General features: G+C 40.5%; 58 protein-coding genes. 11 read left to right on the top strand and 47 right to left on the bottom strand.

The genetic code is table 11. From position 1 onward, the window contains the following. Positions 1 to 295: 295 nt before the first annotated feature. The gene (gene zapE / locus FTU64_RS00290) at positions 296 to 1447 is read right to left on the bottom strand and encodes a cell division protein ZapE (RefSeq protein ID WP_111885050.1); all 1152 of its coding nucleotides are present in this window, start codon (positions 1445 to 1447) and stop codon (positions 296 to 298) included. An 84-nt stretch (positions 1448 to 1531) separates the two neighbouring features. Further along, entirely contained in the window at positions 1532 to 2539 is a 1008-nt protein-coding gene (locus FTU64_RS00285) for an AraC family transcriptional regulator (RefSeq protein ID WP_111885051.1), read from the bottom strand. Between the two features lie 157 nt (positions 2540 to 2696). Between FTU64_RS00285 and FTU64_RS00280 the strand changes: the two genes are divergently transcribed. Next, entirely contained in the window at positions 2697 to 4226 is a 1530-nt protein-coding gene (locus FTU64_RS00280) for an NAD(P)/FAD-dependent oxidoreductase (protein WP_180040271.1), read from the top strand. 48 nt (positions 4227 to 4274) lie between these two features. After that, positions 4275 to 5183 carry a lysine exporter LysO family protein gene (locus tag FTU64_RS00275; protein ID WP_180059033.1) on the top strand — a complete coding sequence of 303 codons (909 nt, stop codon included), beginning with the start codon at positions 4275 to 4277 and terminating at the stop codon, positions 5181 to 5183. Positions 5184 to 5262: 79 nt separating this feature from the next. Here FTU64_RS00275 and pyrF read toward each other — a convergent pair whose 3' ends face one another. The 28 genes from pyrF to FTU64_RS00135 form a co-directional block, all read right to left on the bottom strand. Further along, the gene (gene pyrF, locus FTU64_RS00270) at positions 5263 to 5943 is read right to left on the bottom strand and encodes an orotidine-5'-phosphate decarboxylase (protein WP_168378904.1); all 681 of its coding nucleotides are present in this window, start codon (positions 5941 to 5943) and stop codon (positions 5263 to 5265) included. A gap of 240 nt (positions 5944 to 6183) precedes the next feature. After that, on the bottom strand, positions 6184 to 6549 hold the full coding sequence (locus tag FTU64_RS00265; protein WP_078188931.1) for a lipopolysaccharide assembly protein LapA domain-containing protein: 366 nt from the start codon (positions 6547 to 6549) through the stop codon (positions 6184 to 6186). Between the two features lie 24 nt (positions 6550 to 6573). Beyond that, on the bottom strand, positions 6574 to 6876 hold the full coding sequence (locus FTU64_RS00260) for an integration host factor subunit beta (protein WP_067767464.1): 303 nt from the start codon (positions 6874 to 6876) through the stop codon (positions 6574 to 6576). A 162-nt stretch (positions 6877 to 7038) separates the two neighbouring features. After that, complete coding sequence (gene rpsA / locus FTU64_RS00255; RefSeq protein WP_168378903.1) at positions 7039 to 8718, bottom strand: 30S ribosomal protein S1; 1680 nt, start codon at positions 8716 to 8718, stop codon at positions 7039 to 7041. Between the two features lie 107 nt (positions 8719 to 8825). Continuing rightward, positions 8826 to 9509 (bottom strand): (d)CMP kinase, encoded by a 684-nt coding sequence (cmk, locus tag FTU64_RS00250; protein ID WP_168378902.1) that lies wholly within the window; start codon positions 9507 to 9509, stop codon positions 8826 to 8828. Positions 9510 to 9526: 17 nt separating this feature from the next. Continuing rightward, a complete protein-coding gene (locus FTU64_RS00245; protein ID WP_078188937.1) occupies positions 9527 to 9958 on the bottom strand; it encodes an SRPBCC family protein in 432 nt (143 codons plus the stop codon). Positions 9959 to 9984: 26 nt separating this feature from the next. Then, entirely contained in the window at positions 9985 to 10536 is a 552-nt protein-coding gene (gene tadA / locus FTU64_RS00240; protein ID WP_180059032.1) for a tRNA adenosine(34) deaminase TadA, read from the bottom strand. A 7-nt stretch (positions 10537 to 10543) separates the two neighbouring features. Then, positions 10544 to 11665 (bottom strand): enoyl-CoA hydratase/isomerase family protein, encoded by a 1122-nt coding sequence (locus FTU64_RS00235; protein ID WP_180003065.1) that lies wholly within the window; start codon positions 11663 to 11665, stop codon positions 10544 to 10546. Further along, positions 11662 to 12375: a uracil-DNA glycosylase gene (gene ung / locus FTU64_RS00230; RefSeq protein WP_180007388.1), complete on the bottom strand. Its 714-nt coding sequence runs from the start codon at positions 12373 to 12375 to the stop codon at positions 11662 to 11664. The genes FTU64_RS00235 and ung overlap by 4 nt, the downstream gene beginning before the upstream one ends. Positions 12376 to 12411: 36 nt before the next feature. Further along, entirely contained in the window at positions 12412 to 13008 is a 597-nt protein-coding gene (locus FTU64_RS00225) for a 6-carboxytetrahydropterin synthase (protein WP_180059031.1), read from the bottom strand. A gap of 130 nt (positions 13009 to 13138) precedes the next feature. After that, positions 13139 to 14086 (bottom strand): type II secretion system minor pseudopilin GspK, encoded by a 948-nt coding sequence (gene gspK / locus FTU64_RS00220; RefSeq protein WP_180059030.1) that lies wholly within the window; start codon positions 14084 to 14086, stop codon positions 13139 to 13141. 39 nt (positions 14087 to 14125) lie between these two features. After that, on the bottom strand, positions 14126 to 14755 hold the full coding sequence (gspJ, locus tag FTU64_RS00215; protein WP_111885090.1) for a type II secretion system minor pseudopilin GspJ: 630 nt from the start codon (positions 14753 to 14755) through the stop codon (positions 14126 to 14128). A 46-nt stretch (positions 14756 to 14801) separates the two neighbouring features. Beyond that, the gene (gene gspI / locus FTU64_RS00210; RefSeq protein ID WP_078188947.1) at positions 14802 to 15194 is read right to left on the bottom strand and encodes a type II secretion system minor pseudopilin GspI; all 393 of its coding nucleotides are present in this window, start codon (positions 15192 to 15194) and stop codon (positions 14802 to 14804) included. Beyond that, a complete protein-coding gene (locus FTU64_RS00205; RefSeq protein WP_180059029.1) occupies positions 15184 to 15741 on the bottom strand; it encodes a type II secretion system protein in 558 nt (185 codons plus the stop codon). The genes gspI and FTU64_RS00205 overlap by 11 nt, the downstream gene beginning before the upstream one ends. A 9-nt stretch (positions 15742 to 15750) precedes the next feature. Beyond that, positions 15751 to 16365: a TetR/AcrR family transcriptional regulator gene (locus FTU64_RS00200; protein ID WP_168378896.1), complete on the bottom strand. Its 615-nt coding sequence runs from the start codon at positions 16363 to 16365 to the stop codon at positions 15751 to 15753. Positions 16366 to 16407: 42 nt separating this feature from the next. Next, entirely contained in the window at positions 16408 to 17181 is a 774-nt protein-coding gene (locus tag FTU64_RS00195) for a TatD family hydrolase (RefSeq protein WP_111885060.1), read from the bottom strand. 31 nt (positions 17182 to 17212) lie between these two features. Further along, positions 17213 to 17554 carry a PilZ domain-containing protein gene (locus FTU64_RS00190; protein WP_180059028.1) on the bottom strand — a complete coding sequence of 114 codons (342 nt, stop codon included), beginning with the start codon at positions 17552 to 17554 and terminating at the stop codon, positions 17213 to 17215. A gap of 15 nt (positions 17555 to 17569) precedes the next feature. Then, entirely contained in the window at positions 17570 to 18553 is a 984-nt protein-coding gene (locus FTU64_RS00185) for a DNA polymerase III subunit delta' (protein ID WP_180059027.1), read from the bottom strand. A 13-nt stretch (positions 18554 to 18566) separates the two neighbouring features. Beyond that, entirely contained in the window at positions 18567 to 19328 is a 762-nt protein-coding gene (kdsB, locus tag FTU64_RS00180; RefSeq protein WP_180059026.1) for a 3-deoxy-manno-octulosonate cytidylyltransferase, read from the bottom strand. Between the two features lie 3 nt (positions 19329 to 19331). After that, positions 19332 to 20345 carry a tetraacyldisaccharide 4'-kinase gene (gene lpxK, locus FTU64_RS00175; protein ID WP_180059025.1) on the bottom strand — a complete coding sequence of 338 codons (1014 nt, stop codon included), beginning with the start codon at positions 20343 to 20345 and terminating at the stop codon, positions 19332 to 19334. Positions 20346 to 20348: 3 nt separating this feature from the next. After that, a complete protein-coding gene (msbA, locus tag FTU64_RS00170) occupies positions 20349 to 22076 on the bottom strand; it encodes a lipid A export permease/ATP-binding protein MsbA (protein WP_180007340.1) in 1728 nt (575 codons plus the stop codon). After that, positions 22076 to 22498: a biopolymer transporter ExbD gene (locus tag FTU64_RS00165; protein WP_180022523.1), complete on the bottom strand. Its 423-nt coding sequence runs from the start codon at positions 22496 to 22498 to the stop codon at positions 22076 to 22078. Before FTU64_RS00165 ends, msbA begins: the two co-directional genes overlap by 1 nt. Before the next feature lie 13 nt (positions 22499 to 22511). Continuing rightward, a complete protein-coding gene (locus FTU64_RS00160; protein ID WP_180059024.1) occupies positions 22512 to 23153 on the bottom strand; it encodes a MotA/TolQ/ExbB proton channel family protein in 642 nt (213 codons plus the stop codon). Positions 23154 to 23184: 31 nt separating this feature from the next. Next, a complete protein-coding gene (locus FTU64_RS00155; RefSeq protein WP_111885065.1) occupies positions 23185 to 24072 on the bottom strand; it encodes a ParB/RepB/Spo0J family partition protein in 888 nt (295 codons plus the stop codon). Continuing rightward, positions 24069 to 24851, bottom strand: coding sequence for a ParA family protein (locus FTU64_RS00150; RefSeq protein ID WP_078188958.1), 783 nt, complete (start codon positions 24849 to 24851; stop codon positions 24069 to 24071). The genes FTU64_RS00155 and FTU64_RS00150 overlap by 4 nt, the downstream gene beginning before the upstream one ends. A 24-nt stretch (positions 24852 to 24875) precedes the next feature. Beyond that, a complete protein-coding gene (rsmG, locus tag FTU64_RS00145; RefSeq protein ID WP_180059023.1) occupies positions 24876 to 25508 on the bottom strand; it encodes a 16S rRNA (guanine(527)-N(7))-methyltransferase RsmG in 633 nt (210 codons plus the stop codon). 84 nt (positions 25509 to 25592) lie between these two features. Beyond that, the gene (murU, locus tag FTU64_RS00140; protein WP_180007341.1) at positions 25593 to 26282 is read right to left on the bottom strand and encodes an N-acetylmuramate alpha-1-phosphate uridylyltransferase MurU; all 690 of its coding nucleotides are present in this window, start codon (positions 26280 to 26282) and stop codon (positions 25593 to 25595) included. Continuing rightward, complete coding sequence (locus FTU64_RS00135) at positions 26282 to 27295, bottom strand: aminoglycoside phosphotransferase family protein (protein ID WP_180059022.1); 1014 nt, start codon at positions 27293 to 27295, stop codon at positions 26282 to 26284. The genes murU and FTU64_RS00135 overlap by 1 nt, the downstream gene beginning before the upstream one ends. Positions 27296 to 27415: 120 nt before the next feature. Here FTU64_RS00135 and FTU64_RS00130 point away from each other — a divergent pair, with 120 nt between their 5' ends. Then, positions 27416 to 29896 (top strand): LPS-assembly protein LptD, encoded by a 2481-nt coding sequence (locus tag FTU64_RS00130; protein ID WP_168378884.1) that lies wholly within the window; start codon positions 27416 to 27418, stop codon positions 29894 to 29896. Next, the gene (locus FTU64_RS00125; protein WP_180059021.1) at positions 29896 to 31203 is read left to right on the top strand and encodes a peptidylprolyl isomerase; all 1308 of its coding nucleotides are present in this window, start codon (positions 29896 to 29898) and stop codon (positions 31201 to 31203) included. The genes FTU64_RS00130 and FTU64_RS00125 overlap by 1 nt, the downstream gene beginning before the upstream one ends. Before the next feature lie 169 nt (positions 31204 to 31372). On the opposite strand, the gene hfq is transcribed toward FTU64_RS00125, so the two are convergent. The 4 genes from hfq to tsaE form a co-directional block, all read right to left on the bottom strand. Beyond that, a complete protein-coding gene (gene hfq / locus FTU64_RS00120) occupies positions 31373 to 31882 on the bottom strand; it encodes an RNA chaperone Hfq (RefSeq protein WP_168378882.1) in 510 nt (169 codons plus the stop codon). Positions 31883 to 31974: 92 nt separating this feature from the next. Then, positions 31975 to 32919, bottom strand: coding sequence for a tRNA (adenosine(37)-N6)-dimethylallyltransferase MiaA (gene miaA, locus FTU64_RS00115; RefSeq protein ID WP_168378881.1), 945 nt, complete (start codon positions 32917 to 32919; stop codon positions 31975 to 31977). Between the two features lie 6 nt (positions 32920 to 32925). Continuing rightward, positions 32926 to 34938 (bottom strand): DNA mismatch repair endonuclease MutL, encoded by a 2013-nt coding sequence (mutL, locus tag FTU64_RS00110; protein WP_180059020.1) that lies wholly within the window; start codon positions 34936 to 34938, stop codon positions 32926 to 32928. Next, a complete protein-coding gene (tsaE, locus tag FTU64_RS00105) occupies positions 34928 to 35407 on the bottom strand; it encodes a tRNA (adenosine(37)-N6)-threonylcarbamoyltransferase complex ATPase subunit type 1 TsaE (RefSeq protein WP_180003097.1) in 480 nt (159 codons plus the stop codon). Before tsaE ends, mutL begins: the two co-directional genes overlap by 11 nt. 135 nt (positions 35408 to 35542) lie before the next feature. Here tsaE and FTU64_RS00100 point away from each other — a divergent pair, with 135 nt between their 5' ends. The 3 genes from FTU64_RS00100 to FTU64_RS00090 all read left to right on the top strand — a co-directional run bounded on the left by FTU64_RS00100 (position 35543) and on the right by FTU64_RS00090 (position 37450). After that, on the top strand, positions 35543 to 36448 hold the full coding sequence (locus FTU64_RS00100; protein WP_180059019.1) for a pseudouridine synthase: 906 nt from the start codon (positions 35543 to 35545) through the stop codon (positions 36446 to 36448). Positions 36449 to 36560: 112 nt separating this feature from the next. Beyond that, on the top strand, positions 36561 to 36908 hold the full coding sequence (locus tag FTU64_RS00095) for a type II toxin-antitoxin system RelB/DinJ family antitoxin (RefSeq protein ID WP_078189014.1): 348 nt from the start codon (positions 36561 to 36563) through the stop codon (positions 36906 to 36908). 98 nt (positions 36909 to 37006) lie between these two features. Further along, positions 37007 to 37450 (top strand): GNAT family N-acetyltransferase, encoded by a 444-nt coding sequence (locus tag FTU64_RS00090; RefSeq protein ID WP_168378877.1) that lies wholly within the window; start codon positions 37007 to 37009, stop codon positions 37448 to 37450. A gap of 137 nt (positions 37451 to 37587) precedes the next feature. On the opposite strand, the gene FTU64_RS00085 is transcribed toward FTU64_RS00090, so the two are convergent. Beyond that, a complete protein-coding gene (locus FTU64_RS00085) occupies positions 37588 to 38307 on the bottom strand; it encodes a pseudouridine synthase (protein ID WP_180007350.1) in 720 nt (239 codons plus the stop codon). Positions 38308 to 38458: 151 nt separating this feature from the next. On the opposite strand from FTU64_RS00085, the gene FTU64_RS00080 reads away from it, so the two are divergent. Continuing rightward, on the top strand, positions 38459 to 38914 hold the full coding sequence (locus FTU64_RS00080) for a DUF441 domain-containing protein (protein WP_180003104.1): 456 nt from the start codon (positions 38459 to 38461) through the stop codon (positions 38912 to 38914). Between the two features lie 32 nt (positions 38915 to 38946). Here the strand turns inward: FTU64_RS00080 and FTU64_RS00075 are convergent, their stop codons facing one another. The 10 genes from FTU64_RS00075 to FTU64_RS00030 form a co-directional block, all read right to left on the bottom strand. After that, entirely contained in the window at positions 38947 to 40113 is a 1167-nt protein-coding gene (locus FTU64_RS00075) for a CynX/NimT family MFS transporter (RefSeq protein ID WP_252725837.1), read from the bottom strand. Between the two features lie 305 nt (positions 40114 to 40418). Then, a complete protein-coding gene (locus FTU64_RS00070) occupies positions 40419 to 41429 on the bottom strand; it encodes a sensor domain-containing diguanylate cyclase (protein ID WP_180003108.1) in 1011 nt (336 codons plus the stop codon). A gap of 253 nt (positions 41430 to 41682) precedes the next feature. Beyond that, on the bottom strand, positions 41683 to 42006 hold the full coding sequence (locus tag FTU64_RS00065; RefSeq protein WP_180059098.1) for a gamma-glutamylcyclotransferase family protein: 324 nt from the start codon (positions 42004 to 42006) through the stop codon (positions 41683 to 41685). 12 nt (positions 42007 to 42018) lie between these two features. Next, positions 42019 to 42939 carry a LysR family transcriptional regulator gene (locus FTU64_RS00060; protein WP_078189020.1) on the bottom strand — a complete coding sequence of 307 codons (921 nt, stop codon included), beginning with the start codon at positions 42937 to 42939 and terminating at the stop codon, positions 42019 to 42021. A gap of 181 nt (positions 42940 to 43120) precedes the next feature. Further along, on the bottom strand, positions 43121 to 44107 hold the full coding sequence (locus FTU64_RS00055; RefSeq protein WP_180007353.1) for an ion transporter: 987 nt from the start codon (positions 44105 to 44107) through the stop codon (positions 43121 to 43123). 148 nt (positions 44108 to 44255) lie between these two features. Beyond that, entirely contained in the window at positions 44256 to 45971 is a 1716-nt protein-coding gene (locus tag FTU64_RS00050; RefSeq protein ID WP_180007354.1) for an AAA family ATPase, read from the bottom strand. A 96-nt stretch (positions 45972 to 46067) separates the two neighbouring features. After that, complete coding sequence (locus tag FTU64_RS00045) at positions 46068 to 48083, bottom strand: hypothetical protein (protein WP_180007355.1); 2016 nt, start codon at positions 48081 to 48083, stop codon at positions 46068 to 46070. Between the two features lie 212 nt (positions 48084 to 48295). Then, positions 48296 to 49063, bottom strand: a complete 768-nt coding sequence (locus FTU64_RS00040; protein WP_180059018.1) for a 1-acyl-sn-glycerol-3-phosphate acyltransferase — start codon at positions 49061 to 49063, stop codon at positions 48296 to 48298. An 11-nt stretch (positions 49064 to 49074) separates the two neighbouring features. Continuing rightward, complete coding sequence (locus FTU64_RS00035; RefSeq protein WP_111885081.1) at positions 49075 to 50190, bottom strand: beta-ketoacyl-ACP synthase III; 1116 nt, start codon at positions 50188 to 50190, stop codon at positions 49075 to 49077. A gap of 30 nt (positions 50191 to 50220) precedes the next feature. Beyond that, on the bottom strand, positions 50221 to 54171 hold the full coding sequence (locus FTU64_RS00030) for a DUF3418 domain-containing protein (RefSeq protein WP_180059017.1): 3951 nt from the start codon (positions 54169 to 54171) through the stop codon (positions 50221 to 50223). 513 nt (positions 54172 to 54684) lie between these two features. Between FTU64_RS00030 and ahpC the strand changes: the two genes are divergently transcribed. The 3 genes from ahpC (at position 54685) to FTU64_RS00015 (ending at position 56441) form a co-directional block, all read left to right on the top strand. Beyond that, positions 54685 to 55248 (top strand): alkyl hydroperoxide reductase subunit C, encoded by a 564-nt coding sequence (ahpC, locus tag FTU64_RS00025; RefSeq protein WP_078193727.1) that lies wholly within the window; start codon positions 54685 to 54687, stop codon positions 55246 to 55248. Between the two features lie 291 nt (positions 55249 to 55539). Further along, positions 55540 to 56016, top strand: a complete 477-nt coding sequence (locus tag FTU64_RS00020; RefSeq protein WP_180034674.1) for a hypothetical protein — start codon at positions 55540 to 55542, stop codon at positions 56014 to 56016. Positions 56017 to 56234: 218 nt separating this feature from the next. Further along, entirely contained in the window at positions 56235 to 56441 is a 207-nt protein-coding gene (locus FTU64_RS00015; protein ID WP_078189026.1) for a KTSC domain-containing protein, read from the top strand. Positions 56442 to 56526: 85 nt separating this feature from the next. On the opposite strand, the gene FTU64_RS00010 is transcribed toward FTU64_RS00015, so the two are convergent. Both FTU64_RS00010 and FTU64_RS00005 read right to left on the bottom strand, forming a co-directional pair. Then, positions 56527 to 57120 (bottom strand): O-methyltransferase, encoded by a 594-nt coding sequence (locus tag FTU64_RS00010; protein WP_180054618.1) that lies wholly within the window; start codon positions 57118 to 57120, stop codon positions 56527 to 56529. A gap of 57 nt (positions 57121 to 57177) precedes the next feature. After that, positions 57178 to 57396 carry a DUF1653 domain-containing protein gene (locus FTU64_RS00005; RefSeq protein WP_168378866.1) on the bottom strand — a complete coding sequence of 73 codons (219 nt, stop codon included), beginning with the start codon at positions 57394 to 57396 and terminating at the stop codon, positions 57178 to 57180. Between the last annotated feature and the right edge of the window lie 275 nt (positions 57397 to 57671).

Below are 57671 nucleotides of genomic sequence, written 5' to 3'. Positions count from 1 at the left end.
TGTTCTAAAACTGAACAAATAGACCCAAGCGTCAAACAAACTCACTCGATTAAGCCATGAAATGCTGCCAATGTCGATGCTACAACTTCAACCAATCAGTTTAAATTTAACGCTTTTATCGATGAATTATTAAACAGCCATACTTCTTATTTAATGATGCTTTTATCATGAGACTTTGCTTTAACTTCTATTGTTCGTTCCACAGCTTTTCTTAATTTATACATGTTTTCTAAAACTAAAAATCAAAAAAAAAGAACGCCATCAAGACGTTCTTTTTTCATTCCAACAGAAACGCTTAATTTTCTGCCGTAGATTCTGGTGCATTGATTTGACGGTGAGAGGTATGTAGATAATCATCAGATTGCATTTCCAATAAGCGCGAACGTGTACGCTCAATTTCAAATGCCAATTTTTCACCTTGATATAATTCAATAATCGTATCTTCTGAAGTAAGCAACAACTTCACACCACGGTCATAAAACTCATCAACTAGATAGATAAAACGACGAGTCCCTTCAGACAAATAATCCGTCATGTGCGGCACATTACTCACTAAGACCGTATTATAAATATTGGCAATTTCAATAAAGTCCGCTGGACTACGTGGTTTTAGGCAAAGCTCAGAATATTCACACCACAGCACATCTTCCGTATGACCAATGGTTTCCACAATACGCTGATTAATAATAATTGGCTCTTGTGAAACCGTTTGGGTTTGCGTTAATGCTGTAAAACGCTGTGCCATCCACAACTTATGTTCATGTGTTAAAGGCGACTTAAACAACTGCGCTTGTTTCAATACACGTAAACGATAGTCTACGCCTGAGTCTACATTTAAAATCACACAGTTCTTTTTTACCATTTCGATGGTTGGGATAAAACGGTCACGGTGGATCCCGTTTTTATATAAACCATCTGGTGCGATGTTAGATGTTGCAACAAGGGTGATCCCACGCGTAAATAATTTTTGGAATAGATCACTCAAAATCATCGCATCTGTGACATTGGATACAAAGAATTCATCAAAGCAGATCACGACTGCTTCTTTATAAATTTGGTCGGCAACAAGGTCGAGTGGATTACGCTGACCTGAAAGCTTATTTAATTCACGGTGTACGTACTGCATAAAGTGATGGAAATGCATACGTGTTTTGCGTCGAAATGGCACAGAATCATAAAACTGATCCATCAGCCACGTTTTACCACGTCCTACACCGCCCCACATATACACCCCTTTCGGTGCAGTTTGACGACGGAAACGACGAAACGCTTTTTTAGAAGCCTTAAAACGTTGGATTAATTCTTGCCAAACTCGATCCAACTCATGCACCGCTTGCGCCTGTTCCTGATCTGGTAAAAACTGACCAGATGCTAAGGCTTGAGCATAACGCTCAGCCGGTGAAATCGGAGTAAATGCGGTGTTGTGTGGTGACTGAAAATCTGACATATCATTAAATACTTTTTGGGGCTAAATGAATTATAACGAAGAATAAACTCGAAGATATAACACTTTGGCAGTAAAGCGCATTGGCTATTTATTATATTGTCTCGGACTATGCCCAAACCAACGTTTAAACGCATGATTAAACGCCGCAGGTTCTGAATAGCCGAGCAATTCTGCAATCATTTCAATTGAATATTCATTATATTCAATCATACGGAGTGCTTTATCTTTAATAATATCTTCACGAATTTGCTTATAACTGGTATTTAACTGTTGCAGTTGATGACGCAAAGTTCTTTCAGGCAAGTTCAACGCTTGAGCAGTTGCTGCCATACTTGGCATCGCACCACTTTGTAATTCCAAATAATCTTGCACACGTTGAACCAATGATGGCGCATCTTCATCGGCGCTTAAACGTTCTAACTCCGCAATACATTTCGACTCATATAATCGAAAAGTAATAATATCTGCGGAAGGGATCCGAATATCTAAAACATCTTCATCAAACCAGAATGCCGCAAATGGCGCACCAAATCGAACTTGTGAGCCATAATAATCAGTAAACATTTTTAATTTTTCAGGATCTTTGGGTTCAGCAAACGGCAAATCAATTTGAACTTGCGGTGTAGATAGACCCATCATTTTGTACAGATCACGGATAAATTTATACGTTCCAGAAATTTCCGACTGCGCCAATAATGCACCCAGTGGTGCATACACATCTTGGGGTTGATAACATAAGGCCACTTTATGCTGACTGATTTGCAAACTCAAACGCCCAGTTAGATGCGTCAACTGTTGAAAGCGAATTCCCTGATTTAAAGCTTGGCGTAAAGTATCACTGGTGACCAATAACATCAGCAACGGGCCATAACCCGCCAATGTATAATGCTGACCAATAAATAACCCTTGCTCAGGTTCTACATCTTTACCAATGACTTTCAGTACATCCCACTCCAAACTCGGATGAATCACTGAAGTTGGATCGAGTGCATCGACACGCAGCCCAATAGTTTGCAAACGTTGATCGACATCTACGCCTGCTTTACGCATTCCTTGTACTAAATACATCAGGCTTAGAATAGATCGTTTCATAAATCGTAAAATGACATTAAATTTCTTCTTTTTTACTACAAATTTGCAATTATGAACATTGCCGTTTCGATCAATTTTTCTGTCACCTCAATCATATTGTTCTGGTTATGAACTCAAGTATGCTTAGCCTGTAATCTCGCTTGGAATTAAAAAAATGATGCAGGAAGCGCAAACAAAAACAGTGCAAACCCCAAAAGCCAATTCTGAAATACATACGCAAATCGCCATCATCGGCGGTGGTTTTGGTGGTATTGCTATGGCGATCCGACTTTTACAACAAGGCAATCAAGATTTTCTGATCCTCGAAAAAGCCAATGATTTTGGTGGAACCTGGCGTGAAAACCGCTACCCTGGCGCTGCCTGCGATGTGCAATCACATATGTATTCACTTTCTTTTGCACCCAAAACAGATTGGTCAAAGCGTTACGCCGAAGCGCCGGAAATATTTGACTATATCCAACATGTCACCCGTGAATATAATTTAAAACAATTCTGTCGCTTTAACAGTGAAGTGCTTTCAAGCCAATACAATGAATCAACCTGCGACTGGCATTTAGAACTCAAAGATGGCGTTAAAATTACCGCTCAATATGTGATTTTTGCATCTGGCCCGTTACATGTCCCACAAATTCCACATATTCCAGGCATTGAAAAATTTAAGGGTAAAGTGTTCCATTCTTCTCAATGGGATCATCAATATCCATTAGCAGGCAAAAAAGTCGCATCGATTGGTACAGGCGGCAGTGCCATCCAATACATTCCAGAAATTGCACCACAAACACAGCAACTTTATGTTTTTCAGCGTACAGCGGCTTGGGTCATTCCACGAGATGAACGTAGTTATCATGGTTTAGAAAAATCATTATTTAAAAAATATGATTGGTTTCGAAAAATTCACCGTGCTCGACTGTATTGGACCAACGAATCACGTGTCGTGCCAATTGTTAAGCCGACCACCATGAAGTATGCGCAAAAACTTGCAGAACTGTATATTAAGTATCAAGTCAAAGATGCTGAACTCGCCAAGAAACTAACCCCAAACTACATCATGGGTTGTAAACGCATTTTAATTTCTAATAAATACTTTCCAACCTTTAATAGACCTAATGTGGAATTGGTCAGTGATGCAATACAAGAAATCACTGAAAATGCCATTATTACCAAAGATGGAAAATCCCGTGAAATTGACTGCTTAATCTATGGGACTGGCTTTATTACTGACCCACGTATTTATCTCAAGTCCTTTGAATGTATTGGTGAAAATGCTCAAGAACTCAAACAAGTTTGGCAAGCTGGCGCAGAAAGTTTTTATGGCATTTGCACCAAAGGCTTTCCAAATCTGTTCCAATTATTAGGCCCCAATACCGTACTTGCGCATAATTCAGTGGTATTTATGATTGAGGCACAAGTCGATTACATCTTACAAATGATGCAATTGGTTTCAAAATCTAATGTTCAAGCCATCGCTGTCAAAGATCAGGTGCAAGATCAATTTAACACTCATGTACAAGACATGCTTGATGGCACGGTATGGCAATCAGGCTGCGTGAGCTGGTATCAACAAAATGGCGGTAAAAATTTTGCACTGTGGCCAACTTATACATGGAAATATTGGCTCGCTACTCGAAAAATAAATCCAGCTGATTTTCGACTCCTAAGTAAAACAAAATCTAGTCATGCAGCTTAAGCAATAACAGGTCATAATAGGCAGGTATTCATTATCTGCCTATTTTTTATGCAATCTTTCTGGCTGATTTTCCAGCTCTTGACCTGTTTAGGGCTTGGTTTTATTCTTGCACGTCGCCTACCCACTTGGCTTGAAAAAATCGCCTTTAAACTCCTGCCGTACTTTACTTATATTTTGTTATTTGCGATTGCGATCGAATTTTCTGAAACATTACACACTATTCCAGCACCTCTGCAAATCCTCTCTTCATCAGTACTTATTGCACTATTGACCTCAATGGGTGCTTTTATTTGCTGCTATATTTTGTTTAAGCTTTTAGGCTATAAACCCAGTCATGGCAAAGTGTCCATGCAGTTAGTGACAAGCTCACTCATCAATATTAGCTATGCTTTTATTGCATTAGGTTTAGGTTATGCTTTTGCCGAAATTGCAGCACATTTTAGTCTTCAGCCACATATGAGTACTTGGGATCTACTTTTAGTCTTCATGTTTCTGATTGGGCTTGATCTCGCCTACTCACCGCTCGATCGTTCTTGGTTAAATTGGAAAATTCTACTTGTTCCACTCGGCTGTATCGTCGGTTCACTTTTGGGCGCTTTTGCTGCTGCCTATCTATTGCCACAAATCAGTTTGAAAGATTTGATTATGTTGTCACAAGGCTACGGTTTCTATTCGATGACAGGCATCGTCGTGACTGAATTAAAGAATGCGCATCTCGGCAGTATCGCGCTGATGAATGATTTATTCAGAGAAATTTTTGCGATTGTATTTATGTATATTATTGGCTGGCGCTACCCACGCTCTGCAATTTCATCTGCGGGTGCAACAGCTATGGATGTCACCCTACCCATGGTCAAACAAGCCTGTGGGAATGATTTTATTCCACATGCCATGGTCAGCGGCTTTATCCTTTCTGTACTTGCACCAATATTGGTGAGTATATTGGCGGCTATCTAACCCCTCACCTAAATCCTCTCCCAAAGGCAGAGGACTTTCTCTCTCCCTTTGGGAGAGAGTTAGAGAGAGAAGGTAAATATTAAAGTGTCGCTAAAATATCTTTTAAAGTCTGACGCATATTGTCCGATTTGGTAATCGGACGACCAATCACCAAATGTGTAGAACCATCGAGCATGGCTTGTTTAGGTGTCACAATTCGTTTTTGATCATCAGCAGCAGAACCCGCAGGACGGATACCCGGTGTCACTAAAGCAAACTCAGCACCCAAAGTCTCACGCAGCATTTTTGCTTCTTGTGCCGAACACACTACACCATCTAAACCACTTTCTTTCGTTAAAGTCGCAAGACGTTTCACATGTTCAAAGGGTTCAACATCTAAACCTAAATCCGCAAGATCTTCACGGCCCATCGAGGTCAAAACAGTAACAGCAATCAGCTGAGTATTGTAATTGCCCGCCTTTAGGCGCTCAACACAGGTTTCCATCATTTTACGACCACCTGAAGCATGAACATTCACCATCCACACACCCATATCCGCAGCTGCACAAACTGCTTGCGCTGTAGTGTTTGGAATATCGTGGAATTTTAGATCTAGAAATACTTCAAAACCTTTATCATGCAAGGCCTTAACGACACTTGGACCCTCATGGGTAAATAACTCTTTACCAACCTTAACTCGACATAATGCAGGATCTAACTGCTCTGCAATTGTAAGTGCGTCATATTGGCTTTTAGCATCTAGTGCAACGATGATACTCAAGAGACTTACCCTTCATTTTGACAAAATTAGTGCATTATAGATGGATTCAACTTGATCAGAAAGTCATAAAACTCATGTTATTTGAAATGATTAATTTGAATTGAGCTATCTCATTATTTTATTTGAGATAAGCGTTTTATTTTTTCAGCCCATAAAAAAACACCCCGATGATCCACCGGAGTGTTAAATATAAAATTTAAATCTACTCATAAAAGTAGTTAATTTACTTCTAAAACCCAATTATAACGGGTTAGAAGGACGCTCATTCGCATCAATATCTAAAACTGTCTTTTCATGACGCGTATGTGCAGCCGCTTCAGCAGCAGCCAGTTGAGCAGTTTGAATTTGCTCTTTGCGTAGGCGGTCAATATCTTTACGTAGACGTTTAATTTCCCAGTTATTTTGAAATACTCGAAATACTTGCACTGCCAATAAAAGACCTAACACCAAACCTAAAGACAAGGTTAATAGCAATAAAAGCCCTAAACGCATTGCAGGCACTTGTGTAAATAACAAATCGACTGAAAGTTCAGTTCCGTTTTGCAGAACCAAAGCCAATGAGTATCCAAATAGAACCAGTAAAATTACGACCAATACGTAACGCATAAACACCCCTAACAATGTTTTGAATTAGTTTGCAGATTCGTTTACCGCATCACGTAAAGCTTTACCAGGTTTAAAGTGCGGTACAGCTTTTGCTGCAACTTCTACTGATTTACCTGTTTTTGGGTTACGACCCACACGTGGTTCACGGTGATGTAATGCAAAACTACCAAAACCACGGATTTCAATTCGGTTGTCTGTAGATAACGCTTCGATCATTTGATCGATCATTATCTTAACGGCCTCTTCCACTAAGGGTTCAGCTAAGTGTGGGTTTTTAAGAGAAATACGCTCTATTAAGTCAGACTTATTAAGTGCTTCAGTAGTCATCTGCGACCTCTTTAATTATCAAGCTACCTAGGATCAGTTTCCTGATAATAACCTGTTTAAATACAAAACGGTAGCGTAATAATCACTTACTACGCTACCGTTACAGTAATTGTGTAAAAAATATTAATTAATTTACATTAATAATACAATTCAAACACTTACTTAGTGGTTCATTTGAGCTTTGATCAAATCACCAATAGTCTTAGGACCATTGTCTGAAGATGCTGTAGCTGTCTTGTTCAAGTTAGCTACCGCTTCTTTTTCTTCAGCTTCGTCTTTCGCTTTGATAGACAAGTTGATAGAACGTGATTTACGGTCTACGTTGATGATTTTAGCTTCAACTTCTTGACCAACTTCAAGGAACTTAGTTGCATCTTCAACGCGGTCGCGGTTGATTTCAGATGCTTTAAGAGTCGCTTCAACTTCGTCAGCTAACTTAACAGTAGCGCCTTTAGCGTCAACTGCAGTTACAGTACCTTTAACAAGCGCACCGCGTTCGTTAGCAGCTAAGAAATCGTTGAACGGATCGCTGTTCATTTGTTTGATGCCAAGGCTGATACGGTTGCCTTCAGCGTCTACTGAAAGGATAACCGCTTCAACTGTGTCACCTTTCTTGTAACGACGGATAGCTTCTTCGCCTTGTTCGTTCCAAGAAATGTCAGACAAGTGAACTAGACCATCGATACCGCCTGGTAAACCGATGAAGATACCGAAGTCAGTGATTGACTTGATAGTACCTGAAACTTTTTCACCTTTGTCGTGTTCTTTAGCAAACTCTTCCCATGGGTTAGCACGAGTTTGTTTGATACCAAGAGAAATACGACGACGCTCTTCATCAACTTCAAGAACCATAACGTCAACTTCGTCACCGATCTGAACAACTTTAGATGGGTGGATGTTTTTGTTAGTGTGGTCCATTTCTGAAACGTGTACTAAGCCTTCAACGCCTTCAGCGATTTCAGCGAAGCAACCGTAGTCAGTTAAGTTAGTTACACGAGCTTTAACGATAGAACCTTTAGGGTAACGGTTCATGATCGCTAACCATGGATCTTCGCCTAATTGTTTAAGGCCTAAAGATACGCGGTTACGTTCGCGGTCGAATTTAAGTACTTTAACAGTAACTTCTTGACCAACTTCAACAACTTCTGAAGGGTGCTTGATACGTTTCCAAGCCATGTCAGTGATGTGAAGAAGACCATCAATACCGCCAAGGTCAACGAACGCGCCGTAGTCAGTAAGATTTTTGATAGTACCAGTAACTGTTTGACCTTCTTCAAGCTGAGCAAGAAGAGCTTCACGGTCAGCTGAAGATTCAGCTTCCATAACAGCACGACGAGATACAACAACGTTGTTACGTTTAGCATCAAGTTTGATTACTTTAAATTCTAACTCTTTACCTTCTAAGTGAGTAGTATCACGAATAGGACGAGTATCAACTAAAGAACCTGGAAGGAACGCACGAACTGGACCGATGTCAACAGTGAAACCGCCTTTAACCTTACCAGAGATAACACCAGTAACGATTTCGCCGTCTTCAAAGATTTTTTCAAGTTTAGTCCAAGTTTCAGCACGTTTAGCTTTTTCACGTGATAAAACTGTTTGACCCATACCGTTGTCAAGAGCTTCAACAACTACGTCAACAGTGTCGCCAACTTGAACTTCAAGTTCACGTTGTTCATTTAAGAATTCAGCGCGGTCAACAATACCTTCTGATTTAAGGCCAGTGTCAACTGTTACCCAGTCAGAGTCGATATTTACTACAACGCCTTGGATGACAGCACCCTTTTCAACGTTGAGGTTTAATTCGCTTTCTTCAAAGAGGGCTGCAAAAGATTCGGTCATGATATACCTAGTAAAGTCAGCGGTCTTGGATCAGACAAGGCCGGTTTAATTAAGCGTCTACATAGTCCGTATAAGACTGATCAAGCTATGCTTCTGCTGAAAATTCTTTAGTTTGCTAATTGCTGATCGATGTAATTCGTCATCAGCGTGAATACTTCATCAATACTCAAAGTTGAACTATCAATGAAATAAGCATCTGGCGCAGGCTTGAGTGGAGCGACTGTGCGTTCCATATCTCGCTTATCACGCGCTTCGATATTAGCTAAAATGTCGTTTATTTTAACATCCACGCCCATAGCCTGCAACTGATTTACACGGCGCTCTGCACGGGACTGAGCAGAAGCCGTTAAATAAATCTTGGCTTGAGCATTGGGAAAAATCGTAGTTGCCATGTCACGGCCATCTGCAACCAAACCAGGTGCTTGGGCAAAGGCATGCTGACGTTCTAAAAGCGCAGTTCTAAGTGCAGGAATTGCAGCAACTTTTGAGGCAAACTCTCCGACTCTCTCAGTACGGATAACTTTTGAGACATCTTCACCATCTAAAAGCACCGAAACACCTGCTTCATTTGTCACAAATTGTATGTCTAAATTTGTTGCAATTTTTACGCATTCATCGAGCTTTGAGTCTAATGCATCAATTAAGTCTTGCTTATGCAATGACAATCCCAACAGACGATATAACGCACCTGAGTCGAGTAAGTGGAACTGATAATGTGCCGCAATTTTTGCTGCCAATGTTCCTTTACCTGAGCCACTTGGGCCATCAATTGTAATGATTTGAACTGTCATTGCTCTTCCATTTTTGTTTATACGGTTTTTGCAAGTTTTGAAAAACCAATTTTAATCGCTGACTTCAGTTGCGCAAGGATTAATTGACTAACGAATGGCGCACGCGCCTGTAATTCAATCGTATAAGTGACTAAAGTACGCGCAGCATCGATCGCTTCGAATTGAATCACACCCAAATGATGTTTCACCAGTGGGTTTTTAATAATCTTATATTCAATGCGTTGGTTTGGCTCAAGCAAGGTAATTTGCTCTTGTAACGGCTTCACTGGCCCAAAGCCCATACGACGTACAGAACCCACACCATCAGGACGTTCAGGATCTGCAGAATCTTTGACGCGCACCACTTGAATCGGTGCAAAAGCCACGTTATAGGTCGAATGTTTTGAAAGTAAGTCAAAAACTTGCTCGACCGGTGCATTAAATTCTTTTTTTACTTGAATGGATTTCATGGTGTACCCTATTTTATTTGACAATATTAATTGTCAGTAGAGTTTACTTGATTTTTTAAATTAAGTTCAGTCAAAGTGGTTTTTTCCTGTAACTTCATCAGTCGTTTTTGTTCACGACGCATTTTAAAAAAATCACTTAATTGTTGGGAGCATTGCTCTTGTAGGCAACCATGCTCAAACTCAAAGATATGGTTATAGTAGCCTGAATTTAATAATTGACGCGAACTGACCAAAGAACCTGCTTTAGGCTCAGTCGTCGCAAATACCACACGTTTAATTCTCGAATGTACCAAAGCACCCACACACATTGTGCATGGCTCCAATGTTACATATAAGGTTGCATCATCGGGTAAACGGTAATTATCGATATTTAAACAAGCTTGACGCAAAGCTTGTACTTCCGCATGTGCGGTGGGATCTTTCAGAGAAATCGGCGCATTAAACCCTGCACCTATGACTTGATTTTGACTCACAATGACTGCGCCTACAGGAATTTCTTGCAATTCTGCAGCTTGTGCAGCCTGCTCGAAAGCCAGCTGCATCCAGTGTTCATCACTATATAAGTTTGGTTCAGACATCAATTAATTAAATTACACCATACTGTCTTAACAGCGCATTCCAACTGTCAATATTGGTTACAGGAGGCTCATCAGCCAGAATTCCTTTGAGGGAAAGATCTGTACCTTTTTTCCATTCTGGAGACAGGTCTTTATCGACTAGGCGGGCGCGCACACCTTCCACAAAGTCCGCATGACGAATTTTCCACTCTGAAATTTGAGTTTCTAGTTCAAACACTTCATTCCAAGAATGCACTTTTTTCCCCCACTGCCACAATAACCATGTTAATGCTGCGGTTGCAGGTGAACCTTTTTGCAGATTTTCACTGGCTTGGCGTAGCCAATCACTGCGTGCATCGCTTAAACCAATAATTGATTCATAGTCATGTTCAAAATTGTGCCCACGGCACACACTCTGAATCACATCTAATGAATTTTGTAATGGGCCCGGCCCCACAGGACGATGCATACTATTTAAAGTGTCATCAATGGCACGAAAATCGCCCGCTGGATAATGATCCCAATCAATATTAATGACAGTTTCAAGTACATTATCACGCTGAGCATCACAAATATGCGTTGCCCAGCCGATACCATAAGCACCAGCTGCGGTCATAATCGAGCCGGTTAACCCAGTAAACAATCCAATGGCACCACGGTCAGCGAGGAAACGCGTCGCACCAACATCTGGATACAAACCGATATTAATCTCAGGCATTGCTAAACGTGAATAAGGTGTCACCAAACGGAAAGGTGCAGCCATAAATAGACCTAAACCACCTCCCATGACATAACCTTCGCCCCAAACCAAAATCGGCTTTGCATAGTTATGCAGCAGCAAATCTAGGGCATATTCTTGTTCAAAGAATTTATTCGCCGTTTCAACTTCATCATTGACCACCAATTGTCGCAATTTGCGTACATCGCCACCTGCACAAAATGCTTTCGGCGTAGTGGAATCTAACCAAATCGCTTTTACTGCATCATCGTGTTGAAAGTCCTGAAAGACTTCAAGCAACGCTGTACAGATAGATTCATCTAATGCATGAAGCGATTTTGGGCGATTCAGGCGAACAATGCGCCAGCCCTTTTTCGCTTCTTCAACAATCAGATCTGGGTGATAATTTTTTGAAACGGGAGAATAAGTCATGCGTCCAGCTGCCAGTCTATTGGCTCAATGCCATTTTGTTTAAGATAATTATTACTTTTTGAGAACACCTTACAACCAAAAAAACCACCGCGGTTTGCAGCCAAAGGTGATGGATGCGCGGCTTTTAGCACCAAGTGCTTATTTTGGTCAATGCGTTGTCCCTTACGCTGTGCATATGCCCCCCATAAAATAAAGACAATATGCTCACGTTGTTCATTTAAAACATCAATCACATGGTCTGTAAAATCTTCCCAGCCACGTTTTTGATGTGAAGTTGGTTGCCCAGCCTCAACAGTCAGTACCGCATTTAAAAGCAAAACACCTTGTTCTGCCCAGCGTGTTAAGTCCCCATGTTTTGACACAGGCACCCCAAGGTCGGTATTTAACTCATGGAAAATATTACGTAAAGAAGGTGGTAATGCAACCCCCTTTTGTACCGAAAAACTCAAGCCATGTGCCTGATTTGGCCCATGATAAGGGTCTTGGCCTAAAATCACCACCTTTACATTCGCCATAGGCGTCGTGTTTAAGGCATTAAAAATCAGCGGATTCGGTGGATAAATCACTTTATCCTGTTTGATTTGTTGTAGCAGAAAGTCTTTTAACTCATCCATGCGGGGGCTAAGCAGAAACTCACTTAGGCCATATTTCCAGCTAGCATCAAGCTGCACTTTAGCGAGTTTTGCTTGTTGCTCTTCTGTTAAAGACATCACTGTTAACTAATCCTAATAAAACCAAATATTTACTTAAATTTTAACTTGTAAATCAACTGCAGGGTTTAAAAATTTTTGACCCTGTTTTAATTTTTCATACATCTGGGTATCGTTCCATTCCGACTGAACCTGTTCGGAAAAGACGATTTGATCTAACTGCAACAGCCCCATTTGTGCGTTGTCGATATCTTCTAAAAAGCTTTGCGCATAGCCTGTGTCCGTCTCATGTACGATCACAGAATACACTTCAACATCACCCTCACCATTTTGAGTTTCTGTTGATTTTAGAACTTGTTGTGCCAAGTAAAAGAAGATCCGTGAAAACTGTTCTGCTGAAGGCGATACGGGTAGTTGAACCCACCGTGCGCTGAACTGCTTGCAGGCACGAATGTACTCGGCATCATCATGTTGCCAAAAACAAATCGCGTGATCAAAACTGTCAAATAAGTCTTTAATTACCCCTTTGAGCAAACCGAAATCGTAAACCATTTGTCCATGGTCAAGTTTCGACGCTTTGAGCAATAATTCGACTTTATAACTGTGTCCATGAATGGAACGTTTGCAACGGTCTGACGTGCAATTACGCACGATATGCGCGTTTTCAAACTTAAATAACTTACGAATTAACATGTGTCGTAATGCAATCAAATAATCTATGGGTTCTTAGAGATTATAATGCAAAAGTCTAACAAGAGGCATTAATTTTGCTGTTCAGCACAATTGGGAAAAGGCATCATGAAAATTTAGCGATATTTAAGACCTAAAATGGCGCCATACTGCGAAAAGCCACATATACATCTTTATCTTTTCGCACTAACTCACTGGTAAATTGACGCTTTCTTTCATTTAAAATAATTTCAATTTGCGCTTTAAAATAGTTCGACTGCACACCCAATTGTGAATTTAAAACTTCCCGATTTTCTGTGCTCACCTGTGCAAATGGCTCCATTGCCCATAAATCATTGATATTTTCGAAATGTTCAAATTTGGCTGCTTTTTGTTGCAAAGCTTGTTCAACTGCATTGACATCTAAACGATCATCCAAGGTCGCTAACAAAAATGCAGGAGCGGTATTAATGTTTACCGTTGTTTCATGCGAAGGTAAGCTACTCACATAAGGCGCAATTAGTTTATATTGAGCACCGTCAAAACCACGGACTGATTTCAGCTCTTCCACACTATGGAATTTTGCATTTGGCGGTAGTGCCGCATTATTTAAACCACGATAATACGCCAGCTCTGCTCCCATTGGGCCAGAGGTCTCATCATCTTCATCTTGCCAGTCAATCACGGCTTGACTTAATTCTGCGGGTAAACCAACACGCTGCAATATTTTCTCAAACCATAATTTTGCTTTGTCATTTACCACACCCTCTTCTGAAACCAAACTATTGAGGTTAAATTTTCCAGATTCGTCTTGCAGCACACCTGCAACGGTTCCACCTTCCACTGGAAAGGCGGGCATAGGCTGAGCCCAATTTTCTTGGAGGTGATCCACCTGCCCTGCATTTTCGGCATCATTCACCAAAAGTTCAGCAAAAAATGCTTCGGCACTTTTCGCATATAACAACGATTGATTTTGGCGCATCACATAAGCGGTATTTTCAGAAGTATTGGCTTGTTGTTTTGCGATGCCTGCTGCAACTATGGTTGCCAAAGCTACCATCATCAGGATAGTTAACAAAGCGATGCCACGTTGCTGTTTCATAAGCAACTCCGAACTTCAAATGCCTCTACTACCTGACCGTTAACCATTCTTATTTTTATCCAATAAAAAATCAGTATTTAACAAACTGAATAACCATTCGTAGTTTGTCCCATCAACTGTGAGCTGCATCCTGATACCCCGCGGTAACAGTTGAATGGTTTTTTCATTATTCAAATCAGCGGCAGCATCTGGCCAATTCTCTAACTCATTTGGATTGAGTACCGTGATTTTATATTGTTCAACATTATCCAGTAAAACACTCGAATCTGGCTGATCATGCCCCGTTTGGTTGAGATTTTTAAATTTTAGCCGATACAATTTTTTTTCATCAGCTTTGTATTGATATTCCACTCGCTCGTCAGGTGCAATGCCCTGATTTAATGGATCAGTGACACCTGTCTTACTGAAATTAAATCGGCCATTTTGCAATACTAACGCTGGTTGAATATCTCCATTAATATTGGCAGTTAAGGGCACAGCTTGTACTGTGTCTCTGAGAATTTGCTGATGGGCATCTTGCAACTGACTGAGCCGTGCCTCATGGGTTGCGTTTCGTTCTTTCACTTTCGAGACATAATCAAAAACCTTCCAGCCCAATGCAGATAGTACTGCAAAAATGGCAATCGCAACCAAAAGTTCAACTAAGGTAAATCCTGCTTGATTCTTCATTCCTTGCTGCACAAGCACAGGCATATCTTGAGATGTACGTTTTTTTCTAGTTATTATTTTCATCCAACGGAGCCTTATAGTTAAAGAACACTAAACTACTAATCCCTGCTTCTACATCCCCAGTTTCAGCATTCATCAAACTCACTTGGATATCGATACGTTGTACATTTGGACTAATGGTGGCTTGGGCTTTTTTGTCAATTTGCCATTGTTCGCCTTGTTCAGTGACTTGTTTAGATGCAGTACCTGTCATCCATTCACGATTGATTTCCATCTTAGCGATTTCATTCAGCGCGACAAATTGTGCTTTATTTCTTAAAATTGCGTGTGCTGTCGACTGCGTATATTGCATCGCAACATTAGACAAAGCCATTGCCGCAGTAGCAAAAATCGCCAATGCCACCATGACTTCAAGTAGCGTAAACCCTTTAGCCCGCATTAACTTTCCCTAAATGATCGATTTCGATTTCATTACCAATGGGACGTTCTTCAAAATAAAACTGTATACGCACAGGCTTTACCTCACCATTACCCAACCAAATCAACTTGGGTGCATTGGTATTTAACAAATCATCATTATTAGCATTTTCATACTGTTGATCTAAAGGCTGAATCGTAAAAGAGACATTTTCAGGTAATACTCGGGTTTCAAAATCTTTATAGTTTTGCCATTTATTGTTCTGATTTAAAATACTATTTTCTACACGTTTTTGTTCTGGTAAATATTCTTGTACCGCATAGCTTTGCGTGTTGACATCCGTTCCAGCTTTTTGCTGTAAGGCCAATATCAAAGCTTGATCATTTGCATCACGTAATATTCGTTTCAGATCCATTACAAACACTTCGCGTGCTTGCATGGCTTTGCGTTGATCTGTCCCACCGATATTCAAAAGCACCAATGAGGCCATGATGCCCATAATCACAATCACCACCATCAATTCAACGAGGGTGAAGCCACGAACCGATGATGGTGATGCTATTTTCATAAACAGCCTTTAAGCGAATTGAGCAACCGCATGCACTTGTTTTGGTAAGGCCAAGGCTTGATCAATATAAGCAACCCGTAAGGTGTCTCTTGAACCCAAATAACGCTGATAAAAACTTGAGTTCAAAATTGCTGCAGCGCCATGTGTAAGTGACCAAATCGAAGCAAGATAATCACGTACTGGCATGCTACTTTGAATCGACTCCAAATAACGCTCAGTCATACGAATGATCAATCTTAGACGCTGTTTGCGCACTTGATAAAGTTCACTAAACAAGTGTTGAATACCCACACCCGTTGTCGATAAACGCTCTTCAATTTGATGAAACAACACTGTACGTTCTGGGTGATGTAAGTGATGCAACATAAAGAAAGCAAGGTGTTCAGGAAAAGCTTTATCGGTGTCTTTAATCATTTCCAATAACATGCGTTCATTACGAATAATGAGCAACATATATAGTTCATCTTTACTTTGGAAGTGTTTATATAACGTCCCTTTTGCCAAGTCGAGTTCTGCCGCTAGCGCATCTAGTGTCATCCCTGCTTCGCCATTTTCCAATAGCAGCTGCTCTGCCACTTGGAAAATTAATGCTTCTCTTGCTCTAAACTGAGCTTGACGATCCATCTTCACCCTATACTCTCTTACTCTTATATCAATTCAAATTATTTACTTAAGATTGAGGAGATTTTCAAAGTTTTGCATTGTAATGAAAGCCATCTCTTCAATTGACTTATCATATACATCACTTAAGGCTTTGGCTACATAGGGAACGTATTTTGGTTCATTAGACTTTCCTCTATAGGGCATCGGTGCAAGGTATGGGCTATCTGTTTCAATCAGCACTCGATCCAATGGCACTTGCTTGGCCACATCACGCAAATCTTGCGCATTTTTAAAAGAAACAATGCCTGAAAATGACACGTAATAACCACAATCTAAGACAGCTTTTGCCGTTTCCCAATCTTCAGTAAAACAATGCAAAATACCGTGAGTAGATTTCTCTGCACGGATAATATCCACCGTATCATGCTTTGCAGAACGGGTATGTACAACCACCGGTTTTTTTACAGCTTGCGATGCGTGAATATGGCGGGCAAAGCATTCTTTTTGCTCTGCAATAAAGTCTGTACTATGAAAATAGTCCAGCCCTGTTTCACCAATCGCCCAAACCTTTTCAGGTTGTGCTAATTCAATGAGATATTCTTCTGTTGCCCGAGCCATCGTTGCAGGATCTTCACATGGGTGTACCCCAACGGAATAACCTACATCGGCATGGCGTGCGGCAATTTTTGAAAGTTCGATATGGTCATCTAGATCAACCGAGATACTCATAAATTTTGAGACCCCGGCTTGACGAGCCTGATCCAATGCAAGATCTAAATTACCCTCATAAGGGCTTAGGTCGAGCATGGTTAAATGGCAATGGGTATCTACAAACACAATATGTACCTACAAGTCTTCACAGTTGTAACTACATAGTGTAACTTCTACGCCCCTCAGATTTAAGCCCTGCAAGTAAACGTTCTGCTTCTGTTTTGAAATAAACGCCTTTCTCGCCGCCTAATTGAATTCCAAAGCCTTGTGGTTTAATGCCATTTTGCTTTTGCGAAATCCAAATCACTTTTCCTGTCAAAGGAATTTTTATACTTTGTTCAGGCAAAGTCGCCAATAAGAAAACCTCATCACCCATTTTCACAGCTTGCTTTGATGGTACAAATAAACCGCCACCAACGACATAAGGCATGTAGCTCGCAAAAAGTGTTTCCACATCTGGAATATTAGCGTGAACGATCCCGCCCATACGTGGTTGCATGATGTTTCCCCTTAATTAAACATTCATCAGTTTGATGCAAAGCTCATCTACGACCAGATTCCCCTGTACGTTCTGCTCGATGAACCGCTTAGACTGCTGTAATTCTGTATAAATCCCAAAGAGTGTTTCGAGCGAATATTGCTCTGCCAACACCCCAAAATCCAAATCTATATTTTTTATGGATTGATTTAGCTTGACACAAATTATATCGGACAACAAGTATTCAAACATTTGACTAAAATCACTAAAACTCAGAGCTTTATTCCACTTGGTCGCAATTGCCATCGGCATATTTTTTTGTGTCACAAGTTTTTGCCAATCTTGTAGAAACTCTTGGCGCATATTTAGCCATTCACTACTTGCCAATGAAATCGCTTGTAATGGCATTTGACTAGCTAAGTTCATGAGAACTTTGCGCTGGGTTTCACCACTATCGGGCAAATGCTGCTGTAAATATTGCTGTGATTGTTCCGGTTCAATACGATCCAATGCATAGTGCTGCATTCGACTGCGAATGGTTGCCGGCAATTTCAAATAATGCTCTGCCAATAACATAATCACAATCCGCTCGCCCGGCTCTTCCAATGTTTTCAGCAATGCATTTGATGATGCAATGTTTAATGCTTCAGCAGGCTCAATCAACACAACTCGCCAACCGTCTACGGTTTGCTGTACAAAAGGCAATAAATCACGAATTTTTTCGATTTTAATTTTGGCATTTTGCTTTTTATTGTCTTCATCTGTACTGATGTGGACAAAATTTGGATGTGTATCTGACTTTAACCACTGGCAACTCCCACACTCACCACATGGCTCAGTTCGCTCATCACGTTTTTGACACAGCACCCAAGCAAGAAATTGTTTTGCAAATGCCTCTTTACCACAGCCTTTTTTGCCATACAAAAGCACGCCATGTCCCAGTTGTGGAAAACGGCTGGTTAATGTATTCCATGTATTTTGCTGCCAAGGGTACACTTGCGCCACAATTTCATTTTGCATAAATCGTTTAACCTTATTCGAAGTTTGAAACATCCATTTGGTTCAAACGATCAAGGTCAGCTTGAGTGTCTACGCCAGGTGGTAGGTTCGCTTCTGCCACAGCAATGGCAATACGGTGACCATTTTCCAAAACGCGTAATTGTTCAAGGCTTTCTAATTTTTCGAGTACACCCATATCCCAAGTGACATATTCTTGAAGGAGTTTTACGCGGTATGCATAAAGACCTAAATGACGAAAAGCCTGATCATGCAAGGTTTGTTCTACTTGCTTTGCACCATCACGGTCATACGGAATAGTCGCACGGCTGAAATACAGCGCTTGATTGTGCTTTGACATCACCACTTTGACGATACTGTCACGTTGAAACTCATCTAGACTATGAATCGGCTCGCAGAGTGTCGACATTGAACATGTCGGCTGATCTACAAGTAATTGTGCAACTTGTTTTACCAATTGAGCGGGAAGCAAAGGTTCATCGCCCTGTACGTTGACAATAATGTCATCACTCGCCCAACCTTTGATGCGTGCAACTTCACTTAAACGGTCTGTCCCAGATGGATGCTCTGCAGAGGTCAATACCACATCAACCCCTTCCGCACGACATACTGCTGCAATACGTTCATCATCTGTAGCAACACATAGATCATCGAATCCTGCAACTTTTTTGGCTTGATCGACCACACGTAAAATCATCGGACGACCATGAATTTCAAGTAAAGGCTTACCCGGTAAACGTGAACTTGAAAAACGTGCAGGAATAACAATATGTTTCATAAATTAAATGCCTTCGGGAAGTTTCAGACCCAGTTTTTTCAACTGCGCATGCAAAGTTTCATAACACGCAGGTGACAACACTGCATCTACAGGAACAACCCATATTTCTCTTTTAAAATCTGGATTATTTTTGAGGATCGCTAAAATTTTAACTGCATCTTTTTCAGTGGTAATGATGGGATTGGCATCTTCAAATTGCAAATCACTCAGTTCATATTCATAATGATCTGGGAATTCATGACATTGAAATTGATGAATCCCCATATTTTCTAAGGTTTTATAAAAGCGTTGCGGAAAGCCGATACCCACCACAGCATAAAAATCTTTATTTGCATCAAATGTCGTCACAAGATCTTTATTGAGCAAATAAGGTTGCGCCGCTTCAAGGTGCATATTCAGTGGAGAACTTGGATCTGCTGAATGTTCAATGACCGTCCCACTGGCAAGGCGCTTTTTCGGTTCACGCAAATAACCTTCAGGTAATAATTTTTCATTGCCTAAACCACGGTTGTTATCCAGTACGATCCACTCCAACTGACGTTGAAGCGCCCAATGCTGTAAACCATCATCGCAGATAATCAAATCCAATTCATGCTTAGACAGCAGCAATTCAATACTCTGCTGGCGGTTTGGACCAACCGCCATCGGCACGCCTGTAGACTGAACGATTAAGCTCGGTTCATCACCCACGATTTCAGCCGTCGAGTCTAAATCCACATAGGCCGGAAATGGTCCTTGACCACCATAGCCACGACTGATCACACCAACACGCAGGTTTAAGCTATTTAAATAACTGACCAAGTGAATGAGCAAGGGGGTTTTGCCACTCCCACCCACTGTGATATTTCCAATGACCATGACTGGAATAGGCGCTTTATAGCTTTGCTTAATACCTGATTGATAGAGCTTTTTATTGAGTAAAAAGCCACCACGATAAAGCCATGACAAAGGTCTAAACACAACGAGCCACTTTGCCTGTTCATTCCAAGCATCCTGAATCAATTGTGCAAAAGACATGACTTAATTTTCCTCAAAATTACGCTGATGAAGTTGGTAATATGCACCACGTTGTGCCATCAATTCCGTATGAGAACCTTGTTCAATAATACGCCCTTTATCCATCACTACAATACAGTCTGCATTTTCAATGGTCGATAAACGATGCGCAATCACGATCGTGGTACGATCTTGCATCGCAGCGTCAAATGCTTGCTGAATAAAAAATTCAGATTCGTTATCTAGTGCACTGGTCGCTTCATCTAAAATTAAAATCGGTGCATTTTTCAAAATCGCACGCGCAATTGCAATCCGTTGACGTTGACCACCAGACAGATTTAAACCTTGGGCACCCAACGGCGTGTCATAACCTTGCGGTAAATCCATAATAAAATCATGTGCAAATGCAGCTTTAGCAGCAGCAATGACTTGTTCATCTGTTGCATGCTCGAGCTGACCATAAGCAATATTTTCACGCACTGTACGGTTAAACAAAACTACTTGCTGATTGACCATCGAAATCTGAGTACGCAAGCTATTGAGCTCTATGTCGTGAATATCATGCTGATCAAGCAACAACTGTCCTGACGACACCTCTTGGTAACGAACCAACAGATTGACCAGTGAGGTTTTACCTGCACCTGAACGCCCAACCAATGCAACGGTTTGCCCTGCATTGACTTTTAAATTGAAGTCATGAATCGCATGGTGACCATCAGCATAGATCAAATTAACATTTTTAAATTCGACATCGCCTTTCAAAGCAGGCTTAAGCGTGCCGTTATTTACTTCTTCAGGCATATCAAGCAATTCAAAAACTGAATAAGCTGCTGCCATGCCTCGTTGTAGTTTTTCGTTGACATCCGTTAAGGTTTTAATTGGCTTACTTAGCATACCTGCGGCAGTGATATAGGCAACAAACTCACCCGCGGTTGTATCTTGTAAAATCTCTGGGCGTAGCGCGATATACATCACGATACTGAGCGCGATCGACATAATCAGCTGAACAATCGGGCTATTGAGTTGTTGCACCACGACCATCTTTAAGCCGCGGCGTAAGTTCTCCATTGAGCTTTCATAAAAACGTTTTTGTTCATAATCTTGCCCTGCAAAGCCCTTCACCACCAAGTTGCCTTGTACTGTCTCTTGCACTACATGGTTAACATCACCCATGGTACTTTGCACTTGCATGGATAATTTACGCATGCGCTTGGATGCTTTACGGATAATCAACCCAATAATTGGGCCAAAAATCAAAATACACAGGGTTAAACGCCAGTTGGTATACAGCAAATAACCCAATAATGCGATGGTAATCAAACCCTGTTGTACAATCGTTTTCAGTGACTCAGATGATGCTGCCGTCAACTGTTCAACGTTATACATAATTTTTGCAGTGATATGTCCGCTCGAATTATCTAAATAATATTGCGAAGGCAAACGCATGAGTTTTGCGAATACTTGCTGACGAATATTAAAGATTAAGTTTCGAGAAATCACTGCGGTAAAATATCCCCCCATGAACAAACCGAGTCCACGGAAGAACATCAATAAAACCACCAAGAGTGGAAATAAGGTTGTAAAGCTTTGATCTTTGTTTTGAATGGCTTCAATAATGCGTTCCAATAATTTTGCGACAGAAACTTCTGTCGCAGCATTAATACCGAAACCAAGCAAAACCAGCAGGCCGATTCCCCAAAAAGGTTTTAAATAACTTAATAGGCGTAAATAGACCTTAAAATCGTGCTTCACTAATAACCTCGAGTTGGAACTTTGGTACTGATGTTGATATTCACAAATCCAAGTTGACCTGCAACATCCATCACCCGAATCACATCTTGATGTGTTGCTTTTGCATCTGCGGCAATCACAAACATTAAATCACGACGATCATTGGCTGTCTGTTTAATTGCAGTATTCAAATCAGAGACTTCTTTACTCGCCAATGACTGACCATTGACAGAATAATGTCCCGATGAATCCACCACAACTTCAATCTTTTGATCATAGTTTTTAGGTGGAACACCTTGTGCATCTGGCAAAGTCAGGTTCATTCGACTCATCTGGTTAAAGGTAGTCGAGAGCAACAAGAACACCAAAATGAACATCAAACAGTCAATCATCGGTGTGAGGTTGATATGAATATCTTCAACCTGACGACGTTTAAATTTCATGCGCAGTCTCCACTCAGCTGGCTTTCTGAATGTCCTGACTTTCTACTTCAGGTGTTTTTTTATAAAACAAAGCGGCATGAAATAATGTCGACTGCTGTTCTAACTCAGCCACATATTCCTGAACCAAACGTTGGAAATAACGATGCGCAAATAATGCAGGCACAGCAATTAACATACCGGCAGCAGTGGTAATCAAGGCTTTTGAAATACCCGGCATCATTAACACTGGATCACTATTAGTACCAATATCAATCATTAAGAATGCTTCAATGATACCGATCACCGTACCCAATAAACCCAGTAACGGTGCAACAGCACTTAAAGTGCCCAAAAAGTTGATATTTTTTTCTAAATAACCAATTTCTTGTGATGCTGTCACTTCCATTTGCGCACGTGCATATTGCTCGTTTTGATCTTTACTAGCGTAACCTGCATCCAAGACACGACCCAATGTACTTTGCTGTAAAGTTGGACTTTGCTTTAGCTGTTGCACCACATCTTTCACTGATGTGTTCACATTCATCATCAAGTCTTTTGGCAACACCATAGATTTTTTTAAACGAATAAAGCGCTCAATGGTAATGGCTACCGTAAAGATCGAACAAATGACGAGCGGGATCATTAACCACCCGCCCGCTTTGACTAATTCCCACATTTGATTTTCCCCAATAAATCGATTTTAAAAATTATTCAGCTAGACAAATATTTAAAATGCCATCTAGCTCTTCAAGAGTATGGTAGCTAATCACCAGCTTGCCTTTCCCTTGTTTATTATGATCAATTTTCACGTCTGCACTGAAACGATCAGAGAGACGTTGTGTCAGTTGTTGAATGTCTGATGAAACAATTGGTTTAGCTTTTTGTTGTTTTGGTGCATTCAAATCACGAACAAATTGTTCGGTTTGACGTACAGACATACTTTTTTCAATCACCATTTCAGCAACTTTAAGCTGATCTTTGGCTTTTAACGTCAAGATCGCACGTGCATGCCCCATATCGAGCAAACCTTGCTGCATAAAGTCTTTGACTTGATCCGCTAAAGACAAGAGGCGTAGTAAGTTACTAATCGTGGTACGTGCTTTACCGACCGTATCGGCAATCTCTTGATGACTTAAACCGAACTCGTCATGGAAGCGTTGTAAAGCCATAGCTTGATCGATTGGGTTCAGATCTTGACGTTGAATGTTTTCAATCAATGCCAAGGCAATTGCCACTTGGTCACTCAAGTCACGAACAATGGCTGGAACTTCGGTTAAACCTGCAAGCTGAGCCGCACGCCAACGACGCTCACCTGCAATAATTTCGTAGGGATGCTTTTCATCTTCTACAGGACGAATCACGATTGGCTGCATGACGCCATGCTTTTCAATCGATGCAGCAAGTTCTTGTAAATCTTGTTCTTTAATGAAACGACGCGGTTGATACTCGCCGCGTTTCAATAAATGCACATCAATTTGTTTTAACTGTCCATGATCTAAAGCTTTTGCTTCGAGCTGTAGTTTTTCTTTTTGAATTGAGCCGAGTAAGGCATCCAGACCACGACCTTTAGCCAGTCCGCGTTTTTTTACGGTCATGCTTTAGTTCCTTTTTTTACTTTGGTTTTTTTTAACATCTCAGCTGCCAAGTTCAAATAAGCAACTGCACCCTTCGAGCTTTTTTCAAAATAAATCACTGGCAAACCGTGCGCAGGCGCTTCAGCCAAACGAATATTACGCGGAATAACCGTGTCATAAAGTTTCTGACCGAAGTATTGTTCAAGCTCAGCAGACACATCACGTGTTAAGGCATTACGCGCATCGTACATAGTACGCAGCACACCCACGATCTCTAGATCTGGGTTCAATGCTTGCTGAATACGGTCAATGGTTTGGGTTAAATCAGCCAAACCTTCCAAGGCATAATATTCACACTGCATTGGAATCAGCACCGCACGTACCGCTGCAAGTGCATTGACAGTGATCAAACTTAAACTTGGTGCACAATCGACAATAATATAGTCGAAGTCTTTTTCGACGCTTGCCAATGCTTCACGTAAAATAAACTCACGACCGTCTTGATCCGCAATCGCCAGCTCAACGCCAGCTAAGTCACGGTTTGCACCTAAAACCTTATAGCCCACTTCCGCTTTATAAATAGCAGTTTCAATCGGCACTTCACCAAGTAAGACATCCGTGACTGAATACAACAAATCATTTTTTTGAATGCCCGAACCCATCGTGGCATTGCCTTGTGAATCCATGTCCACAAGTAAAACTCGTTTTTTTAATATAGCTAAAGATGCAGCCAAGTTCACAGCCGTTGTGGTTTTACCTACGCCACCCTTTTGGTTTGCAATCGCAATAATTTGAGCCATGGTAACCCCAGTCCTTTGAAAATTTTAAATACGTTTAAGAAAAATTAAATGACGCTGCTCATCAAGTCGTGGAACTTTTAATGCAACGATATCAATCTTGAAATCACTTTTTAGTGTTTCAACTTCTTCTTCAGGAATTAAGCCTTTCATCGACGCGATAATACTTTGCGCATGCATATACGGTTTAGACGCATCCACAAAATCCGTTAACGATGCAAAAGCACGACTGGTAATCACATCAAACTGCCCCAGTTCATGAATGCTGTCTTCATTTTCGACACGTGTTTGTACCGCAATGACATTTTTTAGTTTTAAGTCAGCAATAAATTGTTTTAAGAATCGAATTTTTTTACCGTTGGCATCTAAAAGCACACATTCACGTTCAGGCTGACACAGTGCAATGATCATGCCCGGCATGCCACCACCCGTACCGATATCCAATAAACGACCTACAGGCAAATCATTTAGGATACTTAAGCTATCCAATAAATGCTTAACTAACATTTCTTTAGGATCACGAATAGCGGTCAAGTTATACGCTTTGTTCCACAGCACTAGGGCATCTTGGTATTTCAGCAATAGATTTAATGCTTCTTCACTCAAATCTAAGCCAAGCTTTTGACTACCTTGCTTTAAGTCTTGAAAAAAAGGATGCATAAAGAAGACATCTCAATAAAAATTAACTGAAGTATACCGATTTCTAAGCCGTGGAACAGTAGCTAACGCTTAGCGAATATGCACTTAATCGTACATGCCTTGGCGAATCTGTAGATCTAGATCACTTAAACGCTCAGGTGTGCCAACATCAACCCATGCAGTTTGCATTTTCTCTGCAGAAATTTTTCCATCCAACATAGCTTCTTTCAATAAAGGTGCGAGCGGACGCTTGCCCGCTTCCAATCCATCAAACATATTTGGATGAATGACCGCGATCCCACTATAGGTGAGTGCCTCGCCTGCATGTTCTTGCTCAAAGGTATAACTACGCCCTGCATCCAAGATAAAATCACCCTTTGGATGTTGCGTTGGATTAGTCACATAAACCAAGTGTGCCAAATCATCTTTTAGCTCAACATTGAGCAAGGCTGAAAAATCGTAAGTCGTCCAAACGTCACCATTGACTAAAATAAACGGTTCTGTCCCAAGCAAAGGTAAAGCATTAATAATGCCACCAGCTGTTTCCAAACCTTCCGCTTCACGTGTCCAACGAATATCTACACCAAACTGCGAACCATCACCTAAAGTACCAATCAGGATATCTGCAAGCCATGCAGAATTGATGATGATTTCAGTGACACCTATTTTTTTTAGCTTTTCTATATGCCAAACAATCAGTGGTTTTCCACCCACTTCAAGCAAAGGCTTTGGCTTATACAATGTTAAAGGGCGCATCCGATTTCCGAGACCCGCCGCTAAAATCATGGCTTTCATTATGCAACAACCTCATAAGTGCCGTATTTGGCTTCAAATTTCGGCAATACTTTAGCGTGAATAAATTGCATAAAAGGTTGTAATTCTGCATATGGTTTACTTTCTTCAAGTAAATACCACATCACACGCGGCAAATCTTTGAGATAACCTGACTTACCATCACGCTCAAATAAGCGCACAAAAATACCTAAAATTTTGATATGACGTTGAATCGCCATCAGGTCAGCGTCTTGTTTGAATTGCTCAAAGTTACGACCTTCTTTAGCCGATGCAGGTAGCAAATCATAGAACGTCTTAAACCATGCATAAACACGATCTGCATTCCACTGCACATAAGCATCACGTGTAATAGAAATCAAATCATAAGTATCTGCGCCAATCACAGCATCTTGGAAGTCAATCACACCCTGATCTTGCTCATCATCAAGTACCATCAAATTACGGCTATGAAAATCACGATGCACAATCACTTGAGGCTGAGCCAATGCAGCATTGGCTAAGATAGCAAAGGTACGTTTAATCAGTGCCGATTCTTCTTCAGTAGGCTGCACTTGTAGAGATGGCAATAACCAATCGGTTAACAGCTCCATTTCAGAAATCAGCTTTTCATAGGTATATGCAGGAAAATGAGCAGTACCATCAATTGACTGTAATTGAATCAACTGTTTAAAACTTTGAGCATAATGTGCGTCTACTGTTTGATCATTCAACAACGTGGACAATAAAACATCACCAAAATCCTCTAACAATAAGAAGCCTTGATCAAGGTCTTTGGCCACGATATGTGGTACACGCACGCCATGTGCATCAAAAAATTCATCAATCGACACAAAAGGACCACAATCTTCTTTTTCTGGTGGTGCATCCATGAGCATAAATGTTTTATTATTCAATTTGATTCGTGCATAACGACGGAAGCTTGCATCGCCTGCTAAGAAGTTAATTTCAAATTGATCTGAATCGAGTACAGATGAAATCCATGTTTGTATCAATTGTTCACGTTGTGTATTCATTTGCGATAAATTCTAATACAGGCTGAGTTTTTAAAGTGCTAAGTGTAGCTACTTATCAACTTTTTCTCTATGATGCGACAATAATTAATTGCGATTAAGCATACCTGGTTAATGAGACAAATGAAGCATCAGTTTAAATTTAATCCTTTAGCGACTGCGATCTTAACCCTTCTATGTGGTAGCTCGTTACCAAGCTATGCAGCACCTGTTTCAAACCCGTCCACGGATGACGATACAGAACAACTCAAACAAAGCATTTCAGAAGCTTATCCGGGGCAGCAGTTCTTCGAACAATATTATGTCGATAAATCTGCACCTGAAGCACAGATTCGCAACACCAATCAATTAAGTTCTGCATTTTGTACTGGCACGTGGATTACCCCTGTTGCGCCAACGACAAAAGCGGTCGCACCTGAAGATGCAACCTCTACCATTACCGCTGACTATGGTCATTTTGACCCGAATGGCGACTCCATTCTTGAAGGTAATGTTCTGATTGACCAAGAAGGTCGTCAAATTCGTGCCGATCAAATCAAAATTGATAAAACCCAAACCTACGCCAATGCTTCTGGCCGCGTGCAAATGGCACAGTCTGGGCTGATTTCGCAAAGCGATTCCATTGATTACAATTTAAAAACCCAACAGGGTGATTTAAATAACAGTTTCTTTATTGCTGAACAGCAGCATGCACACGGTCGCGCTGAGAAAATTTCACGTACTTCAACCGAAACACTCGAATTAGAAAACGCTGTTTATACCACTTGTCCACCCGATGAAAAACCAACGTGGAAAATTCAAGCAGACAAAATTAAGCTGAATCAAGAAACTGGCCGCGGTGAAACCAAAGGTACAACATTATATGTAAAAAACGTACCTGTGATGGCTGTGCCCTATTTCAACTTCCCGATTGATGACCGTCGTACCACTGGTATTTTGACCCCGAGCTTTGGTTTTACCAATGACGGTGGTATTGAGCTTGCAGTACCTGTATATTTAAACCTTGCGCCAAACTATGATGCTACGGTAACACCACGTTATATTGCAGACCGTGGCGCAATGATGGAAGGTGAATTCCGTTATTTGACCAAAAACTTTGGTTCAGGGATGGTGTGGGGTGGTTATTTACCATCCGACCAAAAGTATGACGATCAAGATCGTAAAGACTTACATTTCCTCCATAACTGGAAAATTAACGATCAATTCACGACAAATTTAGAATATAACTATGCATCTGATAAAGACTATTTCTCAGATCTCAATAATAATCCAAACTCAAAAACTGACCTGAACTTACGCCGTGCATGGGAACTCAATTATAAAAATGGTATCCCCGGCCTAAAAGCACAGCTTAAAGTTGAAGACTTCCAAACACTGGATAAAACTGTCAGTGATGAAGACCGTCCGTATGCGCGCTTGCCGCAATTCCTACTGAACTACAAGACTGGTAATCCGCTCGGCTTACAGTACGAATTTAACAACGATACAGCATATTTTAAAAAGAATCTGCGTGGCGATAATATTCCGCAAAACAATAGTGATGCGACAATGTATGAGCCAAGTGGTGCACGTATTTATAACGACTTTAGTGTGCGTTATAACTATCGTAACCCATGGTCTTTTGTAATTCCAGAAGTGTCTATTCGTAACGTAAACACGATTTACGATCAAGATACTGTTGATCGTGCCAATACAAATAACAATCACTCTAGTAGTGAAAGTAAATCGGTCATTGTACCGCAATTTACTTTAGATGCGGGTCTTGTGATGGAGCGCGAAGGTCGTTATCTACAAACTTTAACGCCACGTTTCTTCTACGCGTATTCTCCATACAAAAACCAAGACACTAACCCAAACTTTGACTCAACCACAGCATCAATTAACTATGACCAGTTGTTTAGCCCGCGTCGTTTCTACGGTAATGACCGTTTAGAAGACAACAACTTCGCATCTCTAGGTTTAAGCTATAGTTTATTTGATGATGTAGGTCTTGAGCGTTTAAAAGCTAGCGTTGGTCAAAGTTTCTATTTTGAAGACCGCCGCGTCACGCTAAACAACGTCTCTGATAAATTTGATACCGAACGCCATACTGGCCCTGTCGTGAGCATTTCTAGCCAGCTATCTGACAGCATCAGTGTCAATGCCAATTCTGCATGGATGGCGAATGGTGATAATGCTCAGCGCGATATTCAAATGTATTACACAGGAAATAAAGGCAATTTATACAATGTCGGTTATTTCTATCGTAAAGACATTCCGAACCGCCAAGACAGCTATGACCAAGCAGTAGCATCGTTTATTCAACCTATTCACAATAACTGGCGTATTATCGGTCATGCACAATATGACCTCGACAACAGTATTGCGCGTGAATATTTACTGGGTGTGAACTACGAGTCATGCTGCTGGGGTGTTTCAGTTTATGGTCGTTCGTACTATAACGATTTAGATGATGTAACATCTTCAGATGTTAAACCAAAACGTGCCATTATGGCGGAGTTCACCCTAAAAGGTTTAGGTGGCTTCAACAATAAATTAACCTCTTTGCTTGAAAACCGAGTGTTGGGTTTTAACAATATTAATCAATCTTGGACAGAACGTTAATGAAGACAAAACAGTTAAAACAAATTTTTAAAGCGTCAGCTTTGGCACTTTGCCTATCGACTTCTGTATCTGTATTTGCTGCTGCGCAACCTAAAGATGAAATTGTAGCTGTCGTTGACAATAGCGTGATTCTTCGTAGTGATCTTGATCAAAGCATTGCCGAGATCACTCACCAACTTCAAGCAAAAAAACAAACCGTCCCACCGACCGAATACTTGCAGCAACAAGCTTTAGAACAGCTAATTACGCGCCAAGCACAGCTTGAACAAGTGAAACGCTATAACGTCAAAGCGGATGAAAAATCGCTCAATGAAGCCGTACTTAAAGTTGCAAAAGACGCAGGTTCTCCAAGCTTAGAAGCATTTCAGCAAAAATTAGATGCTGTTGCGCCAAATACCTATGCTGGTTTACGTGCACGTATCGCTGAAGACATCGCGTTACAACGCCTACGCCAACAGTTAGTCACTTCTCGCATTCAAATCAGTGACCAAGATGTGAAAAACTTCTTAAGCTCACCACAAGGTCAAGCAGCACTAGGTAATCAGGTTCATGTCTTACATGTACGTGTAGCTAGCAGTGATAATGCCGTTAAAATCGCGGAAGACATTCGCAAAGAACTTGCAGCAAGCAACGATGTAAAAGCGATTACTAGCAAATACAGTACCAAAGATATTAAAGTTGACGGTGCCGATATGGGCTTCCGCAACTTATCTGATATTCCAGATGAACTTGCTGCACGTGTAGCTCCTTTGCAAGTTGGTCAAACCACTGAACTAATTTCAGTACGTGATGGCGTTCATGTTTTAAAATTGGTCGACCGTAAAAGTGGCGAACAAAAAGCCATTGTTCCTCAATACCAAACTCGCCATATCTTGATTCAACCATCTGAAGTGGTGAGTCCTGAAAACGCAAAACAAATGATCGACAACTTGTATAATCGCCTGCAAAAGGGTGAAGATTTTGCGGTCTTGGCTTCAACGTTCTCGAATGACACTGGTTCTGCTGCCAATGGTGGTAGTTTAGGTTGGGTTAGCCCAGGTGTTATGGTTCCAGAATTTGAAGCAATGATGAAATCAACAGCGAAAGGTGAAATCAGCAAGCCTTTTCAGTCACAGTTTGGTTGGCACATCCTTCAAGTGACCGATACACGTCAACAAGACATGACACATGAAGTACAAGAACGTATGGCACGTCAGATTTTAGGTGAGCGTCAATTTGACACTGAACTGGACAGCTGGTTACGTGAAATTCGCAACAATGCCTATGTTGAAATTAAAGACCCTGCTCTAGATCGTAAAAAGAAATAAGTGAATAAACAAAAAACCAGCTTCGGCTGGTTTTTTATGTCGATTCTTATCATTATTCAGCGTTGTAGTAATTATTAGTTGTAGTAATTATTAAAAAACCAGTATTTAAACCATCTACTCTTTTTATAGGCAAAAAAAACCTCCCATTTGGGAGGTTTTTTTAACTCAATTAACGATTGTTGTTTTCGTCGTCTTGAGCATCTTCAAATTTAGTTTCGCCATCAAAACCAGCATTTTGACCGCCGAAACCACTTTGACCACCGAAGCCACCTTGACCACCAAAGCCACCTTGAGAGCCAAAACCACCTTGACCACCGAAGCCACCTTGGCCACCGAAGCCACCTTGGCCACCGAAGCCACCTTGACCACCAAAGCCACCTTGACCACCGAAGCCACCTTGTTGACCGCCGAAGCCGCCTTGTTGACCACCAAAGCCGGCAGCGCCTTGAGCACCAGCAGGAGCACCAGCAGGACGTGGGTTACGTGCTGGAACAACAGTTGAAATAGCATGTTTGTAAACCATTTGGCTTACAGTATTTTTTAATAAAACAACGTATTGGTCGAAAGATTCAATATGACCTTGTAATTTAATACCGTTGACAAGGAAGATTGACACAGGAATACGTTCTTTACGGAGAGAATTTAAGAACGGATCTTGTAAAGTTTGACCTTTAGACATGTTATAACTCCAAAAAATAATAAAAATCAGCGCAAAAGCTACCTTTACTTTTCAATTAAAAATTATCAAAAAGGTAGTCTGTAAATTTTGCTTTATCCGTAGCACTTTCGCAAGTCTTCTTGAGCCTGCTGCGCAGTTAAATATGTAGTAAATTTATGCGTTTCTTGCAAAGATCTTAACCAAGTATATTGACGTTTTGCAAGTTGTCGTGTTGCAAAAAGTGCCTTATCCTCCATTTCACGCTGTTTTTCGCTACTTTGATCACTATTTTTCAAAAAATCTAAAGCTTGACGATATCCAACTGAACGCATAGAGGGTAAATTTTCATCTAAATCGTATTTTTCAATGAGAGCTTTCACTTCATTTAAAAATCCAATTTCCCACATTATTTTTAGACGTTGAGCTATACGCTCATGTAATTCTAATCGGTCAGGCAATAATGCGTAATTATGAAAATTGTATCGGTATGGTACGTTTTTAGGTTGCTCAGCTTGTAACTGCGTAATGGGTTTACCTGTTAATTTAAAAACTTCGAGCGCACGGATAATTCGTTGCTTATCACTCGGTTTAAATTTTTCACCTGCCAATGGGTCTACATTGCACAGTTCTGCATATACAGCGTCCCAACCTTGCGACTCAGCTTTGGCTTCAATTTCAGCACGTACAGCATAGTCTGCACTTGGTAAGTTTGAAGACAACCCTTCCAATAAAGCCTTGTAATACAACATCGTACCACCGACTAATATCGGTGTTTTACCTCGTGCATGCATATCATCAATCAGCACACAGGCATCTTCCACAAAGTTCGCTGCCGAATACACTTCTAGCGGACTGATAATATCAATCAAATGATGTGGATATTTCTCCAACTCAGCTTTACTCGGCTTGGCCGTACCAATATCCATATCCTGAAAAACCAAAGCAGAATCGACTGAAATTAATTCGAATCCACCTTGCTCGTATAACTCACATGCCAAGGCGGTTTTACCGCTTGCAGTTGGTCCCATTAAGTTGATGACCGGCAATTGATTTGACATGTAAAACTACTCTCCCCGAGCAAAAAGTTTATCTAGCTGTGCCAATGGAAACGCACGCCACGTCGGACGTCCATGGTTACATTGGCTGGCAAATTCAGTTTGTTCCATCTGACGCAGTAATGCATTCATTTCAGATAGACTTAAAATACGGTGTGCGCGTACAGCGCCGTGACAGGCCATGCCTGCCAATATTTGATCGCGCTTTTGTAGTAACCCTGCAACCTGATCACTTGGGTCTAAATCATTTAATAAATCTGGAATCAGCGCATCAAAGTCTGCTTTATGCAAAATGGCAGGAACACCACGAACAATGACTTGCTCATCGCCATATTGGTCTATTTCTAAACCTAGGCGTGCCAATTGTTCTTTGAGCTCATCGACGCGCATCGCTTGCATCCGACTGATACTGACGACTTTAGGAATCAGCAATTGCTGTGATGTCCAAAACTCAGGTTTATCCCAAGCCGTTTTCATTTGTTGTAAAACAATGCGCTCATGCGCCGCATGCATATCAACAATGATTAAACCTTCGGTGTTTTGGGCCAAAATATAAATACCATGCAATTGCGCAATGGCAATCCCCAAAGGATGCTCATCGACTTTCTGCTGAATATGTTCAGCCAAAGAAGTATCAGGATCATTTGAAGACTCAGTTTGACGTAAAGGCGCTAAATAACTTTGCAATGCATTATTGAGCTGTCTGGAACCCGCTATATTTGACTGATATCCAGTGCTATTGTTCGATGCATTTGAATTTTGCTGTGTATACCCTTCTTGCCCTGTTGACGCATGATTTGAAGCATATTGCACAGCAGCTGGCGAACTAAAATCAGTAAGCCCGCCTGCGATCTCTGGACTGACAAAATTTGTGCCTTGCTCTGCAACTGGCTGAGGTTGATGTAATGAAAATTGTTCCTGATGACGCGGCTGCGGAATAATATTTTCGTGTGCCTGCCCATCAAGTTTCATTGCAGATGACAATTCGGCGGTCGCGGTTTGAAATTGCGCTAAAGTCGATTTGACAAAATGGCGCACAAACTCATGTACTTCACGTTGATTTAGAAAACGTATTTCATGCTTGGTTGGATGCACATTCACATCGATATTTTCTGGATCAACTTCCATAAATAACAAATAAGCCGCATGTTGATGTCCATGCAAAATACCATCATAGGCCATGCGAAGTGCATGTGAAACGGTCTTGTCTTTTACGATACGTCCATTCACATAGACATATTGCATATCGGCCTGCGCACGTGCATCTGAAGGATGGCCTAACCAACCACTGAGACGCATATTGACGCTATCAGCATCTATCCAGTACGCATTTTCAGTAAATTGACGGCCTAATAATTGTTGCACCCGCTGAAAACGCAGCGCACCACTATCTGCAATAGGCAAGTTCAGCTTAATGCTATTGTTATGCTCAAGGACAAAACGTATATCAAAATGGGTCAGTGCTAAACGACGGACAATTTCTTCGATATGTCCAAACTCAGTCCCCGGTTTTTTGAGGAACTTACGCCGTGCAGGTACATTAAAAAATAAATCTTGCACACGAATGGTGGTGCCTTGCGTCGCTGCCACAGGCTGAATTTCTTGTGAATCAAATGCAGTGCCATTTACTTCGACCTGATAGCCTACACCGTCATCATTTTGGCTACTGGTCAATGTCAAACGAGACACCGCAGCGATCGAAGCCAATGCTTCCCCACGAAAACCCAGACTTACAATAGCATGTAAATCTTCAGCAGTTTGGATTTTACTTGTGGCATGGCGCATGACCGCCAAAGGCAAATCTTCAGGGTGAATACCCCGACCATTGTCTATAATTTCAATCAGTGTACTGCCGCCTTGTTCAATACGAACAATCAGCTCAGTCGCCCCTGCATCAATGGCATTTTCCAGTAATTCTTTGACCACAGAAGCGGGACGTTCAATCACTTCCCCTGCGGCAATTTGGTTGGCTAAGGCAGGATCAAGCGTTCGAATGCGGCGGGCACTGATTTCATTCAGCATGGTTAAATTTTTGCTCCAAAGCGTTTTGCAAAGTTTTTGAAGAAGAGCTTAAAGTCGCTGTACGGGTGGTTTCATCCGCAGACTTTTCAATATTAATAATTAAATCAGCCTCAGGGATTTCGTCGCCCCCTTTAGATGGCCATTCAAATAAAAATAGGGCGTTCGGCGTTTCTAAATAATCACGGATACCCATAAGTTCAAGCTCATAAGGGTCATTCAGACGATATAAATCAAAATGAAAAATATCTTGTCCTTGAATATTGTAAGGTTCAACCAATGTATAGGTTGGACTTTTTACCGCACCTTGATGACCCAAGTGTTGTAAAAAATAACGTGTTAACGTGGTCTTTCCTGCACCCAAGTCACCAATTAAATACGCTACACCCGTCGTAAAATGCGTCGCCAGTACGGTAGCTAAGTTTTGGGTATCGACTTCACTATTAAGTTCCAGACTGAATGAATACTGCATATTACTCACAACATGTACATAAGAATTAAATATGATAGCATCGCACTGGCTAAAATGGATATGTTCACACTACAGATTGAGCATTTTTCATGATGTGTTCTCTGCTTCATTTGCTCAGTTTTTAGATCTTTCTTCATGCACAGTTTTGAATTTACTCCCCCGATGATCAATGGTGTCAGTGCCAGCAAAGTCTTCCTAGACGGTCAACACACGCAAGCCTCTAGCGTCTATGCATATTTGTGTGAACAATTTCCTCATATCCAAGCAGCAGAGTGGCAACAACGATTTAAGGATGGATTGGTCTATGCCGCAAATGGTGACGTTTTAACGATAGACAGTCCTTTTGAAGCCAATCGTCATGTTTATTATTATCGATTCTTAGCGCATGAAATCCATGTTCCTTTTGAGCATCAGATTTTGTTTGAAAATGATCATTTCATTGTGGTCGATAAACCACATTTTCTCACCATGAGTCCAACCGGTCAGTATGTACAAGAAACCTTATTGGTTCGACTCAAAAAACAAACGCAGCTTGAACAGCTAACGCCGATTCATCGTTTAGACCGTGAAACTGCAGGTGTGGTGCTGTTTTCCAAATGTGTCGAAAGCCGTGGGCTATATCAACAGATGTTTGCCAAGCGGCAAGTTCAAAAAACCTATCATGCCATTGCAGCTTATCGAGATGAATTAAATTTCCCAATGACAACTCGCTATCGCATGGAAAAAGGTCAACCTTTTTATACAATGCAAATAGTAGATGGTGAACCTAACAGCGAAACCTTCATTCAGCTGATCCAGCAGCATGGAAACCATGCCAAGTATGAATTAAAGCCACATACCGGCAAGCAGCACCAACTCCGTGTGCATTTAAATGCTTTGGGCATTCCAATTCAAAACGACCCCTTTTATCCTGTAGTGCAACATAAGGCAGAGGATGATTTCAGCCAACCTTTACAACTACTTGCGAAACATCTTGAGTTTATCGATCCTGTGACAGAGCAGGCTTTTCAATTCAGTTCTGCCTATGAATTGACACTGTAAATCTATTGTCATTACATTAAATTGATAAAATACTGCCAAACTTTCTTGAATTTATAACAGTTTTGATTAGAATAAATGCGAAAAGTTAAGTATTTTAAAGCTTTCTAAGAATATGAGAAAAACTGAAGTCTACCAAATCCGCCTCGATTCACAGGAAAAGAAACAGGCCTTTGCCGTGTTTAAGCAATTAGGCATTACACCTGCACAGGCTGTACGTCTATTCTTTAAACAAGTTGTTTTAACCAAATCGATCCCCTTCTCTATTGAAAACCAAAATATCAATATTGAACAATTGATTAAGTTACGTAAATTAAAACAACAAGAAGCTCAAGCCATTTCAACCACTGAAATTAGCCCTGCGGAATTAGAAATTTTAAATAATGATCCATTATTAGATGATGATCATCTCGACTTGTTTGAAGAGCTCAATGCAATTTTGGGTGAAGGTGACAAAACTTAACACTGTCGCATTTATAAACAATTTATAAATCAACCAATTTCGAAAATTCGATATGCTTCATGCAAGACTGATAAAAATAGCAGGGAGTATAGAAAAAAATGATCGTTCGACGCGCAACAGAAGCAGACCTTCATCCACTTGCTGTTTTATTTGATGAATATCGCCAATTTTATGGCACCTCTTCTAATCTTGATATTTCATATAAATTTCTAAGACAACGTTTTGAAAATAATGAAAGCGTAATTTTTATTTGCTTAAAAGATGATGTGATTACTGGGTTTATCTTACTATATTTGGGCTTTTCATCTGTGGCTTGTTCAACCTACTATATTTTAGATGATGTCTATGTCAGCCCTGTATATCGTCGTCAGGGTTCAGCCAAACAATTGATCGATACCGCTGTTCTCTTTGCACAACATGAAGGTGCGCTTCGAATCAGCCTCGAAACTCAAAAAAATAACTATCACTCGCATCAGCTCTATGAATCGATGGGCTTCATTAAAGATGATGAATTTCAAACCTATCATTACTTTATTCGTTAATGCCTTGCTCGACGTTAAATACACAATCAACGCATATTAGAAACGCATCTTTAAATCAATAATTAGCAGACATATTTAGGGGCTTTAATACCGCACATTCATCCTTTGAATAATGAAGTATCAAAGCCCTGTACCTATTACTGTGAATTTAGATTTTCACGAAATTTCGATTGTTCAATTTGCGCTGCATTCAAATAGATCCATTCACCCTCAGCAATATCTTCAAGCTTTAATTGTCCTATTTGAGCACGATGTAATGTTTCAACTTTATTGCCGACAGCCGCCAACATCCGCTTCACTTGATGATATACCCCTTGATGGACAGTCATTTGCAATTGATGTGAAGCCAATAGCTGTACATCGGTTGCAGCGAAAATGCCTTTTTCGTTTCGAAGCTCCACGCCTTGTTCTAATTGTTGTATTTGCTCAGGTGTCACAGGATCTGCGGTATGCATCGAATACACTTTGGCAACATGCTTTTTAGGGTGTGTAAGCGCTTGTAGATATTGACCATCATCCGTGAGCAGCAACAGTCCAGTGGTGTCTTGATCCAGTCGCCCGACGCATTGCAGACCACGATTTAACAGCACATCATCAAATAATTCAAAAACACTAAAATGATGGGTTGCCTGATGCGAACATTCATAACCTTGAGGTTTATTTAACGCGATATAAACATGCTCACGATAGGTATAGTCCTGTCCATGCACACTGTAAGTTAAATCATTCAAGTCCAGCTTTTGCTTTGGATTATCTACAATCTCACCGTGTATTTCGACCGCACCATTTTTAATCAACTGTTGGCAATATTTACGCGAACCAAAACCTTGTGATTGCAGCATTTTTTCCAAAAACATAGAACAACCTAATAAACACCATATATTGCTATTTTATACTGAACCACGAGCCAACTTGCAGGAAAAATAGCGGAAATAATCTTGAACGCCAGTTTTTAATGTTTCTGCGCTACACTATTGATTATTTATTGAAGTTTCTCACGAATATCCTATGTCTCAGTTGGATTTAAATCTGATCGTGTTATTGGTGTTATTGGCTTGTGGCATCTTTAGCCACAATACAGCGATCACCATAGCAGCAGGTGTCTTGATTATTTTCCGCATCACGCCTTTAAGTGAATTTTTCCCCTATCTGCAACAATATGGCTTAAACATTGGCATTATTATTTTAACCATTGGCGTACTCACGCCGATCGCTAGCGGAAAAATTCCTGGTGATTCGATTTTAAAATCCTTTTTAAGTTGGAAATCCCTCGTCGCAATCGCCATTGGCATCTTTGTCGCATGGCTAGGCGGACGTGGTGTCAAACTGATGTCAAATCAGCCAGATGTGGTTGCCGGGCTATTGATTGGGACAGTCGCAGGTGTTGCGATGCTGCGCGGTGTACCTGTCGGCCCACTCATTGCAGCAGGCATCTTGTCGCTACTGATTGGGATTAAACAATAAGGCTGTTGCTGACATAGCGGTTTAACAAAATTTTAATTTGAGCCATGCTGCATTTGAAATAAACGTCGACTAAGCATGATTCCAACGAATGATAATGCTGACATCAAGATCCCCGCCCAAAACCACGCTCCAGTTTGTGAAACCACAGTGGCAATCACAGGTGGCAGAACAAATTGTGATATGGCAGAGCATTGTAAAATCATGCCGACCGTCGTACTAATTGCCGCAGGATAAGGTGCAAAATGTAGTGCTTGCGCAAAAACCGTCGCAGCAACTAAGCCTCCAAAAAGCGAAAAACTAAACACCGTTAAATATTGCAGTAAAAACGGTAACGCATCTTTAGAGAGATAAAACCCTAAGGAGCAAATGATCAAAACAGCAAAACCCAGTTGGACTAAAGTTTTAGCTTGAAAACCACGCTGTAATAACAGTCCGCAACCCCATGTGCCCACAGCATTCGCAACGGCAACACTGGCTGTTAAAGCACCCGCCAGCTCTGCTGAAATTTGATTTTGCGCATAAATCATCGGTAAGAAGCCCACCAATGCAAACCACTGCCCTGCATATGTCCCAAAAATGAGCGCCAAAAGCCATGCTGCAGGATGTTTCAAAGTATCCCGAATGAGACCAATAATAGGTGTTGTATTCAGTGCCACATTAGGCTGAGGAATAAACATGGCGATACAGAGTAGTAATGTTGCAGTAATCATAGCGAAACTGAGCCAAACCACACTCCAACCATATTGAGCAATTAGAAATGGCGCAACCAATAAGGCTATGCCCATACCTCCGCCCATATAAGCACTCCACAGTCCCATCTTTGCGCTGATGTGCTGTAGCGGTACAAGCTGACGGATAAATGCAGGCCCTGTGAGTGTCACCAATAAGAAGCCAAATCCTTCTATGACACGCAGTAGCAACAAGACATCAAAGCTTTGTGCAAAGCTCCCCCATGCACTTGCTATCGTCAATAGACTTAAGCCCAATAAGATACACAGTTTAAATCCAATTTTTTGGATATAACTACCAATCAACAATGCAAAGCACATTCCTGCACCCTGTACTAGTGAGAGCAATAAACCAGACTGAATAAAGCTAATGCCGAGTTGCTGTTGTAATACAGGTATTGCGGGCGGTAGTTTCCCGATATGCATTGCAGCAATAAAACCTGCCGCAATAATGAATAAATCTTTTGACATCCCTTTCATTGAATTGTCATGCTCTTTTCGCCATGCAATAGTGCACAGCTTAACAATTCAAAATATTATTTTGAGTCAAAAAACAAATGACCTTAGATGATTTTTCAATTATTTAATCATCTTGCACCGTCACATGCTAAGCGCACTTTGATTTAAATTAAACAACGATACTTAGTCCTGTCATCTGCGATTGTTTGAGACAACACGTATTCCCATCAAAAATGTTTTTTCTGATACTTTCAATAATTTGGCGGTAGTGAAGGAATTCACCTGCATAACAATTAGTGAATTATTTAAGCAGTGAGTTATTCAATATTTACTTGTTTCCGTTCACGCTTATTGGCGTACATTTTCAAGTCTGCCATTTCGACCAATTGATCGATGGATTCGGCATCCTCTGGAAATAAAGCCATGCCAATACTGGCACCAATTTTCAAACTCATTTGCTCAAATGCAAACGGTAGTCCGCAACTTTCTGCGATTCGATTCATCGCCGTTTGCGCACGCTCTAAGTTGGCAATATTGGTTAAAATCACAGCAAATTCATCACCACCCAAGCGTGCAACCAAGTCATCTTGACGTGTTTCACGCAAAATGCGCTGTGCAATTTCTTTCAGTGCAGCATCCCCAATGCGATGTCCAAACTGATCATTAATCGGCTTCAGACCATCCATATCAATCATCAAGATACCTAGCACTTTTTTCTGCGCACGTGCTTTTTCTATACCTTGGCGTAAAAAGTCGACAAACAAAGCCCGATTAGCTAAACCTGTTAAGCTATCTTGAGTCGCCAATTTATATAACTCTGTCGCACCGAAACGTGTTGCATGGTACATCGCCGCAGCGATCAACTCAGACATCAAACTCAATATATGTAAATCGGCTTCCTGAAAGGCATCGACTTGGTCAGAGTAAATCTTTAAAACACCGACACCTTCATCACAATGAATCAATGGCACTACTGCCATCGAACGCAATCCAACACGTTGACATGCCACGCGATCTACCCGTGCATCTGTTTCCGAATCTTGGCAATACAGTGTTTGTTTTTGCGCTATACATAGACCCGATAAACTATTTTCAATATGAAGTCTTAAACCCAGTAAATGACTCGCCCCACCAGACACTGCACGATAGACCATATCACCATCTTCAGCCAACTCTACAACTGCACCTTTAGCATGTGTAATCTGCTGCGCCTGTTCTGCCACTACGGTCATCACTGCATTTAGATCTAAACCCAGTTTGGCAATAGCTGTCTGAGTTTGAATCACAGACATGAGTTGAGTTGGTGAGGGTTCTATAGAATTGGGCATGATTGAGTTCAAACAGGGTTCAATGTGAGATACAGCTCAATTCTAAAAATTATTCATCCACTTGTATAGCAATCTTAAAGTAATTTCTGTGCATTCAAGCACTTTAGATACAACTCTTTCAAATACTGCTCTTCGAAAGAAAATGCACTCAAGGAAACAACAGAGCAAGCAGAATCATCGATACATATTTCGAAGGTTGGGGAAGTCATGATGTATGGATGACCCACGTATTTCACGACTCTCCCCCTGAATATTATTTCAAGGCGTAAATTTCACTCTGCATCCATTCTCCGCCTTCCAATTGCACATCAACAGCCACACGTTGATATTCAGCACCTTCAAATTCATCTAAAGCCGCCCAATGAGCTGCTAAGTTTTCAGAGATAAAAACATAGCCTTCAATGGCTTGACCTGCCTTCGATAAACGAATGCCCGGACTGCCCATCGCTGCACCCCAGCCTTTATGTTCTAATTCACCCCAAACCACACCTTTCTTCCACACACCACCTATGCGCTCCATCACATTAGCATTGGGCTGACCTAGACGTAATGTCCCGTATACAAAAAGACTCTGAATCATAGATCCCCCTTAGTTGGAATAATATTGATTGCGTTTTTGTGAGAATTTCGCCAACTGTTTTAGGAAGCCTTCAAAGTAGCTTTTTTCAGCCTCTTCGGTACGATAGCCTGCGTACAAGGTCCGTCTTAAACCTTCAGGTGAAACACAATCTAAACGTCGAGAGGTCACCCAACCTTTTTGTTCATATTCATTTACCACCCAATCTGGTAATGCCGCAATACCACGACCACTTGCAACCAACTGAATCAGCATCTGGGTCAAATCTGTAGTACGAACGTGTTTAGGCTGAATATTGGCCGGTAAAAATAATTTTGCCATGATATCTAAACGATGTTTATCGACCGGATAGGTAATAAGCGTTTCTTCTGCTAATTCTTGAACAGTCACATTTGTTGCACGAACCAAGGGATGCGTATTTGACAGTACCAAACGAGACTCATATTCAAAGATAGGGAAATATTCCACACCTTTTAAATTGATCGGATCTGCCGTAATCAGAAGATCAAACTCGCCCGTTTGTAATAGTTCATGCGGATTGGCTTCAAAGCCAGAGGCAAAGTCTAAATCTACATCGGGGTATTGTTGACGGTAGACATTCAATAACGGCATGAGCCAGTCAAAGCAACTATGACATTCAGAAGAAAAAATAATTCGGCCGGTTTGACCATGCACAATACGTGTAATGTCCGATTGCGCAATTTGAACTTGCGGCAAAATGTCATCGGCAAGGCGTAGTAAACGTTGCCCAACATTCGAAAAGGTCACAGGACGTGTCCGTCGGTTCACCACCTCTACCCCATACCAATGATCAAGCTCTTTCAACTGATGTGAAAGCGCAGAAGGCGTTAAACACAGATCATTAGATGCAGCGACCAAAGAACCATGTTCTCTGAGTGCCAATAATGTTTTGAGATGGCGTAATTCCAACATAATGAGTTCCACAAACGACATACTGAATGAGCTGAAAATCAGTATTTTTAAATTATATTTATCATATCATGATATTTATGAATCATATTCATCATAAATTTTATTTAACTATTTTTTATTCACATGAATATACTTCATCAAGTTTTACTGAATCATCTTTAGCTAATGTGTTTTTTTCACATTACAAATCAGGTAATTTTTTTCCACAATGCGGGCAATATGCATACTGCTCACGCTCCTGCTTTAATGATTCCTCTTTTTGCTCACGTAACAATTGCCAAATAATATCCTGTGTTTGCTCACGGGTTAAACCCACTGTTTTTCGGATTTCTTCGATTTTTTCAGGCTCAAGTACAAAATCAATTTCACGATTTTGAATCAACTCACGAAAACTGAGTTCTAATTGTTGTTTGCGTTGCTCCAATTCATGTGCCAAACCATTGGCTAAAATACCTGCTGGCAATGCTGCCAAGCCAACCCCTAATATCGTAATCATTGCACCTAATATCCGCCCAACAGGGGTTATCGGTGTTACATCGCCATAACCGACCGTCGTTAAAGTAACAACAGCCCACCACATGGACGCAGGAATAGAACTAAAGACCTCTGGCTGTGCTTTACTCTCAACTAAATACACCCCAGCTGCGGCCATAATAATCATAATAAATAAAATAAAAACAACAGCTTGAAATGAACCTTTTTCACGTTCAATGACACGTAACAAAATTTGCAACGACACAAAATATCGAGTTAATTTTAATAAACGCAGTAATCGTAAAATACGTAAAAAACGCAAATCAAAATGGACAAAGAAATTTAGATATGCAGGTAAAATTGCCAATAAATCAATAATTGCGCCACCACTTTTTACCCAATTCAAACGATTACGCCAAGCGGAGTAAAATGGGTCTTTATCTGCAATCGACCAAAGCCTCAATACGTATTCAACACTAAATACAATGATTGAAAAATTTTCAAAAAAATCAAAGTAAACTTGATAAGACAAATAAATATCATTGACCGATTCGAGTAAAACCGCAGCAGCATTACCTAAAATCAGCAATATCAAAGCATAGTTGAGAAAATGACTAAATTTAGTTTCATAATCATCATTATGTAAATTGTTATAGACAAATTTACGCAGTGAATACCATGCACTAAAAGTCATAATTCAAATCGTTAGCAAATTAACTTGCTACAGTGTAAACCATCGCTTAGGAAAAATACGAATCCTTTAGACAGTCTACTGTTAAATCTATTGAACGATATTAACCACACTTTATTCATCAGTATTTTTCGTATGCACCATATATCCATTATTCCACAAATAATAAAGCCAAACGAACTTGGTCATATCCCATGCGTGGACTGGTTAACTCCACAATTGGACGCAACTTAACCGTGCCGTCATCATTATAATGTGCTGGGTCTTGTCGTTTCGCCAAACGTTTATAGATTTTACGCACCTGCTCAACCACATCTTCTCCCGGATGTGCCACCGAGATATCCAAACCTTGCTCTTTTTGCAGACGAGCCAAATGATTAATAATCGTAGCTGGTGTTAAACCACGCTCCACAGCAATATCTTGAATTTCATAACCTTCCTCAAACAACTCACGAGTTTGATCTAAAGTCGCTGTGGCAAAGCTTTGTTTCACACCAGTTTTGGCAATTTTCTTTTCATTGCGCTCGATTTCCACTTCATTCAGTGTTCCGCCACAGTGGCGAATAAAGGCTTTATGTTGTACGGTTAAATCAGCCTCTGCAAAATTGGTTTCCGCTTCGTCAGAGAGTTCCTGAAAGCGTCGATCGGCTTTAATCGCCAAACTGTCGAGTTCTAAGGCTTGTTCATTAAAGCCAAGTAAACGCAGACCATCTAATGTTTTTAAACGAGACAATGCCACATACCCCTGACCCTTTTCAAAAGTATGCGTCAAGTTAATTTCAGCCGCTGCAAGAGTCATCCCTTGAGATTTATGAATGGTGATCGCCCAGGCCAAACGCAGTGGAATTTGTTGGAAACTGGCAATGGTTTTACCATCATCATTATCGACAGACCATGTTTCAGGTTCGACCACCAAGGTCGTGCCGTCCGTAAGTTTTACTTTAGGCAAGATGCCATATTCATCATCTTCTTCAAAACCTATCACTTCACCGAGGCTGCCATTGATATAGCCCACGTCAAAGTTGTTTTTTACAAACATCACTTTGGCATTTTTCTTTAAGGTCAAAGTTTCCGGCGCACGCACTGAAGATTTTAAGGTTTCGATCAGTTTATCATTACCATCACATTGGGCATCAAACTGGCGAGATTCTTGCTCAATTTCATTTAGATGTTTATAGTTAATACTATCTACATCCATATTATGGGTATACAAGCGCGTAAAGGTTTCACCTATATTTTGTGAACTTGTCTGCCTTAAAGCATGCAAATGATCGCCCGTAATTTGCTGAGCACGAATCGCATTTAAAATATCATTGAGATAGTCATTACCCTGACGATGTTGTTCGGTCAAATAACACACGCGAAACTTCGCTTCTACCCATGCCTCAGACATAAAGCAAAACTTGTCACGGTTTAATTCACCTTTGCGTCCCACAGGGGGTAACTGGAAGAAGTCACCTGCAACAATGACTTGAATCCCCCCAAAAGCATCTTCACTGTCTTTAAAAAATTTTAAAACTTTATTCACCAAGTTTAATTGCTTGGCATGCAACATCGAAATTTCATCGATGATTAAAACTTGGGCATTTTCCAAATGCTCTTTTAAATATTTACGTTCTTTTAAGCGCTTTAACTCATCTTCGGAAATCGCATCTTTAATCCCAATCCCTGCCCATGTATGAATTGTCATGCCATTCATATGGGTTGCAGCAATCCCTGTAGAAGCCGTAATTGCCACCGGCACTTTGCGCGCTTTTAGATAATTGATGTACTGATTTAAAGTATAAGTTTTCCCTGCACCAGCCGAACCTGTTAAAAACACATTTTCGCCTGCTTTGAGCAGCTTGAGTGCAGTTTCTTGTTTCATAAGACCTATACCGTAAAAGAACGGCTATAGCCTAACGATTTTTGACTCAAAAGTTAAGCGCACAACACAGTTTCCTAAATCCGTATTTCGCCAATCTTACTTTAAGCTATTGAACCTATTTAAAAATTCTTTGGCGATATTTACTTTTTCTATTTCTGCTTGGGTATTATTTGAATACTCAAGTTGATCAAAAACCAAAATGTGGTTTTGCACATGACAGCCCAAAGTCATCGATACATGCAAAATGGGATGGTACATATGAAAAGCTACATATACTCTTGCAATGATACTGGCGCTATAACTTGATGCCAAACAATGTTTAAAGTGAATAGATTCATCAATAATTCGATCGATGGTTTTTAATTCTTCAAAGACCCAATCTTGAAAATATATTTTGTCTTCTGTTGTAAATGGCTGCCAGACTGTTGTCGCAAATTTACGCTTTAATTGAGTTAACATTTCTTGCTTTTGTTGCTTAGCATGCCAATGCACCGCCTGATGAAAGACCCCATTCCAGGTAATATTTTTAGGGACTGTATGACCTGTAGAATAAGTCGCACTAACATAGTCACGCACATATGCATCAAATACAGATACTCTTAAATTAGCATGCTTTAAATAAAATAAATTTCGAAAATCCTGCAGTTGAATTTTATGCTGTCGTAACATACTTAAAAACTGGCGATTTTCTTGGGTTTCTGGACGGATATAATCCATCAAAGCCTGCGGTAATTGCTGCGTACAACGTACTAAATGTTGCAGATAGGCCTGCATAATACGGCTCAAAGGTAGATAGACTTTTTTTATGGCCTGATCCTCTGCGCCTAACACCTGTCGCATTAAGATCAACCACTCATCTAAATACAAAATCGATGGGCTGATCACTATACGATGGTCATCATGCTGCTGATATTTTCGCTGTAAAACAAACTGTAGATTTTTTTCATGATTAAACCAATCATGTTCATGCGCAATCGTATGACAATTTTGAATAAATAAGCGCGCTGCAACAAATTGAAAATGTTGTAAGGTTGTAAGAATCAATGCGGGATGAATATGCTGCGTATCGACAAAACTTAATGCCGTCACAGCCACTCGTACATTACTGTGTTGAAAATTACGACTCAGCCAATCCAACACTTCGACTGACTGCTTGAACATCCATCGCACTGCACGGTTGTTATCGAGTAAAGGGAGTTTTCCACATTTTTTTTGCCAAATTGCTGTAGCTTGCACAAAATTACTGTGGCTTAATATGTCCTGCTCTGCCCAAACATCCCGATGCATCAAACGAATAAAACCCAACAAATTGGGACGCTCATATGCATGGTCGAGCAACAAAATAATATCTTCTATATGTTCATTTAATTCTTGTAAATTGAACCGATCTTCATAACTCAAACTCATGATCCGGTAAATCGTTGGATCTAAAAATTGTGCTGTAGCAAAACAAATCTCGTCCAAACTATCCATCAAGAGCTGTATCGGCAATATTTCAGCTTCTGTAAGTGAATGAAGCGCAAACATCTGCTCAATCTTTTGCATCAACCAATGTGGTAGACAGATTTGGCATTCGATATACGTTTGTAATAGCGGTGTCTGATAAATCTGCTGCTCTTGCATCAGCTGATCAAAAATTTGCGCTTCAACTGCTGTCATCTGTGCTAAAAACTGCTGAACACGCGCTGGCCCATTTAGATGTTGAAAAATCGACTGTAAGATCAATTGTCTAAATTGCTGTGCTTTTTCTCTGAGCAAGAGTGAATGTTGCGGCTTTAGGTCGCCAGTAAAAAAATACAATTCATGAAATAAGAAATCTTCTACTACTTCAATACATGGCACTGTCGTATGCAATTCAGCAATTTTGATGGGTCTAAATGGACTTCTAGGAAACTGATAGCCAATCGATTCACGACTTTGTAGCTGTAAGGTCCACAGTCCATTACACAGTTGAATGCGGTGCTGCTCTTGTTCAATTTTAAAGATATTTTGTGAATTGAGTGCTGTAGCAAGATCCATTTGCTCTTGATACAACTGCTTTAAACTTGGAGATATTCGAATAAGTTGCCGAGCAATATGCTCAAGCTGCGGGGTCAAGCTTTTCTTTTCCATCTTCCGCCCTAACGATCGTTGATTATTTTTCAACCTTCACTATAGTCAAAGTTTAATGCTCCGACTAATGCCATTAATCAGCCGAATAGCTGTACAAAAGGTCAATACAAAGGCGTTCAATAAAAAAATCTAAAAGCTATTGTTGTGACAAAATTCACCATAATTTTGAGCTGTGACGAATAAAAATGAATGAAGTTGAAGAGTAGTCACTATTATTGATCTGTAGAATATTGTTCTGAACGGATTTTCTTAAGCTGTTCTATCGCATTGTAAATATCTTGTTGTAGTGCCTCTCGATAGAGCTTTAAATCCTCCACACTCTGAATATGACTCAAACTTTGACGGGGTAAAAATTGAAAATAGAATGGAATGCGCTTGGGGATAATACGCTTGGGTAAAGACGGAATCACATCACCATGGCGTAATAATTTATCGAGTTTTTGTATTTTTAATAGTTGTTTAAACCAACGATGTTCAACGATCACACTGGCATCAAAACCCAGTTCAAAGACTTCATCTCCACCTAAAGCGGCAAAAGGCACGATATCATAATTAAATTCTTGCGCCAGTTTTAAAAAGCCATAACGTTGCTTCCAAATCAGTTGATAGGCTTCGCCTTTTCGCTTCAAAACCTCTCGACCACCACCGGGAAAAACTAAAATGGAATAACCTTGTTGCATCACTGTTCTGACATAGTCCTGAATGCCTTGGACTGCACCGAACTTTTTGACCATGCCACGCCAACCGGGCAAATAAAAATGGCTATGATCAGCGATACTGACCACAGCCACTTTATGTTCATTGTAGAGATAATCAATAATCAACGGTGAATCGAGTACACCGTAAATTGTATGATTCCCTACATACATTGCAGGTTTTGATGCATCAATATATTCAGCGCCAAAAAAGGTCGGCGTGAAATACATGCGGGATAAAGCGCTTAAACGCTTTATCCATTTTGCATCATGTTCAACCTGCAAATGTGCTGACCTTAGGCAGCATCATGTTTTTGAACAAGTACAGAACCTACTGAGTAGCCTGCACCAAATGAGCAAAGCACACCGTATTCGCCATGGTTTACTTCATTTGCTGTACGGTGCAACGCAATAATGACACCTGCTGATGAAGTATTGGCAAATTCATCAAGAATGATTGGCACAAGGTCTGGCTGAGCATGTTCTTTACCCACAACCAGTTTCAGAATCAATTCATTCATGCTGGCATTTGCTTGGTGTAACCAGAAGCGTTTTACATCTGTTGCCGCAATTTTATTGTCATCCAATTGCTTAGTGATCATTTTCGCCACTAATGGACACACTTCTTTAAATACTTTACGACCGTCTTGACGGAAACGGTTGTTGTCGATGTCAGCATCGACTTCACTCATATTTAAGTAACCGAAGTTGTTACGAATGTTGTTTGAGAACTGAGTAAACAGGTCAATATCCAACACTTCAAAACCAGCTTTGGTTTCAGTTTCTTCAATGATCGAAGCCGTTGCAACGTCACCAAAGATGAAGTGACAGTCACGCATACGGAAATCTGTGTGACCAGATGTGATCTCAACGTTTACCAATAACACGCGACGAGCGCCTGATTTGATCGCGTCATAGGCTTGCTTGATACCAAAAGTTGCAGCTGAACATGCAACGTTCATGTCATAGGCATAACCCTGAATACCCAACGCAGTTTGAATTTCAATTGAAACGGCTGGATATGCACGTTGAATGTTAGAGCATGACAAGATCACAACATCGATGTCTTCAGCAGTCACACCCGCATTTTCCATCGCTTGCTTTGCAGCAGCTACGCCCCATTCCGCTTGAATAGACAATTCATCATTTGAACGTTCATGCAATACTGGACGTAAACGTTTTGGATCTAAAATACCGCTTTTTTCAGCAACATAACGTGCTTTTACGCCAGATGCTTTTTCGATAAATTCTGCACTTGAACCACGGCGCGCTTCTAGCTCACCGGCTTCAATTTTTTCAGCATTATCACTGTTGTACTGTTCCACATAAGCATTTAAAGCTTCAACTAACTCTTCGTTAGTAATTACGTCTTCTGGATGATAAAGACCTGTACCCGTAATGCGGATGCCCATGTAAAACTCCTTTTAGAAATTACCTATATCTTAACTGATTCCGAGCTTATCCCATACTTTTTGCAAGCGGGATGGAGAAATTGGCATCTTGGTCTTCATTGGTTGAGAGAAAATAGAGATGCGTAACTCCTCAACCATGAAATACAATTCTTTAAGGCGAGTGTCATTTTTAAACTTAAATAATTTTTCCATCCATGGGTCAACTTGATCAATGGCAGAATTGTCCCTTTGTAGGTTATTTGGCAAGCGGTCTAAACGCAAGACTAATGCCTTCAAATATCTTGGAAATTCGAGCCACACATCGGAAGTTTTACCATAAACAAAATCTGAAAGTTGCATCAAATCGAGTTGATCTTCAATGTCATCAATGTTCTTTCCAAACACAGAATCATCTAAAACCAACAATTTCCGACGTATATCCTGCCATTGAATATAGGTTTCAGTTAAAACGGCTAATGCTTGTTGCCCATGGGTTAAGAAAGATTTCTTTACATTTAAAATCAGGTTTTGGTACTCCTGCACATTGACAGGTAGCTCATTTATTGCAAGCTGAAGTGTGGCATAAACTAACATTTGCTCTAGTTTGGCTTTGTCACCTAGCGGTGAATAAGCCAATGCCAAGGGTTTAGAAATCTGTGTTTTCAACTGACGAACTAAGTCCCCCAGCTGCATATGAACCAAACGAATGATCCCTTCGCGGTGTTGTTTAACTGCTTCAAATTGGTCATTGAAGGTCTGAATCACCACACCCGATTCGTCTTTGGCATCCAACTCTGCAAAGCCTTTGACTGGAACAAGCGCTTGGTATTGTTTCACCACCACACCCGTGACTTTTTGTGATGCTTCGAACACAAAATTATCAGGGAAGGTTTTAAACTCACCTTTTAACTGCTTAACTGGGCTGTGAGTTTCCGTACGACAGCGTGCTTTGAGTTCATCTAGATCACGACCTTGCTCAATCACACGGCCTTTTTCATCAATGACTTTGATTAAAGGCAGCAGATATTGCTCAACGCGTTCCCAAGAAAAGTCCTTATCTGTGATTTGCTCACCACGCAGTTGGAACGCCAAGAAACTAAAAATATGCTCGCGCAAATGCACGGCATCGACACGATCCATCAATTTACGCGCTGTATCTGGTATCGGCACCAAATGACGGCGCTTATCTTTTGGCAGTGCTTTAAGTAAAGCTTCAATCAGGTCTTGTCGCCAACCAGGTATACCCCATGACCAAATATTTTCATCCACTTGCGGCAAAGCTTGAACTGGAATTTTGACCGTTGCACCATCTTCATCATGACTTGGGTCAAAACGATAACTTGCAGCCAAACGCAGTTCACCATTACGTAGATAGTCTGGAAATTGCTGGGTCGTTGGACGGTCATTCATCCAAAGCGAATCATCATCGATAAATAAATAACGCGGATTTTGTGGTTCTACCGTTGCACGCCAGTCTTCAAAACTACGACGGCTTGCCACCTCTTCAGGCACTTTAACAGCATAAAACTGGTAAATGGTTTCTTCATCCACCACCAAATCACGACGACGCAGTTTATCTTCAACACGCTCAACTTCTTCGAGTTTTAATAAATTGTGTTTTAAGAACGGTGGCGTAATACCCAAATGTCCCGTCGTCAATGCATCGCGTAGGAAAATTTCATGCGCCGCCGGATGATCTACTTTTTCATAATTAATCTGACGACGTGGCTCAATAATCAAACCAAACAAAGAAATTTGATCATAGGCATTGACTACACCAGATTTTTTTGACCAATGAGGTTCAAAATAATGATGTTTCAACAAATCGCCTGCGGCCAATAAAATCCATTCAGGTTCAATTTTCGCCAACGTTCGAATATAAACCTGAGAGGTTTCAACCATCTCAAAAGCCATGACCCAAGGTGTATTGGTTTTATGCAAGGTTGATGCAGGGAAAATACGTGCCTTTTGCTGACGCACCGCCATGAACACGTTACGTTCATCGGTTTTATTGGCAATAAATGAAAGTAAACCCGTTAATAGCGCACGGTGCAGATTTTCATAATTGGCTTTCTTTTCATTAAAGGACAGTTTTAAACCCTGAGCCAAATCCACCAATTGCTCATGGGTTTTTTTCCACTCACGGAGGCGTAACCAACTCAGGAAATGGTTGCGTGCAAATGTACGACGCTTATTTTCACTCATGTCACGGTTGGCGACTAAAGCTTCCCATAACTTGATATAGAACAAGAAATCTGAGTCAGCTTCACGGAACAAAGCATGTTTCTGATCGGCCTGCATTTGTTTATCCGCAGGACGTTCACGTGGATCTTGTACCGCTAAAGCAGCGACAATAATCAAGACTTCATTTAATACGCCAAAATGCGCTCCGCCCAAAATCATCCGTGCAAGACGCGGGTCGATTGGCATTTTCGCCATTTGCTGACCAATTTTGGTTAAACCACCACCCTTCGCCGGAGGAAGCCCCCCTTTTGTAAAGGGGGATTTAGGGGGATTACTTTCAATAGAATCTCCCCCAACCCCTCTTTGCGAAAGAGGGGCTTTCCCTTTCTCAACCATCGCCCCAAGCTCAATCAAAAGCTTACGACCATCATTCACCAAACGATGATCTGGCGGCTCAATAAAATCAAAGTCTTCTAATTCACCAAAGCCCAAACTTTGCATTTGCAAAATAACCGAGGCCAAGTTGGTTCGTTTAATCTCAGGCTCAGTAAATTCAGGACGACTCATAAAGTCTTCTTCTGAATACAGTCGAATACACACACCCGGTGCGATACGACCACAACGACCTTTACGTTGATTTGCTGCCGCTTGCGATACAGCCTCAATCGGTAAACGTTGTACACGTGAACGATAGTTATAACGGGATATCCGTGCAAAGCCACTATCAATTACGTAGCGAATATTCGGTACAGTTAAAGCAGTTTCTGCCACGTTGGTGGCAATAATAATACGTCGCCCACCACCCGATGGATTAAAGATCTTTTGCTGTTCTGCCAAAGCCAATCGAGCATATAAAGGTAAAACTTCGGTATGACGTGGCCCAAACTTTTGCAGTGTTTCCTGTAACTCACGAATTTCTTGTTCAGTGCTGGCAAAAATCAAAATGTCGGCATGTTCAGGATGACCTTTTTCCTGCGCATCTTGAAAACATTCTTCTACTGCCGAAACCACGGCACGGGGTAAATTTTCTTCAAAATCATCAAATTCATCATCATCACTGCCGACAATACTCAGCTCTGAAATCGGACGATAACGGAGTTCTACAGGGAAGCTTCGACCTTCCACCTCAAAAATAGGTGCCCCATTGAAGTAATTAGAGAAGCGGTTTACGTCTAAAGTTGCTGAAGTAATAATGACTTTGAGATCTTTACGACGAGGCAAGAGCTGTTTGAGATAGCCCATGATGAAGTCGATATTCAGCGAACGTTCATGCGCTTCATCGATAATAATCGTGTCATATTTATTTAAGAATCGGTCATTGGCCAGTTCAGCCAATAAAATACCGTCGGTCATTAAACGGACGATAGAATCTTGTGAACCTTGTTCATTGAAACGAACTTTAAAGGAGATCGACTCCCCTAGCTTTTCGCCCACTTCTTCTGCAATACGTTGCGAAACGCTACGTGCAGCCAGTCGACGGGGTTGAGTGTGGCCAATTAAGCCTGTTAAACCTCGCCCAGCAAGCATGGCAATTTGCGGTAATTGTGTTGTTTTACCCGAACCGGTTTCACCTGCCACAATAATCACTTGATGCTGCTGAATCGCTTCAATTAGTTTGTCCGCATACTGCGTAACAGGTAAGTCTTGATTTAATTTAATATTTGGAATGCGGGCAATCCGTTCGCGCACTTTCGCATTCGACTTTTCAAACAAATCTTGAAATTTTTCAGGATTGGCTTCTTTGCCTTTTTTCAGCCGACTTAAGCGATGGCGATCACGAACCATGACCAATTGATCGACATTTAAATCTTTCGCCACCAAGAATACGCCTTACAACTACATGAAACCCGATATTCTACTCGGTTTCATCGCATTTCCCAATGCAACAATTGAAAACCCGAAGTGAATTTATCTGGCGCGACTGGCGTGGTGCGGTTTAGATCTCAAATCTGAAAATAGGATGAATTCGCCATATCCCCCTTCATCCGCCTAATTGAACAAAAGAAATGCTTCGCTGATGAGCGAATCGGCATGCCTAAAGATGGATTAAATCAACAATAGAAAAATTTAAATCACTTTTTTTAAATTTTACCCTTGAATTTTAAGGGGTGTGGCTTCATGTCTGTGTAGGGCGTTTAGGGTAGTTCCTGTCATTTAATCCTCACACAACTGCGGTTAAATGAGATGAAATACTGGTCTATTGGGAAATGAGTAAATCACTATTAATTCGGATTTTCCGATATTAGTTATGTAAAAATACTATTTCAGCAATAAGAAAAATTTCTGTACCCTATTGGAAATCAAAAACAAACCTCAATCATGGAGACAATGATGAGCTTAATTAATACTGAAGTTAAACCGTTTAAAGCACAAGCATTCCAAAATGGTCAATTCATCGAAGTAACTGAAGCTGATCTTAAAGGTAAATGGTCTGTTGTATTCTTCTACCCAGCTGACTTCACTTTCGTTTGCCCAACTGAACTTGGTGACCTTGCTGACAACTATGCAGAATTCCAAAAACTAGGTGTTGAAATCTACTCAGTTTCTACTGACACTCATTTCACTCACAAAGCTTGGCACGATTCTTCAGAAGAAATCAAAAAAATCCAATACGTAATGGTTGGTGATGCGAACTGGACTCTTGCTAAAAACTTTGACGTATTAATCGAAGCTGACGGTCTTGCTGATCGTGGTACTTTCGTTATCGATCCAGAAGGTAAAATCCAAATCGTTGAAATCAACGCTGGTGGTATCGGTCGTGATGCTCAAGAACTTCTTCGTAAAGTTAAAGCAGCTCAATACGTACACGCTCACCCAGGCGAAGTTTGCCCAGCTAAATGGAAAGAAGGCGACGCAACTCTTGCTCCTTCAATCGACCTAGTTGGTAAAATCTAATCTGTATTAGATTGAACTGATTCAAAAACCACGCTTTTAGCGTGGTTTTTTTATGCCTATTATTGGCGAGTATGTACCTCTATACACCCTACGCAGTTCACACTTTATTCATACAGCTATAACGCCCTAGCACTTTCCATCTATCTATAGATATTCATCAACTTAGCACTTACACAAATATAATAAAAATGCGCCTCATACCTGATAGTTTAGACTTACATCTTTGTCGGTATTTCAGTATTTTTAACTTGAATTTTAGGTCAATTGCTTATTTCAGGAAGATGTAAGCCCATGAAAAAATATTTCGTCTCGATCAGTTTAATTTTATGTTCGTTTACGACTTTTGCTGCCGTGAACTGCGAAGGTGAAATTAAAAACCAAAGTATTCGTGAAGATATTAAAGTCAAAAAAAATTGTCAGCTTGAAGGTTTAATTGTTCATGGCAATGTTATTTTAGAAAATGGCGCTAGTGTTGAACTGCATGACAATCATATAAAAGGCAATATTGAGTCTAATAAAAATTTTACCAAGATCATTGCCAATCATAACAATATCAGTGGCAATGTCGATTTTACGACAGGGAAAAACATCCAACTCCTCAATAACCAAATTTCAGGCGACCTGAAATTAAAGAAAAATAACGGCAATATTGTTCTAAATAATAATGAAATCGCAGGTAATTTGATTTGTCTTGAAAATGCTTTTTCAATTAATGGCAGCAACAACCAAGTCAAAGGCAATAAATCAGAACAATGCCGTAGTTTTTAACTCCCCCGACACCAACAAGTGAGAATGACGCTTATGGCATTTCTTTGAACTGGCATTATTTTTATCAAATTAGTTGATAAAGAAATGAAAAAAATGTGAGATAAAACATTATTTTTTAACAATTCTGCAATACTTCACGCCCTAAATTTGTCTTAATTTCAAATGAGATAAACCTTTAACTGCAGTATGACTATAACAACGCAATAAGGGGGTGGCTTATGACAACAACTGTTGTAACTTCTTGGAAATACAGTTCTTCTTCACGTTACTTAAAAATTTTTTATGCGAATGGTTCTGGGGATCTCTTTTATCCAGTTTCACCTTTTATTTATGATAATTTACTTCGATGTAGTGATAAAACGGCATTTGTCCACAAATATTTAGAATATGATCTACATTTTTCACGAGTAAGCCTACAGGGTTAAACCGCTACAAGCTTAGCGCTATAGCAACAGTATTTTATTAATTAAAAAATATTTTCGATCAAATCAGGGCTGAATGCCCTGATTTTTAGTTGCGCCAAGTCACCATAAAAAGCCCTGCACCCACATTTAATGTTGTACTGATAAAACGATCATCCGCTTCAACACGTTGGATAAATTCAGCGACCTCATTGGCATGTGACAGCACATTGTCCACGATTAACACGCCACTTTGAGCTTGTATCAATTCAGCTAAATATGGCCAATACGCGATATACGCATCACGTTCTGCATCTAATAAAATAAAGTCATAACGCTGATTTAACTGCTGTAAAAAATGCAGTGCATCGCCATGATGGAATTCGATGTATTCGGCTAAGCTTAAATTTGCCGCATGTTGTTTAGCTTGCTCGATACGCGCTGCATCAATTTCAATGGTTTCGACCCGCCCTTGTGTAGACTGTGCAGCATCTCCTAACCACAGCGTGGAATAACCTGTAGATGTTCCAATTTCCAAGATCTGTTTGGCTTGTTTTAAGCGAATTTGCATAGCCAAAAACAGTGCAGATTCAGGCTCAATATTTCGGTAACGCGCAAGTCGGTGATTTTGCGCAGCATCGTGAGCGCTAAAGTCTGCATAGAGTTGTTGCATATAGTTTTTAAAATTTGCATCCATGCTCATGATTCTGTCCTTTTACTATTTCATTCATATTTATAAATTGAAGGGCTAAATATCTGCTCAGTGGGTTTCTTGGATCAGCTTAAAACGTGGAATTACTTCACCATCAATTTCAACGGTTTCCATAAACATCTCTAATGGTCTAATCCACATTGAATAGTCGTCATATAAGCACTGATAGACCACAACTTTTTCACGCGTTTCACTATGTGTTGCAACATGAAAGACTTGATACAACTGACCTTTATAATGCTGATAAATCCCTTGCTTGACCTGCATGCCATTTCCCTAAAAAAATTCTCAATACAATAGCGTTGACTCTAGCATTGTCTTGCTTAAAGCGCGATGAATTCGTTTATTTTTCCACTATTTAACTTGTATTTCTCGATAGTGGCCCAATATTGACTGGATTCACATCGGTATATTCTTATGATTTAGAAAGAAATTTAATCATTTGATTTGTAAAACCGATTAATTTTATAAAAACAAACCGTTTCACCTATTTAATGGTTTGTTCTATCATTCTCTCATCAAATAAATTTACTCCTCTGGAG

It is taken from the genome of Acinetobacter sp. YH12128 (genome assembly GCF_013418655.1).
Taxonomy (GTDB): domain Bacteria; phylum Pseudomonadota; class Gammaproteobacteria; order Pseudomonadales; family Moraxellaceae; genus Acinetobacter; species Acinetobacter amyesii.
This window is presented reverse-complemented; position numbering and strand designations above follow the sequence as displayed.

Excerpts from the sequence above, each read along its gene's own strand:
- zapE (WP_111885050.1), bottom strand. The coding sequence starts at position 1,447 with ATGTCAGATTTTCAGTCACCACACAACACCGCATTTACTCCGATTTCA.
- FTU64_RS00285 (WP_111885051.1), bottom strand. The coding sequence starts at position 2,539 with ATGAAACGATCTATTCTAAGCCTGATGTATTTAGTACAAGGAATGCGT.
- FTU64_RS00280 (WP_180040271.1), top strand. The coding sequence starts at position 2,697 with ATGCAGGAAGCGCAAACAAAAACAGTGCAAACCCCAAAAGCCAATTCT.
- FTU64_RS00275 (WP_180059033.1), top strand. The coding sequence starts at position 4,275 with ATGCAATCTTTCTGGCTGATTTTCCAGCTCTTGACCTGTTTAGGGCTT.
- FTU64_RS00265 (WP_078188931.1), bottom strand. The coding sequence starts at position 6,549 with ATGCGTTACGTATTGGTCGTAATTTTACTGGTTCTATTTGGATACTCA.
- FTU64_RS00260 (WP_067767464.1), bottom strand. The coding sequence starts at position 6,876 with ATGACTACTGAAGCACTTAATAAGTCTGACTTAATAGAGCGTATTTCT.
- rpsA (WP_168378903.1), bottom strand. The coding sequence starts at position 8,718 with ATGACCGAATCTTTTGCAGCCCTCTTTGAAGAAAGCGAATTAAACCTC.
- cmk (WP_168378902.1), bottom strand. The coding sequence starts at position 9,509 with ATGACAGTTCAAATCATTACAATTGATGGCCCAAGTGGCTCAGGTAAA.
- FTU64_RS00245 (WP_078188937.1), bottom strand. The coding sequence starts at position 9,958 with ATGAAATCCATTCAAGTAAAAAAAGAATTTAATGCACCGGTCGAGCAA.
- tadA (WP_180059032.1), bottom strand. The coding sequence starts at position 10,536 with ATGTCTGAACCAAACTTATATAGTGATGAACACTGGATGCAGCTGGCT.
- FTU64_RS00235 (WP_180003065.1), bottom strand. The coding sequence starts at position 11,665 with ATGACTTATTCTCCCGTTTCAAAAAATTATCACCCAGATCTGATTGTT.
- ung (WP_180007388.1), bottom strand. The coding sequence starts at position 12,375 with ATGTCTTTAACAGAAGAGCAACAAGCAAAACTCGCTAAAGTGCAGCTT.
- FTU64_RS00225 (WP_180059031.1), bottom strand. The coding sequence starts at position 13,008 with ATGTTAATTCGTAAGTTATTTAAGTTTGAAAACGCGCATATCGTGCGT.
- gspK (WP_180059030.1), bottom strand. The coding sequence starts at position 14,086 with ATGAAACAGCAACGTGGCATCGCTTTGTTAACTATCCTGATGATGGTA.
- gspJ (WP_111885090.1), bottom strand. The coding sequence starts at position 14,755 with ATGAAGAATCAAGCAGGATTTACCTTAGTTGAACTTTTGGTTGCGATT.
- gspI (WP_078188947.1), bottom strand. The coding sequence starts at position 15,194 with ATGCGGGCTAAAGGGTTTACGCTACTTGAAGTCATGGTGGCATTGGCG.
- FTU64_RS00205 (WP_180059029.1), bottom strand. The coding sequence starts at position 15,741 with ATGAAAATAGCATCACCATCATCGGTTCGTGGCTTCACCCTCGTTGAA.
- FTU64_RS00200 (WP_168378896.1), bottom strand. The coding sequence starts at position 16,365 with ATGGATCGTCAAGCTCAGTTTAGAGCAAGAGAAGCATTAATTTTCCAA.
- FTU64_RS00190 (WP_180059028.1), bottom strand. The coding sequence starts at position 17,554 with ATGCAACCACGTATGGGCGGGATCGTTCACGCTAATATTCCAGATGTG.
- FTU64_RS00185 (WP_180059027.1), bottom strand. The coding sequence starts at position 18,553 with ATGCAAAATGAAATTGTGGCGCAAGTGTACCCTTGGCAGCAAAATACA.
- kdsB (WP_180059026.1), bottom strand. The coding sequence starts at position 19,328 with ATGAAACATATTGTTATTCCTGCACGTTTTTCAAGTTCACGTTTACCG.
- lpxK (WP_180059025.1), bottom strand. The coding sequence starts at position 20,345 with ATGTCTTTTGCACAATTGATTCAGGATGCTTGGAATGAACAGGCAAAG.
- FTU64_RS00165 (WP_180022523.1), bottom strand. The coding sequence starts at position 22,498 with ATGAAATTTAAACGTCGTCAGGTTGAAGATATTCATATCAACCTCACA.
- FTU64_RS00160 (WP_180059024.1), bottom strand. The coding sequence starts at position 23,153 with ATGTGGGAATTAGTCAAAGCGGGCGGGTGGTTAATGATCCCGCTCGTC.
- FTU64_RS00155 (WP_111885065.1), bottom strand. The coding sequence starts at position 24,072 with ATGACCGTAAAAAAACGCGGACTGGCTAAAGGTCGTGGTCTGGATGCC.
- FTU64_RS00150 (WP_078188958.1), bottom strand. The coding sequence starts at position 24,851 with ATGGCTCAAATTATTGCGATTGCAAACCAAAAGGGTGGCGTAGGTAAA.
- rsmG (WP_180059023.1), bottom strand. The coding sequence starts at position 25,508 with ATGCATCCTTTTTTTCAAGACTTAAAGCAAGGTAGTCAAAAGCTTGGC.
- murU (WP_180007341.1), bottom strand. The coding sequence starts at position 26,282 with ATGAAAGCCATGATTTTAGCGGCGGGTCTCGGAAATCGGATGCGCCCT.
- FTU64_RS00135 (WP_180059022.1), bottom strand. The coding sequence starts at position 27,295 with ATGAATACACAACGTGAACAATTGATACAAACATGGATTTCATCTGTA.
- FTU64_RS00130 (WP_168378884.1), top strand. The coding sequence starts at position 27,416 with ATGAAGCATCAGTTTAAATTTAATCCTTTAGCGACTGCGATCTTAACC.
- FTU64_RS00125 (WP_180059021.1), top strand. The coding sequence starts at position 29,896 with ATGAAGACAAAACAGTTAAAACAAATTTTTAAAGCGTCAGCTTTGGCA.
- hfq (WP_168378882.1), bottom strand. The coding sequence starts at position 31,882 with ATGTCTAAAGGTCAAACTTTACAAGATCCGTTCTTAAATTCTCTCCGT.
- miaA (WP_168378881.1), bottom strand. The coding sequence starts at position 32,919 with ATGTCAAATCAATTGCCGGTCATCAACTTAATGGGACCAACTGCAAGC.
- mutL (WP_180059020.1), bottom strand. The coding sequence starts at position 34,938 with ATGCTGAATGAAATCAGTGCCCGCCGCATTCGAACGCTTGATCCTGCC.
- tsaE (WP_180003097.1), bottom strand. The coding sequence starts at position 35,407 with ATGCAGTATTCATTCAGTCTGGAACTTAATAGTGAAGTCGATACCCAA.
- FTU64_RS00100 (WP_180059019.1), top strand. The coding sequence starts at position 35,543 with ATGCACAGTTTTGAATTTACTCCCCCGATGATCAATGGTGTCAGTGCC.
- FTU64_RS00095 (WP_078189014.1), top strand. The coding sequence starts at position 36,561 with ATGAGAAAAACTGAAGTCTACCAAATCCGCCTCGATTCACAGGAAAAG.
- FTU64_RS00090 (WP_168378877.1), top strand. The coding sequence starts at position 37,007 with ATGATCGTTCGACGCGCAACAGAAGCAGACCTTCATCCACTTGCTGTT.
- FTU64_RS00085 (WP_180007350.1), bottom strand. The coding sequence starts at position 38,307 with ATGTTTTTGGAAAAAATGCTGCAATCACAAGGTTTTGGTTCGCGTAAA.
- FTU64_RS00080 (WP_180003104.1), top strand. The coding sequence starts at position 38,459 with ATGTCTCAGTTGGATTTAAATCTGATCGTGTTATTGGTGTTATTGGCT.
- FTU64_RS00075 (WP_252725837.1), bottom strand. The coding sequence starts at position 40,113 with ATGTCAAAAGATTTATTCATTATTGCGGCAGGTTTTATTGCTGCAATG.
- FTU64_RS00070 (WP_180003108.1), bottom strand. The coding sequence starts at position 41,429 with ATGCCCAATTCTATAGAACCCTCACCAACTCAACTCATGTCTGTGATT.
- FTU64_RS00060 (WP_078189020.1), bottom strand. The coding sequence starts at position 42,939 with ATGTTGGAATTACGCCATCTCAAAACATTATTGGCACTCAGAGAACAT.
- FTU64_RS00055 (WP_180007353.1), bottom strand. The coding sequence starts at position 44,107 with ATGACTTTTAGTGCATGGTATTCACTGCGTAAATTTGTCTATAACAAT.
- FTU64_RS00050 (WP_180007354.1), bottom strand. The coding sequence starts at position 45,971 with ATGAAACAAGAAACTGCACTCAAGCTGCTCAAAGCAGGCGAAAATGTG.
- FTU64_RS00045 (WP_180007355.1), bottom strand. The coding sequence starts at position 48,083 with ATGGAAAAGAAAAGCTTGACCCCGCAGCTTGAGCATATTGCTCGGCAA.
- FTU64_RS00035 (WP_111885081.1), bottom strand. The coding sequence starts at position 50,190 with ATGGGCATCCGCATTACGGGTACAGGTCTTTATCATCCAGAAGACGTA.
- ahpC (WP_078193727.1), top strand. The coding sequence starts at position 54,685 with ATGAGCTTAATTAATACTGAAGTTAAACCGTTTAAAGCACAAGCATTC.
- FTU64_RS00020 (WP_180034674.1), top strand. The coding sequence starts at position 55,540 with ATGAAAAAATATTTCGTCTCGATCAGTTTAATTTTATGTTCGTTTACG.
- FTU64_RS00015 (WP_078189026.1), top strand. The coding sequence starts at position 56,235 with ATGACAACAACTGTTGTAACTTCTTGGAAATACAGTTCTTCTTCACGT.
- FTU64_RS00010 (WP_180054618.1), bottom strand. The coding sequence starts at position 57,120 with ATGAGCATGGATGCAAATTTTAAAAACTATATGCAACAACTCTATGCA.
- FTU64_RS00005 (WP_168378866.1), bottom strand. The coding sequence starts at position 57,396 with ATGCAGGTCAAGCAAGGGATTTATCAGCATTATAAAGGTCAGTTGTAT.